A 57,289-nucleotide genomic window follows, 5' to 3' on the forward strand; every position below is an offset into this window, starting at 1 on the left:
CCAGAGGTAAAAAGTAAGATTCCACCGATAAGAAGGATGAATGCTGATTTCGGTTTTTGGGAGGTTCCTAAATAAGATGGTGCTTGCGGAGAATAGGAGGGAACCTCGCCCTCAAAGGGTCGGCCGGATCTAAGCTTTCTTGAATAATCTATATTTTGCATGGGTGTTCCGGAATCTCTATTACTCTAATTGTCGGACACGTTTTCCAAAAAATAGAATGATTTTTGATGAAATCTTACCCGATTAGAATGTGAAGAAAAGTAAGATAGTTAAGGGTAAACAATCATCGAGAAAAGAATTTGCACGAAATTCAATTATAACTAGTTTCAGTTTCTATGACCAAGATACTAAAGAATATCGCAAAATTAGCATTATTTACGACAACCTTACTGACAATAGGTTGTGCCACTATGTTCAAGCCAACCACTCACGTTCCCATAAAAGTGTATGCGGATCAATTAGAAGCCAGTATTTATCTAGATGATCAAAAGGTAAGTGAGTCGTTTCACCAAATAGAATACCCTGTGAAGTCAGATAAAACATTTAACTATCGAATTGAAAAAAATGGGTTCGAACCAAAAACAATTATTATCGAAAAGAAATTCAATACATTTGCATATTTAAATTTATTAACTTTTTTATTTTCACCCGTATTATTTTTAATCGATCATTCTAACGATGCACTTTTTGTTTATAAATCACCAAGTGAAAACATCAAACTGGAAGTGAATGTAAATTTTAAAGAAAAAACAGATACTACAACTTACAGAAAATTTGAATCAGAACGGGATAAATTAAAAAACAACAAAGGACTCATTCAATTCAATGGATATGTGACCGGAGTTCTAGTAAAAGATAGTGATGGTAAAGAATATGATCTTAAATCTGCACCATTTTTGTTTTCACCTGGCAATTTTGAGGTTCAATCGAAGTTTTATACTACTTTTAAGAAAGATGGATATCAACATACTTACACAGCAAAAACAGCTATCACAAGCAAACTAACTTTACAACCAGCATCTGCAACCGTTGTATGTACGGATTTTGATAATGCAAAAAACATAACGATACATACCCTAGTTTCTTCAGGGAAACCAAATCCTTACCTAGCATCTGAGTCGGTTTTAAAAGGTTTCGAAATTTTTAGATATTGCCCAAGATCTAACTTTATGAAATCTTTTGACATATAGTTGAAAAATCTATTTTCAATTTCCAAAAGTTGGATCATTTGTTACAAAACATGATTCCTTCAAATATCGATTGAAAAATTCCAAATTCATAGAAAATTGGAAACAGTTTTCTATGAATTGCCCACTGTGCGAATCTACTTCAAATCCCTTTCACAAAACCAAATTCCGAAATTATTTACGTTGTACAAGTTGTATGTCTATATTTATCGAAAAAAGTTTTTTGCCTACAAAAGACGAAGAAAACAAAAGGTACCTAGAACATAAAAATGATGTATATGATCTCAAATACCAAAACTTTCTAAAACCCATCGTCGAAAAAGTCCTTCAATTTCAGAAACCAGATGATGAAGGATTAGATTTTGGTGCGGGATCACATTCCGCTATTGAATATCTTTTAAAACAAAACGGTTATTCGATTTGTATATACGATCCCTTTTTCCATCCTTATAACAACAATCTATTAAAAACCTATGATTATATCACTCTGACAGAAGTGGTGGAACATTTTCATTCCCCAAAACTAGAGTTCCAAAAACTAAAGGGATTACTAAACCCGAATGGGTCGTTATATATCTTAACCCATCCTTATGATGATGAAATAGACTTTGAAAACTGGTATTATAAAAACGACAAAACACATACTTTCTTTTATACAAAAGAATCTTTTGAATGGATATTAAATCATTATGGATTTAAAAACTTAGAAATTGAGGGTCGAATCATTCAATTCCAAAAGTAGAATCTCCGCGTTTGCCAAGAAGGCCAATGGACTAAGGAAGACCCATCAAAGTGGAAATATCGCTAACATTTAGTTGGCGACCTTTAAAAAACCAAATATCATCCATCCTGCCTGTAAAATATTGATTTGCATACGCATAACCAATATTCAATGGTGTTCCGTTATACCATTGGTTAGGTGAATTACCGGTTGTACAACCAGCGAAGGAACCAAAATTTGCAGTAGTGCCGGCACTCAGACCGTTGACCCAAATTGTTCCTTGGCGAGTGGTTCCATTGTGAACATAGACAATATGAGTCCATACATTTGCAGATACAACAGAGGAAGAACTCACCGATATACCATCTGAGTTATACCCGCTAGCCACCCAATATGCACTAAATTCTGGGTTCCCTGTTGGATTCAAAACAACTGTGATTCCAGGATTGCCGCCCGGTGAACCTTGGAATCCTAAAATTCTGTTATTATAAACCACATTTGTATAGATCCATAATGCGATCGTAAAATCTTCATGGCAAAGGGGAAGAAAGTTACTGGCAAACAATTGATTGGTTCCGTTGAAAGATGCACTACCATTTGTTAGGTTAGAATGACCAATAGTATAAGAAGGTCCCAAAGTCACAGGCCATACTCCACCGGGGAAATAACCATGACGTGCGTTTCCGCTCATATCCATGAAGTTTCCATCAAGAGGATACCAAGCGTAAAGTCCCGAAACAAGTGAATCTGGAATTTGGTAGCTACGTTCCGTACTGACGTTTTTAGGAATACAATTTCCTTCCAATAAACATTGTAATATTTTAGTTTCCCGATAAGAACTGCTTTCATAGTCCCCTGTATTATTAAAAGAATTCGGCTTACAAAAGAAAGTGAAACTAAAAACAAATGCCAATACTGTGATCCGTTCTGTGATTCGGAAATGATGACTCCGCATAAAACCAAAGCATATCCGAAATTATGGATTCGTCGTCCGGAGATATATTTTTGGACATTTTTTCCACTTGCCCAATTGTTCCTTCCCTTAGAAAACTTATGGTGATGTGGTTCAAGTCTTGTTTTTTCATCTATATTAGTTTATTTATCTGCAATTGTTCTTATTTTTACGAAAACAACATCACAAACCAATTTGAATATTATGAGGACAGCACCCATAACATTGATATTTCCAATATAGATTCTGTGCCAAAGTGGAATCAAATTCAAGGAAACACGATTAACTTTCATTACACAAAAAGTGCCATATGGCTAAGAGCTCGCGCTTCTAATGAGACCTTCAAAGCAGGGAGTATACTCTCTTTTGAATGGAGAGTTCTTGATGATATTAAATTATATTTTCCAAATGCAAGAAAGTCTTATAACGAATATCGAACTGGCGACAGTTATCCAAAATCAAGTTGGGCCTTACCGGAAGCTCTGAATCCGAGTTTTCGCATTCCCAAAGAACCAACGGATAGATATTTTTACATACAACTACAATCGAGTTCTTTGATTTCGTTTCCTATTCTACTACTAAAAGAAAACGAATTCCAAAATAAAATCCTTGTCGAATCATCTGCTACTTGGTCCATTTTATGTTTCTCTTGCGTCATGTTAATCATTAGTATTTTTTATACTTTAGCATTTCGATTACGTGAATTTTTTTACTATTCTATCTATGTCATAACGAATACAATGTGGTGTAATACCCAATTCGGTAATTCCTTTCATAGTTTTTGGCCAAACGCAATCTGGTGGCAAGGTAAAGCTATTTTGTTCTTTTTGTCTGTTGGAATTGGTGCATCGTTTCAATTCACTAGGTTATTTTTAGAAACAAAAACAAAAACACCATTCACAGATAAAATATTAAAAACTTTAGCAGCCATTGGGCTTATCTCGGCCATAGGAGTTTTATTCACAGAAGAGTATTCTTTTTTCTCCAAAGTAATCAATTTAACTTATATAGTTTCGATTCCTTTGATTCTACTAACAGGAATTAAAGTTTTTTTAATGGGAGAAAAAAGGATTATTTTTTTCTTAACCAGTTGGGGATTGTACTTTTTTTTCGGATACATTACTATTTTTTATCATTTAGGAATTACGAATTACTCTTTATTAGCTGTTTATGGACCAGCATTTGCCTTCCAATTGGATCTATTTTTTTTATTATTCAATTTATTTCAAAAATACCAAGACTTAATACTAAATAGAAACAGTATTTTAGAAAGGATGTTTACCCTTGAATCAGACCAAAAAAATAAATACACAAAATCGAAGTTAGAAAAAATAGATTATAATCATTATTTACAAAAACTAGAATTGTGGATGAAGGAAGAAAAACCTTATCTAGATGAAAAATTGGATTTGGAAAAAACGTCTATCGCCATTGGCCTCAATATCCAACAAACTTCCGAATTAATTAATGCCAAACTGAAATTAAGTTTTCGCTCTTATATCAACTCCTATAGAATTTCAGAAGCAAAACAAATATTAAAAAACAATCCCAGTGTTTCTGTCCTATCGGTTGCTTATGAAACAGGTTTTGGCTCAAAATCTAGTTTCAATTCAGAATTTAAAAAATCTACTGGAATCACGCCTTTGGATTTTAGAAAAAAACAACGAGTAGATTAAAATTCTAAACTTTTTCTTTTAATTCAATTAATTTTGAATTGTTAGGTTCCAGTATTTCGATTTGTTTGAGTAAGTATACAAACCGATCTTTGTCTCCGCTCAGTCGGCAAACGTCCGCTAAGTGGATCAAATTTCCAATATTCTCTGGTTGCCTTAACCTCACCCTTTCACTCAATTCTTGCGATTCTTCTAAAAAGGATTTTGATTTGTAAATAGAATAGAGACGTTTGTATAAAACTGAGGTATGAAACATCCATCTTGTGTCCGACGGAAAATTCTCCAAGGCCAAACTTGCATACTCCATTGCCTTAAGTAATATTCCCTCTTTTTCATATAACCTAGTGATATATTTTAATTCCTTAATGGAAATTTCTAATGCAGAATTATATGATAAAAGTATATCTAAAGCTTTGCTATATTGTTTTTGTTTGATGCACTTTTTAGCTTCCTCCCAATACACTCCAGGTTTAGAGAATGATCCTAAATTATACTCCATCGAAATCAAACTTAAATCATCCGAAAACTTTCCTTTGGTTTTTAAAATGGGGATTACGTTTTTTACATCTCCCTCGGATTCTTCCAGGCAATTTAAAATTAAATTTTGATCTTCATTGATTTCACGATACCTTCCAGATTCGGAGATTACCAGATCATCCTTTCCATCCGACCCACAAATAATTTTATCTCCTTTCTGTAATTGGAAAACCGAGATAAATCGATTGGTTGGAACTTCCATCACACCTAATTTATAATAATGAATTTCATCTTCTATAAATTTTGCTTTTCCATCACGATACAAAATCACCCAAGGGTGTTCTAAATTGATAAAGTATAAAGTTCCAGTAGATTCTTCTAACAAACCTACGACGGCAGATACCAACATGGCTCCGTCAAAAGTTTCAAACACCTTTTGTAAATCTAAAAAACAATCATGTAACCAACGTTCGGGTGACCGGTTGGAAGAAGTTGGATCCATTTTCGAACGAATGATAATAGAGTTGTACACAGCTCCAAGCACAATGGCCCCACCTGCTCCTTGAATGGACTTACCCATTGCGTCTCCATTAATGAAAGCTTTGTAACGTTTCCCCTGCAAAATTAGGTTATAAACAGAAATATAATCGCCACCTAACTGGTATTCCTTATTTCTAAAATGGAATTTTTTATATTGGTTTACCACTGTGTCGATACTAACTGCGGTTCCATCTGTTTCATGACCCAGAAGTGGTTCCAGAAGGAGTGAGATTAAAAAATAATCTCCATCTTGTTGTGATTTAAAGGCCTGAATTTCATCTACAGTTTTAGTAATTTCTTCGTTCTTTTTGATGATACGTTTGTGGTTCAAAAAGGAATGAAAACGGTACCTTTCCATAATGAGTCCGCTAAAAATTCCAAGAACATAACTGATCGCCAAATTTTGCATCGAATATGCTGATGCAGCGGTAGAAAGATCTGGTTTATACACATAAACAGAAATGAAAAAAATCAGAATGGATATAGGATAATAAATGAATAAAGTTTTTCTAGGGAGTGGTAAAAAAGGAAGGATCATCACGAGCATCTGATACCCAGAAACATAGGGAGCATCATCGGCAATCCGACCCGTATAATAAGCGGCGGTAAACAAAAGATAGGCGTATGTTAGATAGGCCCAAGTAAGACCTTCCCAAGAGGAAAACTTGTTTTTATAATGATTGTAGATAATAAAAACTATATAGGAAAAACAAAGAAGGCTGTATCCAATGCGAAAATAGAATAATTCAGGAAATTCAGGGTGGAGTTTGGCATCTGTATCAAATGCAAATCCCAACATACCGAAAACACCAATGATACTACCTGGAATCTGGATGATTCGGGTATGTCTGTCTAATTCGGCAATATAATCCTGGTTATAGATTTTCCTTTCAGGAGTTAAGTCGAGGAATTTAAATAGAATCGTTTTAAAATACTGATACACGATTCTTCATTAGACGAAAAAGCCCGCGCAAGGGCGGGCTTCTTTAAAAGGGTTTTGTCTATTTTTTAAAAGAAAAACTCTATCTAGAACTCAGTTGTGGGCGCAATTCTAGAGATAATATCTCCAAAAGAAAATGCAAACAACAATGCCAAAAAGGCAAACGCAGAAAGGAAAATGACTCGGTTTAGCATATTATCATACTTTAAGTGCATGAAATAAGCTAACACGAAGAAAGCTTTACAAGTAGCAACCGCCATGGCTACAATCATGTTCCACTTTCCTAAATCGTATTGTGCTACCCAAACGGTTACAAAAGTTCCGAAGAAAAGCGCCAAAAGAACATACACATAAGTTTTGATAGAAATTACATGGTGTTCGTGGTGTTCTTCTTCCTCTTCACCATCTTCTACCCACATGGAAGCAGAAGCATGATCTTCTTTGTGATCTTCATCACCTAAAACAAATTTTAACAATTTGTTGTCTTTGTTTTCTTCTGTAAACTTCGCATAACGATTTGTTTGGAAAAACTGACCAAACCAATTGATGATGAATCCTACAATAGTAGCTTTTGCAATCCCAGGAGCAAAGATTCCAAATCCAAGAATTGGAGTGAAAACTGCAACGAGGGCGATGAAGTAAAGTCCGTAATTGATTACGTATTCCATTCGATAATACCTTTTATCCTACTAAATAAAGAAGTGGGAAGAGGTAAATCCATACCAAGTCCACAACGTGCCAGAAAAGACCCACACCTTCTACAGGAGTGTAGTATTCAGGTCCAACTTTTCTTCTTAGAGTTTTAATGAAAATCCAGAAGATAAGGAGAGCACCAGCTACCACGTGTACCCCGTGAAGACCAGTCATGACAAAGTAAAAACCGTAGAACATTTCCCATTTTGGTTGAGAAATCACTGCTTTCAAACGAGAAACTTCTTCTGCGCTCACATGGTTTTTTTCAAGTTCAGCAGGGTTTTTAAGAAGAGCAGAAATCTTAGATTCACACTCAGCTCTTTTTCCACCCGCACCACAAGAAGGATCAACTAACGAAAATTTACCGGGAACAGTTCCTACATGGAACTTGTGGCTATATTCGAAGTATTTGATCACCATGAAGGCACCAGCACAAGCAATCGTTAAAGCTAACATAATCGCTGCGATTTTGTGTAATCCACGTTGAACGTAGTTAATCGCCGCAGCCATCGTAAAGGAACTAACGAGAAGCACAACGGTGTTCACCGCTCCCATTTTCCAATCTAATGTTTCCGAACCATTTTTGAAAACGGTTGGGTAAAGAGAATGGTAAATTAGGTAACCTACGAATAGGCCACCGAACATAAGGATTTCTGTGCAAAGGAATAACCAGATTCCTTGTTTGGAAGAGGCATATTGGTGTTCTGCACTCTTAAAATGGTGTTGGTGTTGAAATTCACTTGAAGAACTAACGGAAGTCATATGGCCCTGCAGTTACTGTTGGAGTAGTTGTAAAGTTTTCGTGTGGAGGAGGAGAAGACGTTTGCCATTCGAGCGTTTTTGCACCCCAAGGGTTGTCAGTTGCCTTTTCGCCTTTAAAAATTCCATGAATGATGGTGATGAGTCCTACCAAAAATCCAAGACCAATCAGCCAAGATCCTACGGTAGAGATTTGGTTGAGGTTTGTGTATTCAGGAAGGTAATCAAAGTAACGTCTTGGCATTCCCATTGCACCGAGAACAAATTGTGGGAAGAAAGTTACGTTAAATCCAGTAAAGATAAGAACCCAAGAGATTCTTCCACCGAGGTCAGAAGTCATTCTTCCAAACATTTTTGGGAACCAGTAATAGATACCGCCCATAAGTGCCATAAGCGTTCCCCCTACCATTACGTAGTGGAAGTGAGCTACCACAAAGTAAGTGTCATGGAAGTGAACGTCCATACCAGTTGATGCAAGGAATACCCCTGTCAATCCACCGATGGTAAAGAGGAACATAAAACCAAGAGCGAAGAGCATTGGAGCTTCGAAGGTTACTGTTCCGCGATACATAGTGGAAATCCAGTTGAAGAGTTTGATTGCTGTTGGAACCCCAACAAACATAGTGATGATGGAGAAGATGATACCAGCAAGTGTAGACTGACCGGATACAAACATATGGTGTCCCCAAACAAGGAAGGATACTGCTGCAATCGCTACTGAAGAATAGGCAATCGCACGGTAACCAAAAATTGTTTTTTTGGAGAACGCAGTGATGAGTTCAGAGATCACTCCCATCGCCGGAAGGATCATGATATAAACCGCAGGGTGAGAATAGAACCAGAAGAAGTGTTGGAAAAGAACTGGGTCTCCACCTAAGTCTGGATCAAAGATTCCCACTCCCAGAGTTTTCTCTGCTCCAATGAGAAGGAGAGTGATCGCAAGGATTGGTGTTGCAAGGATCTGGATGATAGAAGTGGAATACAAAGCCCAAATCATAAGAGGGATTCTGTCCATTGTCATTCCAGGAGCTCTCAGTTTATGAGTGGTTACGATGAAGTTTAGTCCCGTAAGGATGGAAGAAAAACCCATTGTAAAGGCACCCAAAACAAGCAAAATCACCCCATTGGAAGTTTTTGCTGTAGAGTAAGGAGTATAGAATGTCCAACCTGTGTCTACTTGGTTAAAAATCATGGAAGAAGCAGCGATGGCAGCTCCTGCAATGAAGATGTAGTAAGAAGCAAGGTTTAACCTTGGGAAAGCAACGTCTTTGGCACCGAGTTGGATCGGGAGAACAAAGTTTCCAAGGAAAGCAGGAATTCCAGGAATGATTACCATAAATACCATAATGGCACCATGGAAGGTCATAAACTTGTTATAAGTGTCTGGATCCAAAAGTGGTTCTGCACCAAATTTTGCTAAGTGCAGACGAATTCCTAAAGCAAAGAAACCACCAATTAAGAAAAGGGTAGCTACTGTTGCAAAGTACATAAGACCAATGCGTTTGTGGTCCAGAGTGGTCATCCAAGACCAGATTCCAGATCCGTGGTTCAGATAATTATGGTCAGTGTGGCCATGTTCGGTTTTTGTATGTGCTGAACTCATCTCTCTTCCTTATTTAATGGATTTGATATATTCAATTAGGTTGGCAACGTCTTCGTCAGAAAGTTGTCCTTGGAATACCGGCATTGCTGGTGGGTATCCTTCCACAATCTTCGCAGAAGAAACAAGGATGGATTCACGAAGGTAGTTTTCGTCGGCTTTGGTTTGGCTACCGTCAGCAAACTTTCGGCTAGAACCAAAAAGTCCCTTCATCGTAGGTCCAACAATTCTTGCTCCATCGATCGAGTGGCAAGACGCACAAGCTTTTTGAGCAAATAATGTCTTTCCTAGATCGGCCGGAGAGTCCGCACCTTTTTTCTCTGCATGATACCAAGCCGCATATTCCTCAGAAGGAATGGCTTTGATTTTAATCATCATACCAGAGTGTTTCGTTCCGCAATATTCAGTACAGAATACGATGTATTCACCTGGTTGTTTTGGTTCGAACCAAAGTTGAGTGAGTTTTCCTGGAACCGCATCTTGTTTGGTTCGGAAAGCAGGAACATAGAAACTATGAATTACGTCTTTTGAAGTGAGGATGAGTTTTGTGGCCTTACCTGCAGGAACAATCATAGGATCGTTTGCAGAGCTATAAAATTCTTTTCCGTTCGCATAACGATAAGTCCACGCCCACTGCTCACCAGTAACATGAATTTCCGCAGCTATGTCTTCTGGAGGGGTTCTCAGTTTTTCGAAGATAACCATACCCCAGTAGAAAATCCCCATCATGATGATGAGAGGGATGAACGACCAAAGAAATTCTGCAAAATTATTGTGAGTAATGTATGCGGATTTCTGGTCTAAACTTGTACGTTTGAACTTGATGAGGAACCATGTCATTCCACCAATCAAGATGACAAACGAAACAAGGCTGGAAATGATCAGAAACGCGTAAAGAAGATCAACTTCTTTTGCAATTTCCGTCGCCTGGATAGGCATGAACGAGGTCGCTGGAATGAGACTGCTCCAAGACATCTATGTGACTCCTTGACGGTTGTTATTTGTTATTTTTCGCCAGTTTATGTATAAAAACGCACCGAGAAGGAGTAAGGTGACCGCCCCCCCGAATTGCATCATCCTGTATGCGTATATCGTATATTTATTTTTTCTTGGATCAAATTGAAAGCAAAATAAAGCAAACTTGTCTACAAAACTCCCAATCTTCCCAGAAGATGCCTCTAAGAAGGCAAATTTCAAATCCCGTGGTTCCAATTGGATTCCTTGGAAGATTCGCGAAACCTTTCCTTCGGGAGTCAAAACATAAACCCCACTCGCGTGGATATATTGTTTTGCTTCCGCGTCCCAAGCGTACCGAAAGTCCAACTGTTTGGTCAGAGCATCGATAGATTCTTGAGTTCCTGTCAGGAGATGGAGGCCAGATTCTGCCCCTTCTCTGCCATATTCTTTCAAATAAGCTCCCTTTTTGGGAAAGGCAACCGATTCGTTTTCTTTCGGGTCAATGGATACCGCAATGTATTGGTATTCTTTGCCAAGAGTCCAATCGAGAGCCTTCAATCCTTGGAAAACACCGTTTAGGTGAAAATTACAAAGAGTGGGACACTTAAAGTAAACGGGAGAAAGTAGGATTGGTTTCCCTTTTGCAAGAAAATCTGAAAACTTAATGGTTTTCCCAGATTCATCGCGAAACGGAATGTCGAGGTTCAGAGACTTCCCCGTGACATCAGAAAATCCAATATTTTCTAGTTCTTTCGGGAGTTTGTTGTCCCGAGTTAGATTGGAATGGGGATCATACGCATACAAAACACCAGTTCCGAATAACAAACAAAGGAAAAAAGAAAATCTAATGTTCACGAAGTTTTGGTGGTTACCCTATTTGGATTGAACGCTTTTGGATTCCATTCCTGGGTTTTCCGGTGTGCCCGGATGAACGAAGGAAATATAAGCGAAGAAAAGAATGTTGAGTGCAAGCGTGATGAGGAAAGTCCAGTAACCACTCTTATTGTAAAGGTCTGTGTTTTGCATAATTTTACCTGTTATAGTCTATACGAAAAACTGCTCTTTTTATCCAACAATTTTTAAAAGATGCAAGATTAATTTTATTTTCCCCAAACTCAGATCACAAAACCTGGAGGAAACAGATAGACGTATGACACTCAAACGTTTTTACACCATTCTCTCCGCATTAATTCTCATCAATCTCCTCTACGGACCACTCGTAAGAGCAACTGATTCGGGACTCGCATGTCCTGACTGGCCCTTGTGCCACGGGAAATTTGTACCAGAATTTACATTCCAAATTTTTATGGAAGTGGGTCATAGATACTATTCTGGTGTTTTGGGTATCCTTGTTGGAATTGGTTTTGTTTGGATTTTACGAAACAAAGACACTCGAAATCAATTGGGAATCCCGGCTACACTTTCACTGATTTTCCTAATTTCACAAGTGATTCTCGGTGGATTGACTGTAACCAAACTACTCCACCCAACAACCGTTAATTTACATTTACTCAATGCAGTATTACTTCTTTCTGCTTGCCTGACTGTCCGGTTGCTTTTGACAGAGAATGTTTCTTCTCAGTTCCAATGGAAAAGACCAGGAAAATATTTTTTCGTATTTGTACTCACAGTCGTATTGTACCAACTATTTCTTGGCGGAAAGGTGAGTTCTCATTACGCAGGACTTGCATGCCCCGACTTCCCTACTTGTTACGGAGAATGGTTTCCTGAAATGAAAGGCACCATTCGATTCCAGATGGAACATAGACTTTTTGGATACCTTGCCGCCTTCTCTGTATTGTCTTTATCTGCATACGGAATCCTTTACTTAAAAAACAATCACGTGAAAAAATCTTTAAAAATTGCCGCTTATTTGATTTCTTTTCAAATCTTGCTTGGGGCAATGAACGTATTGTATCAACTTCCAAAGTTAATTACCGGCTTACACACATTAAATGGTGTTCTCGTATTTATGTTTTGTTTTATTGCTGCATTTTACCATTTCCGGTCTGAGGAAAAAGAGGTTTTATAATGTTCCGTTTGTGGAACCAACTCACAAAACCTAGAGTTACTGTACTCGTCCTTGCTACCGTCCTTCCGGGTATGTATTTAGGAACTACGGGTTATCCGAGTCTACTCGAAATATCAATCACACTTTTTGGAACTTATTTGATGAGTTCTGCATCTTTTATCCTCAATCAATACATTGAAAGAGAAAGAGATGCAGTGATGTATAGAACCAAACAAAGACCCATTCCTGCGGGGGAAATTTCACCAACCTTTGCATTAGTTTTAGGTGTGGTGGTTGCGATTGTAGCTTTTGTTATTTTAACTTACTATATCAATCTCCTAACGGCCGTTTGCGCCCTATCAGCTTTACTTTTATATGTGTTTTTGTATACGATTTGGCTAAAACCAAGAACCGAACAAAACATTGTGATTGGTGGGATTTCTGGATGTATTGGTCCACTTATTGGATATGCAGCCATGGCAAATGCGCTCCCTCTCCAAGCTTGGATCATGTTTTTAATGATCTTTCTTTGGACACCGGCACATTTTTGGGCTCTTGCTATCTTTTTAAAAGATGATTATGAATTTGCAGGGATTCCGATGATGCCTGTTGTGTCCGGAATTGAAAAAACAGTGAATCAAATCTTTCTTTATGCGATTGCCTATTCCATTTCTGTACTTGGATTTTACTTCGTAGATGAAAGAATGGGATTTTTGTTTTTAGGTTCTGCAATTTTTCTTACTATTTTAATTTTGACCTTCGCTTATTTTTTAAAACGTTCGAAGGACAAAATACTTGCCAAACGGTTTTTCTTTTTTAGTATCTTTCACTTATTTTTGGTGAGTTTGGCCATCGTCATCGACTCCAAAATCTAGGTTTTTTGATTGATTTGAACTAAAAATCCTGTTTTTCTTCTGCCCATGAGTATCCTAACACGTTATTTCTCTAAGTCCGATTTGGATGAAATCAAATCAGCGGTTGGTGTTGCAGAATCAAAAACCTCCGCCGAAATTGTTCCCTTTTTTGCTGAATCTTCACACCACTATAAAGAATGGATCTGGTTCGGAGCCTTTCTGATGGGTGGTTTATTTGGAACTATTTTTTATCTGGTTCAAAGACTGTACGGAATTGTTTGGGGTGGAGAGTCCTTCTTTAGCATTTTATCCGTATGGATTGGCGCAGTCCTTGGGCTAGGTATCACTTCCTTTTTTCCTAAAATCAGAATTAACTTAGTTTCACGAAGCGCCAAACAATACTTTGTCGAACTTAGGGCTAAAGAAGCTTTTTTGGATGAAGAAGTTTTTAGAACCAAAAGTAGAACTGGAATTTTAATTTATATTTCCCTATATGAACATTTTGTCCGAGTATTACCAGACAAAGAAATTGCAAGAGTCGTTCCAAAATCAGAATGGAATGAAGCAGTTCGTCTCATCATTGAAGGGATGAAATCTGGCAAAAAGAAAGAAGGGATTGTTTCTAGTATTCTATTCTGTGGAGAATTACTGAACAAATACAATATCCAAAGAGAAAAAGACGATAAAAACGAAATCTCTAACGAAATCCGTGATGGTGGGAAATTGATGTAATGATGATCAAAACAAAACCTACCAACTCAAATTTTAAATCCATTCTCAGTCTAACGAATCGATTGTTTTTCGTTTTTCTCTTGTTACCTACTGTTACAATCATTCATTCTTTTCCTGTTCCCAAACTGGAAAGACGAGTGATGGATCATGCTGGAATTTTATCAGAAGCTACAAAAAATCAATTAGAAGCAAGCCTCAAACAATTTGAAACAGAAACTTCCAATCAAATTGCAGTGTACACAACACCAAGCCTCCATGATGAAGTGATAGAAGATGTAGCCATTCAAATTTTTGATGAATGGAAGTTAGGACAAAAATCCAAAAACAATGGAATTCTTTTACTCATTGCACCTAACGAAAGAAAGTTGCGAATTGAAGTCGGTCGTGGCCTTGAGGGAGCACTCACTGACATTCAGGCCAAACAAATCATTCGTAATGAAATAACACCCAGTTTTAAAGCAAAGGATATGGATGGAGGTGTCACTGCTGGGGTAAATGCCATTATGGCTGCGATTCGCGGAGAATATGCACCTTCGGAAGATGATGTAAATACCTCTGGAAATGATTCGGATGAAGTTTCATCAGGAATTGTTGGTGGAATCGCCACATTTTTTTCTCTGTTTGTAGCTGGCTTTGGTGGTTTAGTAGTCACTATTATTGGGATTCTCTTCCTTTATCCTCTGTTAGTTTTTATCTTTGGAGGGACTTTTGCTCTAATTATCGCAATCGCCCTTTTCTTTTTAGTAATATTTCTAAAAAGAATTTTCGGTCTCGGTCAAGGTGGTGGAGGCTCTGGAGGATACTATGATGGCGGTGGTTGGTCGAGCGGAAGTGATTCCTGGTCATCTGGTTCTAGCGATAGTTGGTCTGGTGGCGGCGGGGATTCCGGCGGCGGCGGATCTTCTGGAGATTGGTAACAATATCCAGCTCAAATACTAAAAACCAAATCAGATTTTAGAACTATCACATTACACTTGTTAAACAAATCACCTAACAAAAGATACTGTTAGGTGATTTCAATACAAATGAGAGCGGAGTCATCTTTCCAATAGGATTTATCCATTTTTTGGAACAACATAGTTTTAATAGAAGGAACCAGTTCTTCGAATGGCAAAGTGACGGTTTTCTGGATGACTTCTAATAAATCGCCCCAGGCTTTCGTTCCATCCGATTCATTTAATTCCTCAAATAACCCGTCCGTAAACAAAAAGATCCTATCTCCTGATTCTACTTTTGATTCAAAAATTCCATACCGGTAATGTTCTAAAATTCCAATGATAGGGCCTGTGTTTTCTATAATGGTGGTATTTCCAACTTTCTTCATATGGATTTGATTTTGAACACCACCTCCCGCATAACGAAGAATGCCTTGGTGGAAATCAAAATCCATCACGAGAGCTGGAAAATAAATTTGTAAGTCAGCATTTTTATCGTAAAAATGTTGGTTCATATAAAACAACAAATCATTCGGGCGCATAGCAACTGCGGATACACGTTCAAACTCAGATTGGATCATCATGGTATAAAGGGCAGCTTGTAAACCATGACCAGTGGCATCAGCCAGAAAAAAACGATAATAAAAGTCTTGAATCCGTTTTATAAAATAGATGTCACCACCAACTTCTGCAATTGGTTTGTATAAAATATCCACTTTCAAATGAGGATCTAATTCTGGAAGTTTGGTAACACTTTGGATGATAGACTTTGCGAGTTTCATATCCTTTCCAATTTGATCCAATTTACTTTGGAGTTCTATTGTTTTGTCTTTTACCCTTGTTTCCAATCTTTCATTTAAATCGGTCAGTTGATTTTGTACTTTTTGTAAGGTTTGGTTTTTATCAGAAAGTTCTATGGCCAAGTTTTCTGCATCCACGAACCCTTTCGAAAAGTTTCGGGCTATATATACAGATTGAACGAAAAACATAGTAAAAATTCCAAAGTGGATGGTGAGCGGTCCATAAATGACAAGGTTATTTACTAAAATATCATTGATAAAACTTGCGATAAAGATAGCAAAACTTATGAGAAAATATATAGACCCAGGAAAGGAATCACGGATGGCTCGGATGATGGCAAAAAAAGTGTAAACAACTCCAATCAAAGTAAAAATTTGGAACGGTATCATCAAATACGTGTAAAACGATGACCTCGTCACAAGAACGATAAAACAAAAAGCAAAACCTACATATTTAAGAAATTCATAAGCTAGTCGAGAATAATAAGGTTTAAAAAGTAGATAAACATATCTGGTAAAAATAGGAGTGATTAAAAAGAAACTGAGGTAACTGAGTTTTAAATGTATTTCCCAAGGTAAGTTTGGAAAAATTTGGATTAAATATTTATTTCCAGTAATGAATACCCGTAGTGCTACTAAAAGACAAGTCAAGGCAAACCAATAAGTAAAAGGATCTTTTTTCCGGTTCCGATACAGAAACAAATGGTAGATTCCCATAAACAAAATGCTACCAACAAGTAACATATCTCGTAAGATATCAGATTCATACTGATGGTGAATTTCAGATGTGTTTCCAATTGTAATTATCTGGGCAGGCCCACCTTTCCTGTGGTGGTAGTTTGAGATTTGCAAGATAACGGAAGTTTGGTTTTCTTTCGGGATAAAATCAATGATTCTTGGTCTGTATTCAGGTTTTCCTGTTTGGTAGGAAGTTGCCACCACACCGTTTGATGCCAACCGAACACCATCAACAAACAAGTTATAGGCGGTTTCCATTTCAGGAACTTTTAAAGAAAGTGGAACCCCTTTTTGTCCATGTTGGATTTCGAGGCTAAATGTGGCATACCCATCACCTGCAAGGAAACCGCGATGGAAAAAAGAATCCGACCAGATTCCAGGGACCTTAAAAAAATGTGGTTCCCGAATCGTTTCCACAGAGGAAAGTTCCAGTGGGGAAATCAGGAGTCCCGGGTAATACCCCCACTCACCCACAAGTTCTATGGTTTTTGTCTGATCTTTTAAGTACGACTCGGCCGATAGAACTCCCTTTTCCACTTGGGGAGGCACTTCTTTCGGATTACACGTAACAAGTGCCAAACACCAAACAATCCCGATCCAACGGAAATTCATTGAAAACGAAGGTTTAACAGTCCTACAGGCGGTTCTGAACAGGGATGTACTTTCTTTGGTTTTCGCCCACATATATCTGTTTTGGACGAACTTTTGAGAAGTCTCCCTTCATCCTTTGTTCTCTCCAGTGCGCAAGCCAACCTGGTAGTCTGCCAATCACTTGCATGACCGAAAACATATTTTTAGGGATTCCCAATGTGTGAAATACGAGTCCGGAGTAGTATTCTAAATTAGGATAGAGGAGATTTTCCATAAAATAAGAATCATTCCAAACCACTTCGTCAATTTGAAGTGCGATGTCTTCTACTGGGGATAACTTTCTACCTTTATAAAACTCGCGAATGATTTCACGTGCGACCTGGGCACGAGGGCTTACCACATCATATGCCTTTTGTCCAAACCCATTGGTTTGAATGTTTAGACCACCACGTTTGAACCTTTCGAAATAATCCTTAACAGGTGTTTTTGTTTTGATGATGTCTTCAATAAGACCAATCGCAGCAGTAGGACGTCCTCCTTCGCGAGCTCCCCACTGTGCCATGATCCCTGCAGAGATAGAAGCAAACAAATTGGCTTGAGTAGATCCAACCACTTGAACAGCGGTGTTGGATACATTTTGTTCATGATCCGCATGTAAGATCCACATTTGATTTAATATACGATCAAACTCTTCTGGAACTGTATAATTGTCCGCAGGCATCTTATGCATCATATAAAGAAAGTTAGTGCAGTAAGGATTTTTATCTAATGGATACACAAAAGGATGCCCTACTGCATGTTTGTAAGTGAATGCCGCGATTGTGCGAATTTTTGCAAGTAACCTTGCAATTAAGTCCACACCCATATCTAACTTTTCTTCGTATTCTTCTAAATAATAACTAGAAAGTGAAGTAACCATTACAGATAAAACTGCCAATGGATTGGCAACACCAGGAAAACCATCAAAAAGATTTAACATGTCTTCATGGATCATCGAGTGTTTTGAAAGTCGACCAGAGAAGTCATTTAACTCTTGTTTGGTAGGGAGATTTCCATAAATTAATAAAAACGAAGTTTCCACAAAAGTGGATTGGTAAGCTAGTTCTTTTAAGTCGTAACCACGATAAGTTAATTCCCCTTTTTCTGGGTCACGTCTGGACACTTTTGATAAACCAAGTGCTGTATTGAATAAACCTGGATCCACGGTGACGAGGCCGGTTTTTCTATAAAAATCGGTTAAGTCGATTCCTTCTTTTCCATCGGTACCAACAATGACCGGTAGTTTATATGTTTTGCCCTTGATGTGGAATTCCACTTCACTCATGAAAAGACCTCTCTCCCTCCTATCTTATGGAAGGGAAGTTAGGAATCTAGAAGAATTTAGACTTGGGTGAGTGCAGAATTGAGAGAATCGTGGATGAGGACAAAATCAGTAAGGCCAACAATATCCATGACTTTGCGAAAGTGGGTATTGAGGCCCGCGAACTCAATTTTGCCTTGGTTCTCAGAAGATTTTGTAATGAGGCTAATGAGAGTGGCAATCCCAGCAGAATTGATATAGGAAGTTTCAGAAAAGTTCAGAATGACGCGACCGCGTTTATCGCTAGGAATGGATTCGTAAGATTCAACAATCTCTTCTTCGGCTTCGGAAGTGATTTCACCAGAAATATGAATCACAGGGAGGTTTCCCCCATTTTCAAATCCCAACCGAATCTTAAACTCTTCCATCATTAGCCTCCAGGGAATTCCACTGAGAACGCGGGTCAACAAAAATTACGATTTTGATTTTCTTTCTTCCTTCGACAAACGACCAAAAGGTTGTTTGCATTTTCTACAAACATAGTACACGTCTGTAGGTGTAGCTGATATTCCGACAAGTCCCATGGCGATCATTCCCCAAGTGGAATACTTCACAACTTTACGTGCATTTTCGTCGTCACGAGTGGTCCCACAATCACAGGTGGGTCGATCAGCTTTTTTAATGATTTGGTTCATAAAGGTAAGTGTTCGGTTCCAACCTGTGGATGGAACCGAAAAAGAAGATGATTAGTTTTTAGAAAGGTGTTCCACGTACTTAGCAAGGATGCGGATGTTATCATCACCCAAATGTCCGTAAGCAACCATTGGAGATCCTTTGATTCCTTCTTTCAAAGTTTTAGTCACACCGGCAGCGGTATTTCCATTTTTCCACTCAGCAGCAGGAGCTTTGTAGTTTCTTGGTTTTGGATTTAGGGCAGCAGCAGCAGCTCCGTCACCAGCACCTTTCTCACCGTGGCAAGAAGAACAGTTTTGAAGATAGAGTTCTTCACCTTTTGCAAGTTCAGGATCCGCACTAGCGCTAGATTCCGCAGCAGCAGGAACTTCTTCTTTTGGTTTGGAATCGCCACAAGCTACCATCACAAATGCGAAGGAGAGTGCGAAGAGAGAGACTAAGACTTTTTTTGAGTTCATTTCTTACTCCAAGATAAGGTTGGCTCCAGTCTCTCACCCTTCTTGTCTTTTGAAAAGAAGAAATCAATGTTTTTCTAAAAGATTTGAGACTGCCTTTTCTAAATTTTGAAACTGAAACTCATAACCGGATTTTAGTAATCTTTCAGGAATGACATATTGTCCTTCGGTGATCACAACCGATCCTTCACCGTAAAGCGCCTGTATGGCGAAAGAAGGAACCTTAAAAAAGCTAGGTCGATGTAATGTTTTTGCTAGTACTCTTGAAAATTCTTCGTTACTGACCGGTTCTGGTGATACTAAGTTATAAGCGCCTGACTCTGATTCTAACTGCATTAAGTGTAACATTGCAGAAATAAAATCCATTATATGGATCCAACTCATGCCTTGTTTGCCGGAAGCGATGGCACCACCTACCCCGAGTAAAAAAGGAGGAACCATTTTTTCCAAAGCTCCCCCTTTGGGGGATAGAATGATTCCAGTTCTAAGTAACAAAGTCCGAATTCCCGCTTTTTTCAGTGGAAGCGTTTGGTTTTCCCAATCCACACAAAGTTTGGCAAGGAAGTCGTCCCCTGGTTCTTTGGTTTCGGAATAAGGAGGATGTACTTCTTCTGACATTCCATAATAACCGATAGCACTTGCGTTTACAAAAACTTTGGGTGGAGACTTTAGATCCATCACTCGAGCAACGAGCCCTCTCGTAAAATCAACACGCGATGTTTCGATTAGTTTTTTACGTTCCTCTGACCATCTAACGCCAGCTATTGGCTCACCAACTAAATTGACGATGGCATCAAGTCCTTCTAAATCTCCGGATTGTGGAAGGATACAAGAAACAAATTCAATTTCTGGATAAGAGGAAAGTTCGGGAGGAAGAGAACTTTTTCTTGAAAAAAACCGGAAACGATGTCCCAAACGGATCGCAGTTTCGACAAAAGCTTTGCCAATCAAGCCAGTACCACCTAAAATTCCGATTTTCATTGGACCTCCTTTCGTGTGGGATCATAAAAAAAGAAGTAGCCCATTTTTTTAGTGGGCATAAGTTTTTCTTTCATATGAGACCTGCCATTGTCCTTCCTATTACTGTTGCCATATTTTTTGTTCTCTTCGGGAATTATTATCTATTTTCCGGAACAAAAAAAAGTATAAATCAATACAAAGAAAATCCACCGTTCCGCATTGAGGACAACACAGGATCTGGAGGCATTCACCTTCTCTTAGACAAAGATACAAAAACAGTTTGGAGAAAGAAACAAAATGGAAATGGAGATTTTGATTTTTTCTTAGAAATGAAATTATCACATTTTTGGGATGGAAGTCTTTTTTCCCCCAGAGAATTCAAAAATCTGAATGTTTTTGCTTGCCCCGGTGAAAACCTACCAACCTTTGAAATACGATTTTTATTACGCGAAAGTATCAACGTAGATAAAGAACTGAGAATGCCAAAAGATGAGTTAACATTTGTTTACCGGTTCGAAGAAAAAAATAAAACTCAGGTTTCTATTCCGTTATCAAAACTTCCTAAATTCCAAAAAGAAACCAACTACCCAAAAAATATCCATATCCTAACTCCAGAATTCAAATTGTTTGCCTCTGCAGGTTGTCTTTCTGAAGTGCAACTGGAAGAAATACCATGACAAATCCTCCAGGCAAAATCTCGGAATCACCGACAATCCCTGGAAATAAAAAAGGCAGTGGTCGAAAGTTCGATATCAGTTCTTTATTAGAGGAAGGACCTCTTCCGATTGCCGGGGAAACAAATCATACTTCTAGTTTGGATGAAAAACTAAGGAAGGCTTATTTTTGGATTACCAACTTTGCCATCATCAATCCATTTTATGACATTGAATACAATGATAGTCCTCCTTTAAAGTTTACATTAGGAGATTCTAAATCCACAGTCACCCTTCCCACTGCACAAAGTTATTCAAGTTTTGTTTTACTTCCCCTGCTTACCCTTATTGTAAGAGGTAAATGTTTGTTAGTTGGTGGGCCTGGACGTGGTAAAACCGCATCCGCCATTCTTATGGGTGTGATTGCCGGTTATCCAATCAAAGAAATCAAACGAGCCATCCAACATGGACAACCTCAAATGACAATTACAGATTTACTTGGGAACCCTCTCCCGAGTGATATGATGCAGGCCAAGTCCATGGATGAAATCAAAATCGCTTGGAGGAAATGGCTTGGAATGCAAATCAAAATCATAGATGAATACAATCGAATTCCCACAAGAACACAATCAGCCCTTCTCACCATTATGGGAGATAACTATGCTGAAATTTACGATCAAATTTATGAATGCCCCGATGCTGCTTGGTATTTAACAGCCAACGATGATGCGGGAGGTGGAACCTACCAAGTCATCGAAGCCCTTCGTGACCGGATCGACATTGTGGTGAAGGCTCCTCACTTTAACACACGTTTTATTAAGGATTTAATCCAAAGAGTGGAAGAAGGATACAAACCGGAAACACTTGTTCCTAAAGAAATTGTTTTTTCTGAAGAAGAAATCAAAACTATCAATTCAGAAATCAGAAATGTGATTTTTCCACCAAAACTTCGTCGTCGGATGGAATTTTTTACCTCCCAATTTGAGTTTATGGAATATGCGGGAGAACAATTAGAATACAAAACCAAAGACACCGCCAAACTGAGTACAGTTGACTATTCTATTCTCAGTTCTGCAGAAACAGGGAAGGACAAAACAAAGGATTTAGGTTCTCAAACCAAAAATGGACTCAGTGTTCGAGCTATTTTTACTTGTATCAATTATGCAAAAGCCCTCGCTTATTTTCGTGGCCTAAACGAAGTGAGTTTGGATGATCTTAGCCATGTTTTACCCTTTGTCCTTCACGACAAATTGGTTCAAAATTCGGACTCTCCTTTTTTTGAAGATGCAGAAAACAAAGTCTACCGCAGCGACCGAGTCAGTTGGATTCGAAAACTTTTTAGTTTGTCCTTAAGTGAATATGACAGGCTTGGACTAGATAAAAATGATGTGATCAAAAATCTTTCAGAAAAGTTCGAAGAAGGTTTAGAAGGACTTTCCGCAAAAGACACCAAACAAAGATTATTAGAAATAGAAAAAGAAATAGAATCCATGGCAAAACAAAGAAAGTTGTATGGGCATATGTTTGATGATTTATTAAAATTAAAATATCTACACCAAAGGTATACCAATTACCTCAAATGGGCGGAATCAAATGTATGAACCCACCGTTTTGGAAAGAAGTACTCTTACAAAATCGGGAAGTTTGTAACCATCTTGTTCTAAAAGAAAAAAAAACAAATCCAAGTTTTTCAGATGATATCCTTTCGGAAAACCTAGTTCCTTTTTTCGAAACTATATCTCTTTCGAAGGAAAAAGAAATCACAGAGGAGACTTCCCTCTCCTTATTCCAAATTTTGGTTACACTTGTTTCCAAAAATTTTTTCAAACAAAATCCCCAAGTGACAGATCTTTTTTTGGAAACATTCACTTTATATGATTTTATAAAAAACGAAAACCTAACAGAATGTATTTCTTATTTAGCCAATGTTCTTGTCAAAGTGGAGGAATCAAAAAAAGAAATTTTTCTAAAAAGAATCCAATCCTTTTCGAAGTTCACATCTGCCGTGGAGGAATGGAAAATCCTTTTAATCATTTTTGCTTGGGCCAGTGGGAAACCAGAATACAGAGAAGAGGCCAAAACAAAATTTAAAATTTTACCTTTAACCTTAAAAGAACAAATCCAATCGATCGTGGGAATTGACGAGGAAACATTATCCTATCCTTTCCCCAAAAGAAAAAGCCCTCCGAAAGAAACCGATCCCATCCATTTTCGAGTCATCCCTGGTTACTCCTTGTTTGGTGGCCCATTCCAAGAAATCCCGGTCTTAAGTTCGGAATTAAGGACGGGATCCGATCCTTTTGTTGTAACGTCGGGACTCAATCAATTTACCCTATACTTAGATCAATTCGGAACCAATATCATTTCTAAGGAAAAAATAGCGAATCCAGAAAAAGTAAACACATCCACCATCCAATCTTCGTTTTGGAAACTCATTGTGAGTAAAAAACTAGATCTAAAACAATTAGGAACTGTGATTGAATCCGACGCATTCATTCTCTGTACATTACAAAATTCCTATAACCTCTATTTGTTTTATTTGGGAACTACCTAAATGGATTTTGTTAAAAAATGGGAGGAACGTTGGGACGAGGCACTCAAACTTTGGAGTGATTACGTCAAATTAACACCAGCTAAATTTCTATTTTCTGCATCAGAAGAAAAAGTGGAGGGCCTCACAGGATCTTTTGCCGCCATTCGTTTGTTAGACCATAGAGTCCTTCTTTCTGTAGAACAAATCCAAAAATACAAATTAGAGAATTACCCGTTAGAAATTATGGGCCATGAGATTGGTCACCATGTGTATTGCCCAGGAGATTTGGTTGACCAAGCCAAACTCATATACTTAACCGGACTTGCCCTTCCAAGACTTGGACACCTAACATCTACGATAGTAAATGTTTATGAAGACCTATACATCAATGACCATTTAAAACGTTACCAACATTTGCGAATGGAGGAAGTTTACCAAAGGATTGGAAAAAACAAAGATCGGTTTTGGAATTTTTATATGCGAACCTATGAATTGTTATGGGCACTTCCCTCTGAAACATTAACCGATGGTAAGGTAGATGATTTGATCCAATCAGACGCAAGCCTTGTTTGCCGAATGATTCGAAACTTTCCCAATGATTGGCAAAAAGGAATGTTTGATTTTGCAAGTATCTGTTTTCCCTATTTTTTTGATGAAAATGGAGTCGGTAGTTCTAACATACAAAATCTATCTACGATCTTAGATACTTTAGATGCGGGTAAAGGAATGACTCCACCTTCTGGAATTACAGACATAGAAGTAGAATCAGAAATTTTTTCATCGGAAATTGGCTCACTCACAAAAAGGGAATTAGGCCCCGCAGACTTTTCCTCCATCTGTAAAGCCATGGGGATTGAAGCAGATATTTCGGACATTGTGTACAGATTTTATAAAGACAAAGCTCTTCCACATCTAGTTCCTTTTCCTGAGTTACGAACCCCTGGAGCCAAAGAAAAAATCTTAGAAGGAAATGAACTTTGGGATCCAGGTTCTCCTATCGAACAAATCAATTGGATTGAGTCCACCATCCGAAGTCCCATCGTAGTTCCAGGTTATACCACCGTCGAAGATTTATATGGGGAAGTTGAATCCATGGAAGTGAGAACAAATCCAATCGACTTAGATCTGTTTGTGGATTGTTCTGGATCTATGCCGAATCCACAAACGAGTTTGTCTTATCTCACACTTGCCGGTGCCATCATTTCATTGTCGGCATTACGAACGGGAAGTTCGGTTCGTGTGACCTTATGGTCCGGGGAAAAAGAATATGAAACTACAAATGGATTCATTCGTAATGAAAAAGAAATTTTAAAAGTTCTCACGGGATATTTTGGCGGCGGAACTTGTTTTCCTTTAGATCTCTTAGAGGAAGGTTACAAAGAAAAACCAAAACGCAAAAGGCATATCCTCATCATTTCTGATGATGGAATTGACACAATGTTCACGCAAAAATTCCCAAGAGACCCAAGATCCATCGCAAAAAATGCCTTAGAAAAAGCAGAAGGCGGTGGTTCTATGGTTTTGCAACTCTACAATCCAAAAGGGAATTCAATCGTAAATGAAATGGGAAAATCCGGTTGGGAACTTTACCCCATATCCAATTGGGAAGATTTAATCCAGTTCAGTAAAGAATTTGTACAAAGAAATTATGTTAGAAATCAGATACTACGTTAAACAAATACTTAACTTTCCTACTTTATCTGTGGACTTACAAACTTTGTCTCTAGATGCATTGTGGTTTGATGCTTTGTTAACAAAAAGAAAAGAAAACCTCACTCCCATTTTCGAAAAACCAATCGATTCCCTCACAAACATAAACTCAAATTTAAATATAAAAGCAACTCACGCCATCCTCGCCTATGTATTGTTTGATCCAGATTCCAAAATTCCTGAAATTGATATAAAAAAATTAAGAACCTATCTTTTGGAAACAATTCCTGCACTTTGTGCGCTAGTAAATCCTTATACCGAATGGATGAAAGATGCGGAACGAGCCGAAGAACTAGTTCGAAGTTTATTTCATACTTTAGATTTATTACCTGCTAACGAAACAAAATCTTATTTTGAAGATCGATTTCGTTCCATTGATTCTAGAGAAAGGATTCGGATCTTAGAACAAACTAAGATGGCCCAAGAAAGAGCCAAAGAAATCCTTCGGCAAATGAAACAAAAAGAAGAGGAAGAAGCTGCCTCCAAATACAATCGTGAGTGATTTCAAAAAAAACCGAAACACCCCACTTATGACAGAAAGTTGGGAGAGGGAATTGAATCGATTTTTAGAATCACCTCATGCCCCACTTTGGAATGCAAACATAGGTGACCGAATCCAAAAAGATGATTTTGATTTTGTAGAGGATTTTAAAAAAGTATTTTATGATTCCAAAAAAAACCAAACCTATCTAGGACGAGAAGGTGCTATAGAGTATGTTCGAAAGAATTTATATCTATCTACTTTTTTCCAAGACCAATTGAAAGGGATAGATTTTGCAGAAAATTTTGACTCCATTCCCTTCACCACAAGAGAAGACCTACAATCCAAAATCACAGAAATCATTCCGATTGGGATGGATTTAGAACGAATGGTAATCAATCCCACATCGGGAACCACAGGAAGGCCGATCCTTGCGCCAAACCACCCAAGAGCGATTGGTTGTTATGTGCCTCTTATCGAATGGACAGTCGAAAAATATGGAGTGATTCCTATCCACAATCCAAAATCTACATTTGCCATTCAACTCTGTTACCAAGAAAATACAATTGTCTATGCAACAACTCATAGTTTGGCGGGTGGTGCCAAGTTTGCAAAAATCAATCTTCACCCCAACTCTTGGAAAAACCAAGATGAGATAGAAAAATTTATAAAAGAATCCTCTCCACAGATTCTAACGGGAGATCCATACGCTTTGGAAGCGGCAATGAAAATGGGATTGGATTACAGGCCAGAGGCCATCCATTCCACAGCTTTGGAGTTAACAACAAGTTTACGAGAAAAACTAAGGGAACACTTTCACTGCCCTGTGATCAATTCCTATTCTTTAAATGAAACTGGCCCCATTGCTTATGCCTGTAAAACAAATCCTGAATGGATGCATATCTTACCGCATGACCTTTATGTCGAAATCATTGCAGATGAATCAGGTGAAGTTTTGCCATCTGGTAATATAGGAGAAATTGTTGTGACTGGAGGAAGAAATCCTTACCTTCCCTTACTCCGCTACAAAACAGGAGACAGAGGAGAATTACATTTCGATCGTTGTAGTTGTGGTGATTTTTTCCCTCGCCTGCGATTGTTATCTGGCAGAAAACCGGTGTATTTCTTTAAAGCAAATGGGGAAACTGTAAACCCAATCGACGTGGCAAGAATCCTCCGCAGAAATCCACATATTTATCAATTCCAAATGGAACAATATACAAAAGAGAATTTTATTTGTCGAGTTTCTGCTTCGAATGAATTTTTAGATTTACTAGAGGTGAGTGAAAGTCCAAAAACAAATTCGAACCTAAAATCACCAAGTAACCCTTTACAAATCGAACTAAAAAGAGAATTGGAAAACCTTTTAGGAATTGGTTCTCATGTAAAATTTGACACCAACTTTCCGTTAGATGGCAAAAAACAAACCGCATTTATCAATTCTTATTTAGACACTCTGGAAAAAACAAAATGACCCATGGCCTAGTTCTTGGAAAATTTTATCCTCCTCACAAAGGACATATCCATCTCATTTCAGAGGCAAAAAAAAACTGCGACGAACTCACTGTCCTGATATGTTCCTTACAACGAGAACAAATTCCTGGCGAATTACGTTTCAAATGGATGTTGTCTTTATTTCCCGATCCGAAAATTCGAATTGTTTGGGTTCAGGATGAAAATCCGCAATACCCAGAAGAAGATCCCGATTTTTGGAATCTTTGGCGAAAGACGATTGAGACTCACACGAAAAAGAAAGTGGATATTCTTTTTACCTCTGAAGATTATGGTGAGCCACTTTCAAAAGTTCTTGGGTGTAAACATATACTGATTGACTTAAATCGAAACGAAGTACCCGTCTCTGCCACAAAAATCAGAGAGGCTCCTTTAACCCATTGGGACTGGATTCCAGAGCTCATTAGACCTTATTTTGTAAAACGAATCGTTCTTACTGGAAGTGAATCCGTTGGGAAAACCAGTTTGGCCGAAATTCTTGCAAAAGAATTCCAAACCAATTGGATTCCTGAATTTGCTCGAGAGTATTTGGAATCAAAAGTTGGCCCAATGGACGAATCGGATTTTTTGCCCATTGCCAAAGGACATCTTTTGTCAGAAGTAGAAGCGGCAAAAACTTCCAATGGAATTTTATTTTTAGATACAGATCTACTCACAACCAAAGTTTACTTAGAAAGATATTATGAGTCAGAAATCCCTTGGCTCACAGAACGGGCATTAGGTTTAAAATACGATGCCTCTTTTTTTCTAGACATTGATATTCCTTGGATAGAAGACAAATTACGAGATTTAGGTGAAGAACGAGAATCCATGCGAACTCGGTTTTTACAAGCAATGGAAGATGCCAATAGGAGTTTTCATTGGATACGAGGAGATTATCAGACAAGAAAACAAGAGGCAATCAAAATCGTAAACCAGTTGAAAACAGAACCTATGAACCGAGAATCATTCACTTTAGAGCAGCGACGTTTACGTAGTTTTGAATGACTTCATTTGGGAGAATCTTATCATTCACTAAATTTTTCATTTCATAAAGTGTAGTTCCCGTAGATCGGTTATCAGTATTTACGGGGCCAAAATGGTTCCGAATGGCAGATCCCAAAACAAAACGAATTTCCGTACTAAATCTAGAAAACCCTTGGTTGTTCTCTTCGGTTCCATGTAAATGATGAGAGGAAAATAAAAAGTAGTCTCCCAAATCTCCGGAAACAGAAAATTGTTTTGAATCTTTTGGCACATGGTTTGGTTTAGGAAATATTTTTTCCACCAAACGAGAATGAGTAGTGGCTTGGAACCCACCCGTTTCCAACCAATGTTTGTAATCAAACAAATGGGAATTATTGGGAATGGGATTTTGAAAGTATGACGGATACAAAGTAAACCCAGCCCCTGGTTTCACAAGTGTGATGGGAATCCAAATATTGATTTGGTTTTCGGGGTTGGCATACCAAGAATCTCTATGGATATAAAGAACAGATTCGGATCCTGGTTTATTGTGAAATCCATTCGGAATACAACGAAGACGAAATAAATCTACATAAACATCCGAAGGATCCATCCCTAAGGATTCAAAAAGTGGGAATAGAAATTTTTTTAACGAAATATTTTCATAAATCCGAGTCCGAATCTTTTCCATCCTGGCTGCCAAATCCAAATAAGGAATGGATGAACTAACAAAAACAGGATCTCCTTCGGAGAATTCTTCGTAAATGTAATCTTTGATTGTTTTTAGAAATGGAAAAGAAGGTTCTCTGAATGAACCAGAAAAAGTTTCGCCGACGAACAAACGTTCAAGTAACATTTTCCTTGGACTGTTTACTAATTTCGTTTTTAAGTTCGATGATACTCATATATAAGTTTGCAAAAGTGGTGAGTTGGTTCATTGCATCTTGCAAACCCGCTTTAAACAAAAGTCCGTTGTCCATATGTTCCCGAAAGATGGTGAGCGGATTTTCCGCCTCCATACTTTCTACGGTTTTTTGGTAAGATTCCATAAGTTCCCTTTTATCTAAAAGAGACTCTGGAATTTTCCAACCATTGGACAACCGACTCATAAAAACTATCTACCTTCGACTTCCAGAAGTTTGGTGGTTTTTACAATGAGACGTGTGACAACATAAAAAATAAATCCAAATCCAAAAAACCATGTATGGAATGGTTTCCAAATTCCAGTGATGTCTACCGCACGAAGTGCCGGTTCTTGGAAATAAACTTGGATCAAATCAAAAACTGTAAATACTACAATGATTCCAAACAAACTTGGGTATTCTCGTTTCCAAATGTTGCGGAAAGAAAAATCTAAATTTGGTTTTTTATAACCAGACAAACGAGGGATAAAAGCCGGAGTTTTGTCCGCCCATTCCAAATATCCTTTTGCAAATTTACCACGAAGGAAGTATTCTTCCGCAAAGATGATTCGTTCGTAATACAAATAAAAAAACATAATGTATACAAGTGCAAAAGCAAAATCCCGAAGGATAAACACAGGACCTAGATACATCAGAAAATTCCCTACATATAAAGGATGTCTGACTAACGAATAAATTCCGGATTGGTTCACCACATCAGCAACTTGTTGTTTTGTGTTCCTACCAGAGGTATTTTTAGGAGTGTATCCGATCGTAAAACATCTAACAAAAAGCCCTGCAAAACTGACTAAAAATGCACCAGATAACCAATACAAATTGGACTCGTACTGTCCTTGGAAATAAGGGACATACGGTAGATACAGTAAGGAAAGAAACAAAATGACTCCTGGGATGTAGGAGCGCCATCGGAAGAGAAAATTGCCTTGTTGGTTGAGTTCTTCTATAAGTGCCATGTGAATTCGTACTTGCTTCCTTTGATTAAGCTGCTAGCATTCGTCTTATGTCAATCAAATCCTTTATCCCTGCAAAGTTCAATCTTCCTGCTTTATGGTTTACGGATCTGACTCTTCCCGTTCTCAACAAAATACTCCATAACCTTGAATCCATCGAAATTTCGGAAACAGACCAAAAGACATTAAAAACCTTTCAGAAAGAACGACTTCTATATATTTCCAATCATCCTACAACCAAAGAACCTGGGATTGCCTATCATGCGGCAAACCTTATGGGTTCCAGGTTTCACTATATGGCCGCTAGAGAGGTATTTGAATGGGGATTTGGTTTTGTTGGTGACTTCATCCAATCACTAGGAGCCTATTCCGTGTTAGCTGGCGCACCAGACCGCGAATCCCTTAAAGCCTCAAGAGAAATCCTTGCATCCAAAGGCGGAAAACTTGCCCTATTCCCAGAAGGAGAGCCCACAAGTGGGATGAACGATACCCTACTTCCCTTCCAACCAGGTGTCGCCCAACTTGGATTTTGGGGACTGGAAGATGCATTAAAAAAAGATCCGGAAGCAAAGATTTGGGTTTTACCCACCTTTGTTAAGTACAGAATGACCGCTTCCATCGACTCCATGCAAAAGGACATCGATCAAACAATTTCCAAAATGGAACAGAAGTTAGGAATTTCCAAAACAGGAAAAGACATCCTACACCGATTTTTATCCGTAGGAAAACGTATGATCGAAAGAGAAGAAAAAGAATACGGAGTCCCTGTCGAAGAAAGTAGAGCCGACGATTTTGACTACCGATTGGGAAGGATGCGCCATGCCATGCTCGATAACATTGCAAGAAAGGCAAACATTCCCAAATGGGATGGTGACGCCAATGCCATCGAAAAACTAAGAAGGATTTTAAGTGTTCTAGAAATGGTTTCTGTAGGAATGCCCGATCCCAACGGAGAACTTCCAAGTTTGGAAATGGCAACTTGGGCAAAAAATGCTGCCACCAAAGCTTATGACTTTATTACCATCCAAACCGCCTACATCAAAGAATTACCAAGTGCCGAAAGACTTTATGAGTTTTTATACCGTTACGAAAACGAAATATTTGGAGAATTTAAACCTAGACCCCATAGAGCAGTAGTTAGGTTTGGAACACCATTTACGATCAATGAATATTTAAATTCTTATAAAGAAGACAAAAAGAAAACGCTAGATACCATTACAGAACGTCTAAGAAAAGAGTTAGAAACTATGCTTGTGGAAGAAAAATCAAAATCCAACCCACTCTTTCCAAGCCAATATATTTTTTGATGGAAACCCTCAGTCCAGAACAAATCAAAAACCTAGTCGAAAACGGAGCACCCATCGAATGGAATGCTTACGGCGCATCCAAGGTGTTAGATGAAAATTTGGTAAAAGTTTTGGACGCTCTCACTGAAAAATACGGAATCCCTGATTTATCTGCCATTCTGTTCACCATTGTGAAAGACTTAATTCTAAACGGGTTTAAAGCCAATTTCAAAAGACTTTTTTTCCAAGAAAATCAACTAGACATCAACTCACCCGCCGATTACGAGTTAGGTGTTAGAATGTATAAAAGCCTTATCCTTTCTGGAAGGGGAAATACATTTGAACCACTCGCACGCGAAAGAAATTTATACGTTCATCTCAAAATCGAACACAGTGATTCTCAAATCAAATTTGATGTGAGAAACAACAACACTCTAGTCAGAGGAGAGATGCAAAAAATTCGTAACTCTCTTTTACATGCACAAAACTATAACGATATTATGGAATATTATATCGAACGTGGGGATAACTCAGAAGGTGAAGGGATTGGGATTGCCCTTTGTGTCATCCTCCTCAAAGGCGAGGGCCTACCAACTGACCAATTTCGAATCTACCATGAGGACGGAGAAACCATCGCCCAACTGGGCATCCCACTAAAGAAAGGCTAGCCCAAAGAAACAGATCTCACAGTTTGGATTTATGGGTTCTGTTACTGTCCTCTCGAATGATTCCATTCCTAAAGTTCTTTCCGATATCGTTGCCAATGAAACCAACCATGCCCTTTGGCTGAACACTCTGTCTTTATTAGAACATCTTGGTTCGAGAAAAATCCTCCTCACCCAATCCAGTGAAGAGACCTCCGAAATGATTTTAAGACATGCTACCGAAGAAGCAAGGCATGCCCTCTTTTTCAAAAAAGCAGCCCGCACCATAAAACCCAGCTTCCAATCGGGGTACCAAAATTCCGCTCTGGTTCGGGGGACAGCGGCAAGAATTTATTTCGCAAAACTAGACACCTTGGTGCGCCGAAGTTTACGCAAAGTGTTTACAGATGAAAAACAATTTACCTACCTTGCCTATTTGTACACCACCACGGTCATTGAAAAACGGGCCATGGTCGTCTATGCGGCGTACGACGAGATTTTGGACAAAACGGGTTCTCCCATCCGCCTAACCAACCTGATTCTGGAAGAGGAAGGCCACCTTTCCGAAATGAGTTCCGAAATGTTCCGTCTCGATCCTAGGGCCGAGGAAAGATTGGCGAATTTAGAGGCAGAAGAAGCCAAGATTTTTAGCCGATTTTGGCACCAAATCCGTGAATTCTCAGTGAATTAAAAAAGGCTTGCGGAAAAAATCTCCGCCTGGTTTTCTTCAACCATCTTCATGCGACATAATACTATTATTGGATCTTTGAGAAAATGGGATTAGAAGTCTTTTTATTGCCTTTTTTGGCCAGTGTTGCGGTGACCATTGGGCTCCGTCGTTTGGATAAATCCAACACCAAACTCTCCCAACTCAAACGTTATGCGTCCAAATTGACCGATGAAATTGATGGTGTCGCCCTTCAAAAAATCCAATTGGTGAAAGATGCCGGCATTGACCTAGACATCCTTGTCAAACAATCCCGCAAAGTGGCCGAAGACATTCAAATTTTAAGTTCCGAGTCTCGTGACCTATTCGAAAAAATCCGCGCAAGTAAAGATTACCTCTCTTCTTTGTCAGGCGAGATGGAACAAATCCAAGACTTAAGTTCCCAAGTCCGTCGCGAAAAACAAAATATGGAAGAAGGACTCTCTCAGATCAATTCCCACAAACGAGAGTTACGCGAAGTATCAGAAGACATGGAAGCCCTTCATAACGAATCCATCTCTATGTTGGATACATTCCAAAATAAACTCAATTTCCGTAGTGATGAAATTTTACAATCTGTTGCACAAAAGATGGTGGAGTTAGAAAGCCTACTCGAAACCAAATCCGATTTTTTAGACAACTCGCTTTCAAAAATTGCAGAAACAGCACGTGAAAAACTTTTATCTCATGCCGATGTGATGGTAGGAGAAACTGCCGGACGACTTGACCATGCTCGTAAAGAAATGGATTTACTACTAGAGTCCATGAAATATGCACAAGGTGACTTAGATGTTCGTCTCACAAAATTCGAAGATACCTCTTCCCTACTCTCTGACAAAGTTGATAAGTTTGATGAAAGGTTAGAAGAAAAATACCAACGTGCTTCTGGTAAGTTGGATGAAAAAGTAAACTTACTCGAGAAAAAAATCCAAGAACGTTTTGATTCTATTTTTGACCAAGTCACTCATACAAAAGATTCTTTTATGAAGGGTCTAAGTCAAGAGACAGATGCCATCAAACGAGAAATCGAAGACTTGTCCCTCGAAACACTTTCCAAACGAGATGACATCATCAATGAAACCAGAAGGCAAGCTGATGGTATCAACCAAACCATCATTCAGTTCCAAGAAAAATATCTGGAAGCAGAAAACAAACTCCTTCGCCAAGCAGACATTCGTAAACAAGAACTCATTCGTGAAATTGAAGCCTTCTCCGAAGAATTCCACCGCATCTCGGAAGATCTAAAAGAAGAAGCAAGTTCTCTCAAAAAAAGTGCCCTCCAAGAACTCAAAGACTTTGATCGTGAATTGGATTCTGTTCGCACCAACCAAGAAACTGTTATTAAAACTTCTCTGTTTGAATTGAGAAAAGAACTCGAAGAAAGAATGAATTCTGATTTCAAACTCCAAAAGAGTGAAATGGAGTCAGATCTAGAAGTCGTACAATCACAAGTCAAAGACTTAAGTGAATCCATCTCGGCACAAACCAAAGATGTGGATGAGTATGTAGAAGAGTTAAAATCAGCTCTCCGCGAATCGGCACATGAAATTTTAGAAACAGCAGAAGAAAAAGCCAAAGAATCCGAAGAAATTGTGACTGAAAAAATCCGCATTGCCAATGCCAACTTAGAACAGTTCGTAAGTAAGTGGGAAGAGGAACTCGGTAAAATTCGGGAAGACCAAAACTTTAGCATCGAAAGACTACAAGACCGATTGAAAGAAATTCACGTAGAAGGTGCTGACCTTCTTGGTGAATTCCAAAACCAATTCCAAAAAGCAAAATCCAATTTGGAAATGGTTGCCGAATCAAAAACCAAAGAAAGTATCTCTCGTTTGGATGAAGAAGGAAAACTTGCTCGAAGCGAAGTCGAACGAATCCTCAAACATTTGGAAGAATCAGGAGAGTCCTTTTTCAATTTACAAGAAGAGAAAATGGACAGACTCAATGAAACCATTGATTCTAAAATCTCTCACCAATTGACAAAACTCCTGGATAAAGGAAATGTCCAACTCGGACAACTCGAAGATAAAATTTCGAACCACCTAAACACTGTAAAACGTAATTTAGATGAAAGTATCAAACGTTCCAAAGACGAATCTAAAAAACAAATTGAAACTTACCAAAGAGATTACGAAAAATCTTTCAAAGAAATCGCAAAAGAAAGCCAAGATTTCCTTAAAGATAGTTTGGATCGTTTCCAAGATCTAAAACACGAAATCAAAAATGGTTTGGATGATTTAAACGATACCAAAGAAGAAACTCTTTCTAGTTTCCAATCTGAAATGGAAACATTAAAAGAAGATATCTTAACTCTATCCAGTGAGTTAGAGACAGTAAAAGAACATTCTGATTTATTTGCTTCCGCCAAACAGATCGCAGAGGAATCCAATCGTGCCGTGGAAGAAATTTCGGAAGCCCTCCGTGCTTTAGAAAAAGGCCGACCAGACATTGACCTTTACCAATCGGCAATTTCCGAGTTTTCAGAACTTCGAAAAGAAATCGCAAACGAATTAGAAACCTTAAAAGAAGCTCAGTTCCAAACAGAAGACATCGACAAACAAGTGCAAATCCTTGCTTCAAACCTTGTCCATGTTTCGGAAACTATGGAAGGATTTGAACAAAGTTTGAGCGAAGTGAGTTCCATTGAAACGCGGGTAACCAAACTCACAACAGAACAATCAAAAATTGAATCCTTCCTTTCTTCCTTACAAGAATCACAAGATTCTGTTTTCCACTTAGTGGAAAACTTAGAAGGCCAAAAACACAATGCACGGGAACTCCAAGCCCGCCTCGACATCCTGGACCGAGAAATCGAAGTGGTGGAAGCACGCGAAAAGGAACTGACAGAAACCATCCGCCAGGCCGAAAACCGCACTTCTTTCCTTGTAGAAAGGGAAGCACAGATTGATTCCGTAGAACGTAAATTTGACAAAATCGAAGAGCTGCTAGGCGACCTATCTGACCGCCACCGCCAAATCCTCACCCTCCAAAAGCGATTGGAAGACCTGAAAGAATCTTCACGCGAAACCAAGGACGATTTGGAATCTCTCCTCGGGGAAGCAGACGAAACCTTCGAAAAACTCTCCGAATTCCTGGACATTGTCCAAGGTGCCATGCAAAGTCCGGTTCCGACCGGGAAATCCGACCGAAAAGTTTCGGGAAATCCCCTTGTCGAGAGAAAAAGAGCCACCATCCAGAGCCTCCACGACAATTACCAGTGGTCTTCTGAGGCAATTAGTGAAAAATTAAATATTGAAAAATCCCTCGTAGATAGCATCCTCGGAGTTAGAAAGAAATAACCGAGGTATCCATGTCCGAAGAACAAACAGAATCAACGTCGAAAGAATCCCTAATTGTCACTTCTAAAGTGAAGGCTTACATCAAAAGTAAGGGATTTATGACTTCTGGAGACGCGATTGAGGGAATCAACGAAGAAATCTACCGTCTCATCGACAAAGCTCTGGAAAGAACCTCTGCGAATAAAAGAACAACGGTTCGATCCACAGATTTCTAATCCGTGATTTACATTAAAAACAAATCTGAAATTGAAACGATGAGGAAGGCGGGAAAATTTGCCGCCGAACTCCTCGTGTATCTAGAACCCTTTGTCAAAGCAGGGGTCACTACCCTGGAACTGAACGACCTAGCCGAAGCCTATACCAAAAAAAATGGCCATAGATCGGCTCCACTCGGATACAAAGGGTTTCCTAAGTCCATCTGCTCTTCCATCAACCATGTCGTTTGCCATGGAATTCCTAAAAAAGAAGACGTCCTCGCCAACGGAGACATCGTCAATTTAGATGTATCACCGATTGTGGACGGATACATTGGAGACACCTCCAAAACCTTTATCGTAGGTGGAAAATCCACTCCCGAAGCCGAAAAACTCGTGGCCGATACGGAAAAAGCCATGTGGATCGGAATCGAACAAGTGAAACCAGGCAATCGAATTGATGATATTGGAAATGCCATCGACGACTTTCTCACCCCACTCGGGTATGGAATTGTTCGTGATTTGATGGGCCATGGTGTCGGACGTAATTTCCACGAGGAACCACAAGTCCCGCATTTCCGTTCACCACGAAAACTGGCAAAAATTGAAGCAGGGATGATTTTCACCGTCGAACCCATGGTCAATTTAGGAACTTGGGAAGTGAATTTTGATAAATCCGATAAGTGGACAGTCCGCACAAAAGACGGAAAACTTTCTGCCCAATTTGAGCATACCGTACTTGTCACAGACAAAGGGTACGAAATTCTAACAAAAGTCTGAAGAAATCCTTCTTGCTTTCACATACAATGTATCGTCTAATTTTCAAAGAGGTTCCTTATGAAAACAGCAATCACTCTATTTAGTTTATTCGTCATCACATCTGCATCGTTTGCCATTTGCCCAGGAAAGGAAAAACGTTCCTGCCCAGGACATGACAAATTGGTTGAGTGCCCTCACGACGGAAAATAGTTCTTATGAATAAGGCCATTCTCTTCGTCGACGACGAACAAATCATTCTGATGAGTCTGAAGTCTCAGCTCAAAAAACATTTTGGGAATGAATACCGTTATGAGACGGCCCAAAATACAGAAGAGGCATGGTCTATCATCGAAGAATTGGCAGAAGAAGGAATCAATATCCTCATCATCATTTCGGATTGGCTTATGCCGAACCAACGTGGTGATGAGTTCCTTCGCGATGTCCATAAAACTTATCCTGCAATTAAGAAAATAATTATTTCCGGACATATTGATGAGCTATCACTCAATCAATTGAAAGGAGAAGTAGACTTACATAGTTTTTTAAACAAACCTTGGTCTGAATCGGATTTAATCAAAAAAGTAGAAGACGCCATAACGAAGATTGCCTAGGTTTTCTTAGGAAACCTCCGCATGTCAAAATCTATCATTGAAAATACTATCGAAGACTTAGAAAATTTACGTTCTAAATCCCCTCTCGTTCACAATATCACAAACTATGTAGTCATGAATAATACTGCCAATGCACTCCTTGCCATTGGTGCCTCTCCGATTATGGCTCATGCCATTGAAGAAGTCGAAGAAATGGTTACCATCTGTTCGGCAACTGTCATCAATATTGGAACTCTATCAGAACCTTGGATCCAAAGTATGGAAAAGGCTGCTGCAAAAGCAGTATCCATTCACAAACCACTAGTTCTTGATCCAGTAGGGGCAGGAGCGAGTAACTTGCGTAATATGGCAATCCGTCGTATCCTTGGTGCAGGTAGTCCAAGCATTGTTCGTGGCAATGCTTCTGAAATTTTATCAACTCTCAACTCTTCTGGTAAAACAAAGGGTGTGGATTCCACTGATTCTTCTGATTCTGCTGTGGATTCGGGTAAATCTCTTTCCAAAGTTACAGGTGGTGTTGTGGTGATTTCTGGTGCCACTGACTATATTTTAAGTGGAACAGAAAAAGCCCAAGTGAGAAACGGTGACCCGCTTATGACAAAGGTCACAGGACTTGGTTGCACGGCTTCTGCCATCTGTGGGGCTTTTGCTGCCATCCAACCGAACCAATTCCGCGCGGCAACTTCTGCTATGGCAATTATGGGAATTGCTGGCGAAATGGCAAAAACCAAAACAAATTCTCCAGGAAGTTTCCAAGTGGCATTTTTAGATTCTCTCTATGAAATTGGAGCAGACACCATCAAACAAAAGTTAAATGGCGAATAAAAAACCAATCACTGGGGTTTATCTGGTAACGGATAGACCCTTATGCCTCCACCATAGTTTGGCAGAGGTAGTGCGACTTTCTGCTCTCGGAGGTGTTTCTTTTGTGCAACTTCGGGAAAAAGAAACGGACAGCCGCCAGTTTTTAGAACTAGCGAAACATTTAAAAAATATCCTTACACCTTTTTCCATTCCTCTTCTCATCAATGACCGTTTAGATATTTGTTTGGCGGCCGGAGCTGATGGAGTCCATCTGGGACAATCCGATTTACCTTGGCGGGAAGCACGCCGGATCTTAGGAAACGATGCCCTCATTGGTTTATCATTAGAAACAAAAGAGGATTATCACTCTCTCATTCAAACCCACCCGAATCCTGAGTTAGATTATTTGGCAGTTTCTCCTGTATTTGATACCAGCACAAAAACCAATACAAAACCTGCTTGGGGGTTAACGGGAGTTACTTGGCTAAAAACCCAAACAAACCTTCCCATCGTTGCGATTGGCGGCGTGAATGAATCCAATGCAGAAGCCATCGTCGAAGCAGGAGCCGATTCCCTGGCAGTTGTCAGTGCGATTTGTTCTGCTAAAGATCCAAAACTGGCAACTGAGAATTTAACGAAAAAATTCCAGTATTAGTTTGATTCTTTTTTTTCTCTTTGTTGTAAATTCCGATTCCAAATTTCAAATCCAATCCTTTCGATTGGGGAATCTTTAAAATATTCATTAAACTCTTCTTTAGTGAGAGATTTTTTTTCTAAAAACTCTGGATCTGTCCAGAAAGATCTGGGTAAAAATTCAGGTTCCGTGGTTTCCACTTTGTTTCGTTTGGCGACATTGGCATTCCAAGGACAAACCTCTTGGCAAAGATCGCAACCATACACCCAACCTTTGCGTTCCCATTTTAAAAAAGATTCCGTGGCTTCGGTTTCGCTCCGGTCTTCAATCGTTAAGTAAGAAATACATTTTCTAGCATCAATTTGGTATTCTTCGAGTGCACCTGTAGGACAAACATCCAAACACTTACGACAACTTCCACAGTGGTCAGTGATGATTTCTTCTGGTTCTGGGCCGCCTAAGTCTAAATCGGTGAGAATGGTCGAAAGAAAAAAGTAAGATCCAAGTTTTGGATGGATGAGATTTGTGTTTTTGCCCTGCCAAACAATCCCCGATTCTTTTGTGAGAATTTTTTCGGCTATTGGCAAACTATCTACCGATTGCCGGAATTTAAAACCTGGAAATTTTTCGCGAAGAATTTTTAAAATTCGATTCCCTTTTTCCTTTAGAATCAAGTGATAATCAGAACCTAACGCATAACGAGAAACTTTGGATTCCATCTGCGAAAGAATTGTTTCGCCTTCACTTGACCTATAAACAAACCCAAGGCAAATCACAGATCTTGGAGCAAGACCCAAATTTTGAAAATCGTTTCTGATGCCAACTGCATGGTCTTTGGCAAACCAATCCATATTCCCAAACCGTTCTTCCTGAATCCATTGGTCTAAATGTTCGCGGTCTGCATTTGGAATTTTTGCTTCCGCAAATCCCACCAAAGAAAATCCTTCTTTTTCACAAATGGTTTTAATTTGAGAACGAATCTGGTATACTGGATTTGTCATGGGTACAGAGGGGAACGAAGTTTATCTTACAGAAATCCAAGGCCAGTTGCCAAGCCATTTGTTTGTTCATGTCCCAAAACTAGTTTCGCTCTTCCCGCAAATAGAAGCACTGGTGACTCTTCCCAAGGGAATTCCAGATCTATTACGAAAGGGAATTTATTTTGCCCTACTCCAATCGGTGGTGAGACTTCTCGAAAGAAACACAGACCCACTCCTTCCCGAAATCCTTCCTGAGTATGGGGAACTCATTCGTTCGGTTTCCGAAACCTATTCGATCCTCAATCCCGATACAGAATCCAACTGGCTTACGGAATGCATTCAATATGGAGATAAGTCAGCTTACCATTGGGAATGGAAACATTTTGATTCACGTGAGTTGTTCTAAATTACAAACGTTCCTTCTCTAATGATTTTAAAAAATCAGGAGGGATTGGTTTTTTGGTTTTGGCCCTATAATCAAAATATACTTGTACTGTTTTTGCAGACACATAAAGTTCATTTGTTTTTTGATCACGAATTTCGTAAGAAAATTCCCAAGAAGTAGTCCCAATGGCAGATACCCAAGTTGCAACAAAAATGGAAGCTCCTGGTAATACAGATGCCTTTAAATCCATTTCCACTCGTGCCAGAACAAAAGGAATGTCATCCAAATCAACAACATTCAAATAACGATTACAAAAATCTAATCTTGCTAATTCTAAATACGTCGAATAACTTGAGTTATTGACTCGCTGCATAGGGTCCATGTCATTAAATCGAATTTGAATTTCAGTACGAATCATAGTCTTTTATTCAAATGAATCAATTTGAGATTATCTGTCATCCTTATGTTTCTATTTGGATTTGGATCTTTACCGAACGCAAACCCCTACGCGAAGCAGAACCATTACCGATACTTGGTTCTAAATACGTTTGATTCATTTTATCTTTAGGAATTCCTAAAGAAACCAAATACCGTTCCACCGTTCGGACTCTATCTTTTACCAAACGTCGGTTTTTTGCCAAAGGGCCTGAGGCATCTGCTGAACCAGTTAAACTGATATATCCTATTTGGGAGAGGATAGAAGGATCCAAGTTTGTTCGTAAGGTTTCTATCGAATCTTTTTCCAATTGAGAAGAATCAGCACTAAAAAAAACAGAAAATTCCCGGATATCCGATACGAATACTTTCGTATTTTTTTCCAGTGCTTGCGGTGTTTCTTTGCGTAAAGGAAGTGCATAGCTGTTAGTTTTTGGACTTTTTCTCCAAATCCAAAGAAGGAGAAAACCTATTCCGACTAACATTAGGGAAATCCAAACCATCTTACCTTAGACTTACCTCAGATTCGTGGAAATTTATTTCAAACGAGTGGACAAATTCAGGAAACTTTAGTAGAATAACTAGCTATGAAACCAATGCGAAAAATTTTAATCATCTATTCATTGTCAGTGGGGATGGCTTTCGGCTGTAAACCAGCAGAACTATCGAACACTTGTGATGCAAAAACAAAAGAATACTTCCAAGCCTCGGTCATTCGTTATCTCTCTGGTGACAGATCCCCTTCTTGCCTTCCCTCATTTGATTTTCAAGACTTATGGGGTGTTTATCAAGGTTCCGTCACAACTACTGTCAATGCCATCACAAGTTATAACGACCAAATCATCATAGGAGGAGATTTCCGATATGTTGGTCCTTCCACGGGGAATGTTGTTTATTTAGAAACAGCCAATGGAAAGTTATTACCCAATCGTTATTGCCCTTACTTAAAAGTTGTTGGGTCTACTGGTATCGCCATCTCGGATGGTAATGGTGGCTTTTATATTGGAGGTGAATTTTTTGCAGTCCAAGGCGTTGAAAAGTTTAGTATAGCCCATATCCTTCCTGGTTGCCAATTAGATCGTAACTTTACAGTTCTCAATGATAATAATAAAAGTATATATACCTTATTACTCGCAGGGGATTTCCTCTATGCAGGTGGATACTATACAGACGACAATAGTGGTTATCTAGTCCGAGTGAATCGATATACAGGTGCCTTGGACACTTCGTTCACACCAAATCCGAATACCCTAGTGTCCGATTTGGAAACCGATGGAGACTCTCTTTATGTTTGTGGTGATTTTACAAATATCGGTGGTTATGCGAAAACTGGCCTAGTTAAATTTTCTCTCTCCACTGGTCTTGTCATACCTTCTTTTACTACGACAATCAACGGAGGTAGTTGTTTAGACTTATACTACGGAACTAATGCCAATGGGAGTCCCGTTATCTATGCCGTTGGTGATTTGACAACCCCAACCTTTAGTAACGCCATATCTCTTTTTCCCGATGGAACATTAACCACATGGAATCCTAATCCCAATGCTAAGGTCAATTCCATCCAACAGTATAATAATACGATATATTTAGGTGGTGATTTTACCACCATCAACGGAGGAACGACTGCTCGTCATTTAGTCTCTGTCAATAATGGTACGGGTTCTGCCATCAGTACAAATTTTGCAATGAATACCGCTGAGCCTGTCGCAACCCTACAAATCATCGAGAATACATTATACTTAACCGGAGAATTTACATCCGTAAAATCTGTTCCGAGAAACTATGCTGCGGCACTTTCTTTGCCGGATGAATCCGTCACTGCCTTTAATCCAGCCTATGATGGTGTCCTCGCTAATCCTGGTTCGGGGATTGTATCGGCAGGAAATGGGGTCGTACTATTTACCTCCAGTCGTTCCACAATCAATGTTACCTCCCGAAATCATTTTGCCGTTTTGGATGAAGTGACAGGGACACCGATCGAAGGAACACCTAACTTTGATTTTCCGATCAAGACCCTGCATAGAGTAAACAACCGACTTTTTGTCGGCGGATCTTTTACCAGTATCGCTGGGCAATCAAGGAACCGATTTGCCATTTTGGATTTACCAAATTACCAAATAAGTCCTATTAACACTGTCCTTTCAGGCAGTCCCGATATCCGCACGATCACTAGCGATGAATCACAAATATATGTAGGAGGATTCGGTTTAGCCAATGTAAACTCTCAAGTTAGAAACGGAGTCTTTGCATTGAACTCAAATGACTTTTCCCTTAGTGGATGGAATCCTAATCTTGGGTCAGGGAGTAGTGGCGAAAGTATTTTAGTCGTAAATGATAGTGTTTTTATAGGTGGGAGTTTTTCTGAAATCAATGGAGTGGCTAACTACAATAACTTCCAAGCCGTAGATAAAATCAATGGTACAAGGAGAGATATCCCTTCACCTAATAATGACCCCGTGAGTTTAGTGTACAACCTAACTTTAGCAGGCACAAAAATTTATATGGGTGGTTTTTTTAATAGTATCAGTGGTATCGGAACTTTTAATAACACCGCTGTTTATGACTTAATTTCGCAGACTTACGTACAGCCAAACCCTGTGAGCGCAGACAATATGGTAAATCATGTTGCAGCATACCCTGATGGGAACATCCTCATTGGAGGATCCTTTACTGTTTTAAACGGTATTCCTAATAACTATTCTCTAGGAGTTTTTAATACTAACACCAATACACTTTCTCCTTGGAAAGCGTCTATCAACGATGTGGTTTATACATCCATGAATAAAAATGGAAAATACTATTTAGGTGGAGCATTTACGATTGCACACAAGAGAAGTAATGGTGGACTCGTTCGGTCTAGTCTAAACGAATGAAAGAATAATCAAACTCTCACCTAAATCCTATCTGTAGATTCGAATGTTCTAATTGGAATTTCCGATTCAAAAAATAAATCCGCGGAACTTTTGTTACTATTATATCCATTCAAAACACTAGACATTAAAATTAAAATCGAAACTCTGTTCTCATGTTTCGATCTTTTTCTCTCTCGTGCATCTACGTAGTTTCGTTTGCTACATTTACCCTCTGTAAACCAGCGGAACTTGAAAACACATGTGATGTTCGTTCTAAATCGTATCTATTAGCATCTGTCATTCGGTATGCAACAGGTGATCGCTCTCCTTCCTGTTTGCCTGCGTTTAGTTTTTTTGACGAGTGGGGAGTGTATGGCTCTACTGCTAAAATCGATTCCATTGTCAGCTATAATAACCAAATCATTGTCGGTGGAAATTTTTCCAGTATCGGGTTTCCGACTGGGAGTGCCGCTTTTGTAGATGCACAAACGGGAGCTGTGGTTCCTAATCGGTTTTGTCCCTTCTTAAAAGTAAAAGGTATTACTTATGTAGCAATTTCTGATGGGTCAGGCGGATTTTATATTGGAGGTGACTTTACTCACGTACAAGGAACTGCAAGGAGCCAAGTAGCACGAATATTACCAGGTTGCCAATTGGATTCTAACTTTATACCTGATACAAGTACATCACGGATCGTCACTGCACTCGCAATTCTCGGCGACCAATTATATGTTGGTGGGCAATTTGTTAATTGGGGAACCGGGAGTCAGGTCAATATAGTTTCTCTCAATCGTGAATCAGGCAAACTCAATACAAATTTTTATACGGGGACCATTGATGCTGATGTTTTGGACATAGTCACTGATGGATCTTCCCTGTTTATAGGAGGTAATTTCCAAAACATTGCGGCAGGGGTTCGTTATGGAGTTGCAAAAATATCACCTAACACAGGGGTTGTGGACACAAGTTTCACAGGCCAAGTCCAAGCAGGTGGTACTGTCAACGATCTACACTTAGGAACAGATACATCGGGAAATCCAGTATTGTATGCGGTTGGATTTTTTTCTGGAGCCAAACCCAATGCCAAATCCTTTTACTTAAACGGAGTCGAAACCTCCTGGGCACCTAGTACCAACTTTACAGTAAACTCTGTTTCTCAGTATGAGAATACAATTTATTTAGGAGGTGAATTTACAACTGTCAAAACGGTAACACCTGCAAATTATTTAGTAGGAGTTGATAACAATACTGGTAATGTCATCCAAAACAATTTTGGGATCAGTGGGAATGTAACTTCTGCAACTGTCATTGGAAATAAATTATACGCACTCGGAGAATTTGCAGAAGCCAAAGGCCAAACAAGAAATTTTGCTGCGGGTTACGACCTACCGAATCATAATTTAAATGATTGGAACCCTTCTTTTTTGGATAGTATTTTTACCCCGGTAGGCTCCGTTGTTGCGGCGGGTTCAACAGTGATGGTTGTGAGTAACAACCAAGCTGTCAATTTAAAACCATATAAACATTTTGTTGTCATTGACGATTCCACAGGTTCACCTATCGGTGGAACACCTAACTTTGACTTTCCGATCAAATCCTTACATATAAAAAACAACCATCTCTTTGTCGGTGGAAGTTTTGAACATGTAAACGGAATTCCAAGAATCGCACTAGCCATTTTAGATTTACCTACCTACCAATTAAATCAAGCCAACTTGAATATTCTTCCCGCTGGATCAGAAACAAGAACAATCACAAGTAACGACACCCAAATTTTTTTTGGAGGTGCAGGGATGAGCTCTGTGAATGGACAAACACGAAATGCTCTAGCATCCATCAACGCGGAAAATTTTTCGCTAACAAACTGGTTTCCTAACTTAGGAGGCAGTGCTACCTCTCTTTTGGTTTTAAATGATGCTGTCTATATCGGTGGTATTTATATCTCTTTAAATGGTGACAACAGCATTGCCAATTACCGGGCCGTTGATACAAACACAGGGCTTGTTTTACCTTTGCCTTCTACCTCCGATTACCCGAATAGCGATGTCGCCGCACAGACCTACTTTGATGGTAAAATATATTTAGGTGGAATTTTTTCAATGATCGGTGCATCAACTTTTAATAACTTCGCTATGTATGACACAAACACAAAATCGTACATTTCGCCTAATCCAATTTATGCGAATGGACATGTGTATTCGATCACTCCGTCACCTGATGGGAAAATAGTAGTTGCTGGTTCATTCACTGGACTCAATGGTTCTACAACCAATAACTACTTAAGCGCCTTTGATAGTAAAACAAATACAGTTTTGCCTTGGTTTCCAAACATGGATAACACTGGATTCAAAAGTATCTATCTAAACGGGAAATGGTACATTGGTGGAGAATTTAAAAATGCATTCAACAAACCCTATGGTGGATTTTTCACAAGTGATCTTACTGAAAAATAATCAGTAAGATCTAAAACTATTTTTGTTTTTTAGTTTTCCGTTTTAAAATTTTCTTTATTGCTTCTTCACCCTTCTTTGCGCCAAGAAGAACCGTTTTATAAAGTTTGGTTCGGATGGTTGTGGTGAGTTTCACAGGAAGAGGTCTATCGGGTGCCACAGTGATGATTTTCACACCTTTCGGTGGTTTGACGGCCAACTCGCGCGCTGCATTAAAATGAAGATGATGGAGTTTACGCATCATTCGGCGGATGGTGCGCCGTGTGGGAAAAGCAAGTAAACTGGTAAGTCTCGTGAGTGGACCTGAGATGTGACGAATCGGTGAATTCATAATCACCACAATTTCTTTGTATCCAGCTTCTATGATGTCTTGGATAGGTAATGGATTTAGAATGGCAGCATCAGAATACAGTTTACCATCTAATAGGTGTTTACCGCGAGTCGCAATGGGTAATGAAGTGGCTGCTTTTAATAAATCAAAAACATTGGATGATGTGGCTTTGATGTATTCGATGGAATGAGTATGTAAATTACTGACTGCTACTACGAAATGAGGAACATTTTTCCTGTCCAAAGTTTCTGATTCCAATCTTACTTTTTTACGAAAGATAAAATCGATCAAATACTCTTGGTTGAGTAAGGTTTTTCCTTGGAAAGGATGGAAAAATGAAATGAGTTTTCTGCCAGATAAGTCTTTGTACCAAACAGAAAGGGCCATCTCACTTTTAACAGGTTCCTTTTTGGGCATGGATACATAATAAGCCGCAGAACATGCCCCCGAAGATACACCTACCACCAAATCAAAGTAATTTGGTCTTAAGAACTTGTTCCAAGCATAAAGAACACCCCCAGAAAATGCACCTTTCATTCCCCCTCCTTCCACAAGGAGTGCCCTTTTGGAACCTTTGGCTTTAGGGAGTTTGGGATGTTTTAGAGACTCGTTCGATGGAGATGACTGCACCATAATGTCAGGGTCTTCCTACCCTATTTCGGTTGCAAAAAACTATTCGTTCGAGGATTTCCGATTTCAAGTTTTTAGGAGAATCACCAAACAATTTTTGGAAACCCAACTGAATTTCCAAAATCACCTAAAAAATCTTAGGGCCATACAATAAATTTCGCTACGTACGCAATTGAATATTAGAATGCTCGGGATCAAAACTTTGGAAATCAATGTGAATGGAATTCCAGTCAAGGGTTCCTTACAACTGAATGCCAAAGGCAGTTACCAATTAGATTTATTATCTCCTTACCCAGGTCCCATGTTTACTTTTTCTTTTCCCAAAACTTATCATTCTCTTTGGGACGGACATGTGTCGGAAATTGAAAACGATGCCACAAGTTACCTTCGCACTCTCTTTCATAAATGTGAAAGCATAAAGAGGGAAGTCCCTAAGTTTGAAAAAGAAATCAAAGATTTTTGGTTAGCGATTGATACGATTTCAGTACTTTCCCCATTCAAATGGAATGAAAAATGTATGTTTCTAAAAAAGGCCTTACAAGAAGGTTATATGGATTCTGACACATACGAAAAAACGTTAAACGATCTAACTCTTGTGATGGAAAAAAAATATTTAGAAAGAGAGAAACGTTGTGAAACATTTTTATCTCAGTACCTTCCCGAGTATTCTCACTTACAAAATCATTTTTCATGGATTCGTTTCTGTTATGAATTAACAGAAAAAAAACACCTACTCTTACTTTAATTTTTCGTTTTTCTTGCCAAAGAGACTAGTATTCACTTTACTTTCCATTGGAACGGAAATTTATTTCCGTCTCATATAATAGAACTCGGAAATTAGCTATGCGACCAATGGATCAAATCACAGGCAAAGAACAAAAACACCATGTGATATTACACTATCTTATGAATCAGGAAATGAAGGCGAACTGGAATGGACAAGTCCAATCCATGACCGTAACACAGGAATTACCCGGTGGTGAGGAGATAGTAGTTGATTGGAATGAAGTCTGGCCCCTCCAACAAGGTTCTAGTTTTATCCTTTCTAAACTTTTGGCTCGGTATTTAGAACTTCATTGCACTTTTGTAAAACAAATTGCACCTCACAAAATCCAACTCCATGTAGATAAAGTCCTCATTGCAAAAAAAGAAAGATTAAACCCACGTTTTACGATCTCTGAAGACGGTCTTGTGAATGTTACAAACATTGTTAGTTCCAAAACCATCATCGAAGCCAATATGTTCAACATTCCCACTCTCGTTCGTGTGAACTTCGAAGATTACCGCAAACGAATGATGGCCCGGTCTGGGGAAGCAGGCATTATGGATATATTCAAGTCTGGAATGGAACGAAAGTATGAAGTGGTAAAGTCCTCACAAAAAATTCTTTTTATCAAGGATGCAACAAATCCTGAAAGTTATCGTTCCGATGAAGAAGGTTTTATCAACTACGAAGATGAAATTGATGACCACGTTGAAAAACTAGCAATGGCTTCCAAAGATAAAAAGATAAAGTCGGAACTCATCCTCCCTATTCTTTATAAAAATGAACTAGAAGAAATTATCCCCATTGGTTATTACGCATTACAAACCAAAGACAATGCCATCACTGAAGATGATTTAAAATTTTACCAAACACAAATCGCAGAGATGATTGAAAGGATCAAAGACGCCAACTTAATGACGACTGTGGAAAAATTTCCTGTATTGGATTTGTCTGCCACTGGATTAAAAATTCGAATCACGAATAGCAATTTAGTCGAAACACTTCCTAAACAGAAAGGAATTTTATTAGAACTAGTTTTTAAACTCCAAACACCGTTTCGTTTTTTCGGGAAAATTGCTTGGGCTTATAAAGAAACTTCTGGGGATTTACTTGTCGGAATTGAATTTTCAGGAAAACGTACGTATGCAGAAAAAGTTAGATTTGAAGAGAACATCGAAATCATTAAAAACAATGGAAAAACCGCTGCTTAATCTCAGCGGATTTCCAATTTAATTGTTTTTGTAATTTTAGGTATCTCGTAAGCACAAATATAGTATAACATCTTTAAGTCGATATAGTCATAGGCCCGGGCCAAATCCTTTTGCCATAAACTATCAATTTTATCCCAAGGTAGATCGGGGTATTTTTGTTTTTCGGACATGGGAATTTTTAACGATTCTGCCTGGATGTAACGAAGCATTTCTTCTGCAAAAAAACTATCATGTTCCCCTTCAATGAATTCTTGGATCTGGTTTCTAAATAGGAAGGTTTCCAACTCCCGGCAGTAAAAAATAAACTCATGAAACATATGGATACCTTAAAACTGGATTCCTCCACGGACAGTTTTTTTCATTGGCAAAGGAATCCAAATCTTGGATACTTTCACTACGTATGAAGATGAATATCCGAATTGCCTCATTTTTCCTTTTTGTTTTATTAATTCCCATCCAAGCAGCAGAAAAGGATTTCCAAATCATCGATTTAGTTGTGGGAAAGGGAGAAGAAGCATTTTCCGGTTCTTACGTCACAGTTCATTACGTGGGTAAACTCACCAACGGAAACAAGTTTGATAGTTCTCGTGACCGCAACCGCCCATTCGAATTCAACTTGGGTGCCGGTGAAGTGGTCAAAGGTTGGGACAAAGGGATCAAAGGAATGCGAGTAGGTGGAAAACGCAAACTCATCATTCCTCCAGAACTAGGTTACGGTAGCAAAACTGTTGGCAGCATTCCCGCAAACTCTACTCTTATTTTTGAAGTGGAACTTCTAAAAATTTACTAAAATTTATTTCCTAGATGGTCTCTTAAAATTACGAAAAGAAAGAATCTGAAATTCCCCATTCGGGAATTTCTTGACTAAGTTCAGAATGGTTCTAAATTGTTTCGACTATGGAAAATTCAACCTTGCGTAAGTCTGTCCTCTTCCTAATCCTCGTCCTATCTTTTTCCTAATGTAAAACCAAATCAAATTCTTCCAAAAGACTGGGCACCAAGCGAACATTTGGTGGTATTTTTTCATGCCACCTGTCGCGGGATTTGTCCCTTAATCATTCGAAATTTAATCCAAATAGAACCAAGTTTTTCTGAATTTCATGGCCTCAAAATTTTTTCTATCTCTATTAATCCCAAGGAAGATACAGTTCCTGTTTTACAGAATTATCGCAAAACATATCAGATCAAAAATCCGAATTGGAGTTTGTTCATACGGAAAATATTTTTTTTATTTGATAAAGATAAGTATTTACATGGGATCTATCGTGCCAAAGGAACGGGCGATGTACAAAGGTTAATCGACGATTTAAAAAACTAAGACAAAAAATCAATTAATCTAAGGATTTTTTTTAGAATCCTTAGATGGCTTATGTGAATAGAGGAAACTTTGTTTCACCAATTGTTTAAAATTTAGTTTTTAATTTTATATCCCGTTCTAAAAATAATCCAAGTTACAGTCAAACAAACTGTCAAAAACACAAGGATCATCGAAATACTCACAGAAAGTGCCACATCAGCCCTTTCAAAAAAACTATACCGAAACCCACTCACCAAATACAGAACCGGATTAAACATACTGAGTTTTTGCCAAAACGGTGGTAACATCTGGATGGAGTAAAAACTTCCGCCAAGAAATACAAGGGGAGTGATGACGAGCATGGGAATCATTTGGAGTTTTTCAAAACTATCCGCCCAAATTCCGATTACAAACCCAAACAAACTAAAACTAACACAAGTTAGCACCAAAAAAAATACCATTAGGATGGGGTGATCAATACGAATGGGAACAAAAAAGGATGCAGTGATGAGCATTAACACACCAAGCATCAGTGATTTTGTGGCCGCAGCACCCACATACCCAATCACAACTTCCCACATGGTAACCGGTGCTGAAAGGATTTCATAAATGGTTCCATTGAACTTAGGAAAATAAATTCCAAAAGAAGCATTGGATATACTTTCTGTAAGAAGTGATAACATCACAAGGCCGGGAACAATGAAACTTCCGTAATGGATTCCATCTATCTCTTGAATACGAGATCCAATAGCCGATCCAAATACAATAAAGTATAACGAAGTCGAAAGTACAGGGGAAGCAATACTTTGTAATAGTGTTCGAAACGTTCTTGCCATTTCAAATCTGTAAATTGACTTGATTGCGTAAAAATTCATACAGCCTCCTGTAATAACTGAACAAAGATTTCTTCTAATGAACTTTGTTTTGTACTCAAATCGCTAAATTGGATTTTTAATTTTTTCAAATCATCCAGAAGTTTGGTAATGAGGCTACTATCATCAGAGCGGTCATAAGTAAACACAAGGGCAGAATTTTGATCCACAAGTTCCAATGTATATTTGGCCAGTGACTTAGGAATGAGTTTTAGACTTTTTTTCAGTTCAATCCGAAGTTGTTTTTTGCCGAGTTGTTTCATAAGGCGATCTTTGTTTTCGGTTAGAAAGATCTCACCTTTTCTAATCACAGAAATTCTATCGGCTATGGATTCTGCTTCTTCGATGTAGTGGGTCGTAAGGATGATGGTAACTCCATTTTTTCGAAGAGATTCTACAATCTTCCACATATCCTTACGTAGTTCCACGTCCACACCGGCACTTGGCTCATCTAAAAATAGGATTTTTGGTTCGTGTGACAATGCTTTGGCGATTAAAACTCGTCGTTTCATCCCACCTGACAAAGTCATAATCCTTTGGTCTTTTTTGTCCCAAAGGGAAAGTGATTTTAAAACTTCTTCAATGTATTTTGGATTGGCTGGTTTTCCATAGAGCCCCCGCGTAAAAGATACGCTTGCCCAAACCGTTTCAAATGCATGGACACTGAGTTCTTGGGGAACAAGTCCAATCAGAGATCTTGTTTTTTTAAAGTCACTGATAATATCAAAACCACTAACGTTCACCTCACCAGCGCTTGGTGAAACGATTCCACAGATTAAATTGATCAGAGTGGTTTTTCCGGCTCCATTGGGTCCAAGAAGGGCATGGATTTCGCCTTCCTTTACTTCCCAATTTACATCCTTTAATGCTTGGAATCCATTGTCATAGGACTTGGAAACTTGTTTTAGAGTGAGGATCGATTTCAAACGGTTTCATCCTTCCAGCCAATGTCTTTCAGGAAGTCGTCATAACCCCCGTCATAAACAAAAACTCGGTCATCATCGAATACAATTAGTTTTGTGGCCACAGCACGCAAGTGCATTTCATTGTGAGTGACCATGATTACGGAACCATCAAAGTTATCGATGGCTTCAATGAGTGAGTCACAAGACTGCATGTCCAAGTGGTTTGTCGGTTCATCCAAATACAATAAATGGCAAGGTGTGACTAAAATTTTCCCAAGTAACACCCGACTCTTTTCTCCCCCAGAGAGAACCTTAATCTTTTTTAAGGCCAGGTCTTCGGAAAACATAAGTCCACCGGCAATGTTCCTTGCTTTCCCTTCCGAACAATTCGAATCCGCACTCATGATCTCTTGGACTACGGTGTTACTTTCGTTCATGTTCAGTTTGTTGGTTTGGCCAAAGTATCCTTCTTTCAAAATAGGATGTTTTTTGACGGCACCTGAAACTGGGCTTAACTCACCTGCAATTAACTTAAGTAAAGTAGACTTTCCTTTCCCGTTTTTCCCTATGATACAAATTCGATCTTCTGGACCTACACTGATAGAAAAGTTTTCAAATAAGTTGGGAGTTTTTTTGTCATATGAAAATGAAACCTCTTCGACACTTAACATCTGACTTGCGGAGAACGGAGCGCTGTTAAAATAAAGTTCCATATCTTCAATGGTGTCGAGTGCTTTCATTTCCCCTTGTTTTTCTAACTTCTTAACACGGGATTGCGCGCGACTGGCAAAACTTGCTTTTGCTTTGAACTTGGCAATAAAGATCTCTTCTTGTTTGCGTTTTTTCGCTTCGTTCTGTCTTGTTTTTTCGTAAATTTCTTCTGCTTGGTTGATCTGCGTGTATAACTTTTCAGTATCACCCTGGACTTTGATGGCTTTAGTTCTGTGAATGGCTACGGTATGAGTCACAACACTATCCATAAAACTTCTATCGTGAGTGATGAGGATGATTTCTCCTTCCCATTCCCGAAGAAATTCCTCTAACCAACGTATGGTGACAATATCCAAATAGTTGTTTGGTTCATCGAGGATCAGCATATCCGGAGCCGAAACAAGAAGTTTAGCCAAGTTCATCCGAATTTGGTATCCACCGGAAAATTCATCAGGACTTCTTTCCATATCTTTTTCTGAGAACCCAAGACCAAAAAGAATTCGTTCTACTTTCCAAGTTTCGTATTCATCCCCTTCTGGAAGACCAAGGGCACATTCTTCCAACACAGTTGGTTTTGTAAAAACTAAATGTTGTTCCAAATGTCCAATGCGGTATCCTTTGGGGATCGTGATGTTTCCTGAATCCGGCTCGGATTTTCCTAAGATGATTTGGACAAGCGTTGATTTACCATGTCCATTGCGGCCCACAAGGCCCACTCGTTCGCCACGATTGACGCTGAATTGTAAGTCATCGAATAAGACGTTGCCATTAAATTGTTTGTTTAAACCAGAGATTTTAATCATATCATTTCCGAAGGTAATTCCTTCTAGTTAGAACCAGGATCGAAAAAGAACCGGAAACGACGAGTAGAATCGAAAAGAAATTGCGGCGGATCTCCTGCAGAAATGGTGATTTCAATGACATAATCACTAGAAAAACCACCTTTCAAATTATGGACTTTTTTTGGAGCTTTCAGATTCCGAAACTGTACTGTGCGAACTTTTCTTTTTTGTTTCCTAACTTGCCTCTGTCTCTGCACAGCACGGGGAAACTATGCCAACGGCAACTTACAGGTAGCCTTTGGAGCTGAAGAAAATTATCTTTTGGTTCGTTCCCTTGATTCCAGCATCATCCACTTAGGAAGCCCGGAAGAAAAACAAGAATACAGAGAAATCATCGATGAGTATTTACGATTCAAAAGCCTCCACATCCAAGGTCGGTATGGCGATGCCTATTTAGCCGTTCGCTCTACACAATCCAAACTCATCAAACTTTATGATAAAATTCTCACCAAAAATATAACACTGGTTCGTTCTGAATTGGAATCTCTTGGTAGAAAATCACGTGACAAAGAAAAAGCACAAACCCGTGCTTTTTTACGACTTGCCCTAAGGGACGTAAGCGAAGCCGAACAGAAGTTAGTGATGGCAAGGAACACACGCCCCCTACTTTATCTATTAAAACTTCGAGAAATGTTATTTTCTCTTAAAATTTTAAAACATGCAGGGAAGTTTGTGGTATTTCTCAACTTACTACATGATGGTAAGTATATGGATTCCATTGAGTCTTCTGATTTTGATTCCATTGAGTCGGAGCTCATCAGAGGATTTGGAAAAGGGACGAACCCACTACTCGCTCTCCATTATGATAATTCCTTTTTACCTTTTGGTGAAGAAAGTATCTACGATAGTATGATGACAAACTACAAAGCTCCTGAAATCAAAAAAGATTAATCCAAAGAATCAAATATCCTTCGTTATCGAATGTTATTCTGACTGATTTTTTATCTTCATCTCATCAATTATTTTAATTGGATGTAGTCCCGGGCCCGGTTTGCTTTTTCTTTGGCTTCTTCAATTGTGTTTCCAATTGCTAAACTAACACCCATTCGGCGTTTCCCGTCAATTTCCGGTTTTCCAAAAATTCGGATGTCCACTCCTTTTTGTTTTAAAGCATCTTCTAAACCAATATAAACCGGAGAAGTTGTTTTTCCTTCCAATAAGATGGCGGAACTGGCAGCGGGTGTTTGAAAAATAAGTTCAGGGATAGGGAGTCCAAGTAAGGCTCTCGCGTGGAGAGAAAATTCAGAATAGTTTTGAGAGATAAGAGTGACAAGCCCTGTGTCATGTGGTCTTGGAGATACTTCGCTAAAGTAGACTTCATCTCCTTTGACAAATAATTCGACTCCAAAAATTCCCATTCCTCCAAGTCCTGTAGTTACTGCTTCTGCAATTTTTTCTGCTGCACGTAAAGCAAGTTCAGTCATGGGTTGTGGCATCCACGATTCCACATAATCTCCGTTCACCTGTCTATGTCCAATGGGTGGTAAAAACTTGGTTCCACCTATATGGCGTATGGTGAGAAGAGTGATTTCAAAATCAAAAGGTATAAATTCTTCAATGATCATTTTACCTTTTCCTGTCCTCCCTCCCGTTTGTCCATACTCCCAAGCCTTTTGGATTTCGGATTCGTTTCGTACCAAACTTTGTCCTTTTCCAGAGGAACTCATAATGGGTTTGACCACACAAGGAAATCCAATCTCTTTTACCGCTTGGGTGAAATCTGATTCTGTATCTGCAAAAAGAAAATGGGATGTTTTGATTCCTAGTTCATTAGAAACAAAATTACGAATCCCCTCCCGGTTCATCGTAAGGTTCACTGCTTTGGCACTAGGGATGATACAAAAACCTTCGGCTTCCAATCGAACCAATGTTTCAGTATGAATGGCTTCAATTTCGGGAACAACAAAATCAGGCTTTAACTCTCGTATGGTGGCTTCCAATTCTTTTGGATCTAACATATTAATGACACGAGATTCTTGAGCGACGAGCATTGCTGGTGCATTTGGATAACGATCCACTGCAATGACATGAACACCTAGGCGGTTTGCTTCAATGGCAACTTCTTTGCCAAGTTCTCCCGATCCAAGGAGTAAAAGTTTGGTAGCTTTGGGAGTAAATGGTGTTCCGATCATATTCACAAAGATCGGGAAGTGGCCCATTCAGACAAGGAAGATTATGGCCACTAAAGAGATTGGAATTTAATTTTTAAGTTACATTAAGTAACGTTTACCAAGTTTGTCTCTTTGGTAAATATTGGCACCCATCCGAATGAGGAGATCTGAAATTTCACTGAGTCCATCAAAACTATTGGCAATATGAAGTGCCGTAACCCCACTGGGATCAGAGGCATTGGGATCAGCTGCTGAATTAAGTAATACTTCCACAGCTGCCACATTTCCTGTTTCAGTTGCTTTGTGAATCGGATACAAACCCATGTTATCTGGCATGTTCGGATCTAGCCCAAGTGCGAGTAATTTTTTTAAATAATAAATATCAGAAACTTCTGCAACTGCGATGCCTAAAAGTAACGGTGATTCGGATACCAAAACTTCTTTTAAGTCTGAATCCGATAATAACAAATCAAAAGTTTCCTTATCTTCTCTGCTAATGGAAGAACACAAGGTCCGTAACCTCAGGTTGGACTTGGTTTTTCCTACGAAATCAATTATGTTCTGAATCATGTTCCCATCCTATCAGTATAGGACGAATCATGATTGTAAAAATGGGACATTTTTTTATATTCTCCAAACCATTCGTTGGGAATACTTCCGGAAATTCGTTTGAAATCGCGATTGAAGTGAGATTGGTCCGAATATTCAAATTCCTGAGCTAAATCTGTAAAACGTAAATCTGGATTGTTTTTTCGGTAGTGTTCTGGATTTCTCACCATATCGAGTAACCTATGCACTGTTCTGTATTCAGAAGGGTTCATCCCCACAATTTCCTTAAATTTACGATCCAATTGTTTTCTAGAAATTCCGATCCTTCTACATAAATGATTTATGGGAGCCGCAGGACGTGTGAGTTCCAAAAGTGCAAACCGAACATAGGTTGGTATTTCTGAAGGTTGTCCCGGATGATCTTTCAGAAAGATAGTGAGAAAATGAGAAATTAGATCATCGGTTGGGAAATTCGAATCTGAAAATTCACCTAATCCTAGCTTGTTTTCAATTTCTGTAAACTGGTTTTGTAATTCATCCCCTCGTTTGGAAAAAAGCGAATACATTCCTCCCACAAAAAATCGCACAGCAAATAAACTTAATTCTGATTCTGATAAAATCCTCCACCTTCTAGTCTGTGGACCCACAAGATGAATTTTTGGTAACGGAAATATTTCTTTGTTTTCTGTTTCTACAAGTGGAGGTGTTCCTAAATGGAATACCATCTCACACTCGTAAGATGGCAAAATC

Annotated in this window: 60 protein-coding genes (2 of these 60 cut by a window edge); 32 read left to right on the forward strand and 28 right to left on the reverse strand. The window is 38.8% G+C overall.

All coding sequences use genetic code 11. The annotated features are described in order from the left end of the window. Positions 1–161 carry the 5' end (the start) of a hypothetical protein gene (locus EHQ24_RS16035; protein WP_135602634.1) on the reverse strand. It extends 451 nt beyond the left edge of the window, so the window shows 161 of its 612 coding nt (coding positions 1–161); the start codon lies at positions 159–161; the stop codon falls past the left edge of the window. Positions 162–335: 174 nt separating this feature from the next. Here EHQ24_RS16035 and EHQ24_RS16040 point away from each other — a divergent pair, with 174 nt between their 5' ends. Continuing rightward, the gene (locus EHQ24_RS16040) at positions 336–1,190 is read left to right on the forward strand and encodes an LEPBI_I2678 family protein (RefSeq protein ID WP_135602635.1); all 855 of its coding nucleotides are present in this window, start codon (positions 336–338) and stop codon (positions 1,188–1,190) included. Positions 1,191–1,302: 112 nt separating this feature from the next. Then, entirely contained in the window at positions 1,303–1,929 is a 627-nt protein-coding gene (locus tag EHQ24_RS16045) for a class I SAM-dependent methyltransferase (RefSeq protein ID WP_135602636.1), read from the forward strand. A gap of 31 nt (positions 1,930–1,960) precedes the next feature. On the opposite strand, the gene EHQ24_RS16050 is transcribed toward EHQ24_RS16045, so the two are convergent. Next, positions 1,961–2,863 carry a LamG domain-containing protein gene (locus EHQ24_RS16050; protein WP_135602637.1) on the reverse strand — a complete coding sequence of 301 codons (903 nt, stop codon included), beginning with the start codon at positions 2,861–2,863 and terminating at the stop codon, positions 1,961–1,963. 50 nt (positions 2,864–2,913) lie between these two features. Here EHQ24_RS16050 and EHQ24_RS16055 point away from each other — a divergent pair, with 50 nt between their 5' ends. Continuing rightward, complete coding sequence (locus EHQ24_RS16055) at positions 2,914–4,536, forward strand: 7TM-DISM domain-containing protein (protein ID WP_244310480.1); 1,623 nt, start codon at positions 2,914–2,916, stop codon at positions 4,534–4,536. A gap of 4 nt (positions 4,537–4,540) precedes the next feature. Here EHQ24_RS16055 and EHQ24_RS16060 read toward each other — a convergent pair whose 3' ends face one another. From EHQ24_RS16060 to EHQ24_RS16085, 6 genes are all read right to left on the reverse strand, one after another. Further along, positions 4,541–6,493 carry a PP2C family protein-serine/threonine phosphatase gene (locus EHQ24_RS16060; protein ID WP_135602639.1) on the reverse strand — a complete coding sequence of 651 codons (1,953 nt, stop codon included), beginning with the start codon at positions 6,491–6,493 and terminating at the stop codon, positions 4,541–4,543. A gap of 83 nt (positions 6,494–6,576) precedes the next feature. Further along, the gene (locus EHQ24_RS16065) at positions 6,577–7,158 is read right to left on the reverse strand and encodes a cytochrome C oxidase subunit IV family protein (RefSeq protein WP_135602640.1); all 582 of its coding nucleotides are present in this window, start codon (positions 7,156–7,158) and stop codon (positions 6,577–6,579) included. A gap of 13 nt (positions 7,159–7,171) precedes the next feature. Next, positions 7,172–7,945: a cytochrome c oxidase subunit 3 family protein gene (locus tag EHQ24_RS16070; protein WP_135585260.1), complete on the reverse strand. Its 774-nt coding sequence runs from the start codon at positions 7,943–7,945 to the stop codon at positions 7,172–7,174. Continuing rightward, a complete protein-coding gene (ctaD, locus tag EHQ24_RS16075; protein ID WP_135602641.1) occupies positions 7,932–9,545 on the reverse strand; it encodes a cytochrome c oxidase subunit I in 1,614 nt (537 codons plus the stop codon). Before ctaD ends, EHQ24_RS16070 begins: the two co-directional genes overlap by 14 nt. A 9-nt stretch (positions 9,546–9,554) precedes the next feature. Next, the gene (gene coxB, locus EHQ24_RS16080) at positions 9,555–10,517 is read right to left on the reverse strand and encodes a cytochrome c oxidase subunit II (protein WP_135602642.1); all 963 of its coding nucleotides are present in this window, start codon (positions 10,515–10,517) and stop codon (positions 9,555–9,557) included. Further along, entirely contained in the window at positions 10,518–11,354 is an 837-nt protein-coding gene (locus EHQ24_RS16085) for an SCO family protein (protein ID WP_135602643.1), read from the reverse strand. 295 nt (positions 11,355–11,649) lie between these two features. Between EHQ24_RS16085 and EHQ24_RS16090 the strand changes: the two genes are divergently transcribed. The 4 genes from EHQ24_RS16090 to EHQ24_RS16105 are packed head-to-tail and all read left to right on the forward strand — an operon-like array spanning position 11,650 to position 15,013. Continuing rightward, a complete protein-coding gene (locus tag EHQ24_RS16090; protein ID WP_135602644.1) occupies positions 11,650–12,531 on the forward strand; it encodes a COX15/CtaA family protein in 882 nt (293 codons plus the stop codon). After that, entirely contained in the window at positions 12,531–13,385 is an 855-nt protein-coding gene (locus EHQ24_RS16095; protein WP_135602645.1) for a heme o synthase, read from the forward strand. Before EHQ24_RS16090 ends, EHQ24_RS16095 begins: the two co-directional genes overlap by 1 nt. A gap of 45 nt (positions 13,386–13,430) precedes the next feature. Then, entirely contained in the window at positions 13,431–14,096 is a 666-nt protein-coding gene (locus EHQ24_RS16100; protein WP_135602646.1) for a TPM domain-containing protein, read from the forward strand. After that, positions 14,096–15,013 (forward strand): TPM domain-containing protein, encoded by a 918-nt coding sequence (locus tag EHQ24_RS16105; RefSeq protein ID WP_135602647.1) that lies wholly within the window; start codon positions 14,096–14,098, stop codon positions 15,011–15,013. The genes EHQ24_RS16100 and EHQ24_RS16105 overlap by 1 nt, the downstream gene beginning before the upstream one ends. 89 nt (positions 15,014–15,102) lie before the next feature. Here the strand turns inward: EHQ24_RS16105 and EHQ24_RS16110 are convergent, their stop codons facing one another. The 6 genes from EHQ24_RS16110 to EHQ24_RS16135 form a co-directional block, all read right to left on the reverse strand. Then, positions 15,103–17,181, reverse strand: a complete 2,079-nt coding sequence (locus EHQ24_RS16110; RefSeq protein WP_135602648.1) for a SpoIIE family protein phosphatase — start codon at positions 17,179–17,181, stop codon at positions 15,103–15,105. Positions 17,182–17,203: 22 nt separating this feature from the next. After that, positions 17,204–18,484, reverse strand: coding sequence for a citrate/2-methylcitrate synthase (locus tag EHQ24_RS16115; protein ID WP_135602649.1), 1,281 nt, complete (start codon positions 18,482–18,484; stop codon positions 17,204–17,206). 56 nt (positions 18,485–18,540) lie between these two features. Continuing rightward, the gene (locus EHQ24_RS16120; protein ID WP_167483093.1) at positions 18,541–18,891 is read right to left on the reverse strand and encodes an STAS domain-containing protein; all 351 of its coding nucleotides are present in this window, start codon (positions 18,889–18,891) and stop codon (positions 18,541–18,543) included. 42 nt (positions 18,892–18,933) lie between these two features. Then, on the reverse strand, positions 18,934–19,155 hold the full coding sequence (locus tag EHQ24_RS16125) for a hypothetical protein (RefSeq protein WP_135602651.1): 222 nt from the start codon (positions 19,153–19,155) through the stop codon (positions 18,934–18,936). 51 nt (positions 19,156–19,206) lie between these two features. After that, positions 19,207–19,611, reverse strand: coding sequence for a c-type cytochrome (locus tag EHQ24_RS16130; protein ID WP_135602652.1), 405 nt, complete (start codon positions 19,609–19,611; stop codon positions 19,207–19,209). A 63-nt stretch (positions 19,612–19,674) separates the two neighbouring features. After that, positions 19,675–20,589: a TIGR01777 family oxidoreductase gene (locus tag EHQ24_RS16135; RefSeq protein ID WP_135602653.1), complete on the reverse strand. Its 915-nt coding sequence runs from the start codon at positions 20,587–20,589 to the stop codon at positions 19,675–19,677. Between the two features lie 74 nt (positions 20,590–20,663). On the opposite strand from EHQ24_RS16135, the gene EHQ24_RS16140 reads away from it, so the two are divergent. From EHQ24_RS16140 to EHQ24_RS16170, 7 genes are read left to right on the forward strand one after another with little or no spacing between them, the layout of a single operon-like run. Further along, a complete protein-coding gene (locus tag EHQ24_RS16140; protein ID WP_135602775.1) occupies positions 20,664–21,245 on the forward strand; it encodes a hypothetical protein in 582 nt (193 codons plus the stop codon). After that, positions 21,242–22,822, forward strand: a complete 1,581-nt coding sequence (locus tag EHQ24_RS16145; RefSeq protein WP_135602654.1) for an AAA family ATPase — start codon at positions 21,242–21,244, stop codon at positions 22,820–22,822. The genes EHQ24_RS16140 and EHQ24_RS16145 overlap by 4 nt, the downstream gene beginning before the upstream one ends. Beyond that, positions 22,819–23,775: a hypothetical protein gene (locus EHQ24_RS16150; protein ID WP_167483094.1), complete on the forward strand. Its 957-nt coding sequence runs from the start codon at positions 22,819–22,821 to the stop codon at positions 23,773–23,775. The genes EHQ24_RS16145 and EHQ24_RS16150 overlap by 4 nt, the downstream gene beginning before the upstream one ends. Beyond that, positions 23,776–25,428 carry a vWA domain-containing protein gene (locus EHQ24_RS16155; RefSeq protein WP_135602656.1) on the forward strand — a complete coding sequence of 551 codons (1,653 nt, stop codon included), beginning with the start codon at positions 23,776–23,778 and terminating at the stop codon, positions 25,426–25,428. Continuing rightward, a complete protein-coding gene (locus tag EHQ24_RS16160; protein ID WP_135602657.1) occupies positions 25,403–25,966 on the forward strand; it encodes a hypothetical protein in 564 nt (187 codons plus the stop codon). The genes EHQ24_RS16155 and EHQ24_RS16160 overlap by 26 nt, the downstream gene beginning before the upstream one ends. 52 nt (positions 25,967–26,018) lie before the next feature. After that, positions 26,019–27,419, forward strand: a complete 1,401-nt coding sequence (locus EHQ24_RS16165; protein WP_244310481.1) for a phenylacetate--CoA ligase family protein — start codon at positions 26,019–26,021, stop codon at positions 27,417–27,419. Next, complete coding sequence (locus tag EHQ24_RS16170; protein ID WP_135602659.1) at positions 27,416–28,444, forward strand: AAA family ATPase; 1,029 nt, start codon at positions 27,416–27,418, stop codon at positions 28,442–28,444. Before EHQ24_RS16165 ends, EHQ24_RS16170 begins: the two co-directional genes overlap by 4 nt. On the opposite strand, the gene EHQ24_RS16175 is transcribed toward EHQ24_RS16170, so the two are convergent. From EHQ24_RS16175 to lmtA, 3 genes are read right to left on the reverse strand one after another with little or no spacing between them, the layout of a single operon-like run. Continuing rightward, the gene (locus EHQ24_RS16175; protein ID WP_135602660.1) at positions 28,407–29,258 is read right to left on the reverse strand and encodes a hypothetical protein; all 852 of its coding nucleotides are present in this window, start codon (positions 29,256–29,258) and stop codon (positions 28,407–28,409) included. The genes EHQ24_RS16170 and EHQ24_RS16175 overlap by 38 nt on opposite strands. Next, the gene (locus EHQ24_RS16180; protein WP_135602661.1) at positions 29,248–29,511 is read right to left on the reverse strand and encodes a hypothetical protein; all 264 of its coding nucleotides are present in this window, start codon (positions 29,509–29,511) and stop codon (positions 29,248–29,250) included. The genes EHQ24_RS16175 and EHQ24_RS16180 overlap by 11 nt, the downstream gene beginning before the upstream one ends. 5 nt (positions 29,512–29,516) lie before the next feature. Beyond that, on the reverse strand, positions 29,517–30,278 hold the full coding sequence (gene lmtA / locus EHQ24_RS16185) for a lipid A Kdo2 1-phosphate O-methyltransferase (protein ID WP_135602662.1): 762 nt from the start codon (positions 30,276–30,278) through the stop codon (positions 29,517–29,519). A gap of 47 nt (positions 30,279–30,325) precedes the next feature. Between lmtA and EHQ24_RS16190 the strand changes: the two genes are divergently transcribed. The 10 genes from EHQ24_RS16190 (at position 30,326) to thiE (ending at position 39,233) form a co-directional block, all read left to right on the forward strand. Beyond that, positions 30,326–31,582, forward strand: coding sequence for a lysophospholipid acyltransferase family protein (locus EHQ24_RS16190; RefSeq protein WP_135602663.1), 1,257 nt, complete (start codon positions 30,326–30,328; stop codon positions 31,580–31,582). Beyond that, entirely contained in the window at positions 31,582–32,229 is a 648-nt protein-coding gene (locus EHQ24_RS16195; RefSeq protein ID WP_135602664.1) for a hypothetical protein, read from the forward strand. Before EHQ24_RS16190 ends, EHQ24_RS16195 begins: the two co-directional genes overlap by 1 nt. A 31-nt stretch (positions 32,230–32,260) precedes the next feature. Continuing rightward, positions 32,261–32,896 (forward strand): rubrerythrin, encoded by a 636-nt coding sequence (locus EHQ24_RS16200; protein WP_135602665.1) that lies wholly within the window; start codon positions 32,261–32,263, stop codon positions 32,894–32,896. Positions 32,897–32,979: 83 nt separating this feature from the next. After that, positions 32,980–36,210, forward strand: a complete 3,231-nt coding sequence (locus tag EHQ24_RS16205; protein WP_135602666.1) for a SpiroCoCo family coiled-coil protein — start codon at positions 32,980–32,982, stop codon at positions 36,208–36,210. 11 nt (positions 36,211–36,221) lie between these two features. Beyond that, entirely contained in the window at positions 36,222–36,425 is a 204-nt protein-coding gene (locus EHQ24_RS16210) for a hypothetical protein (RefSeq protein WP_100744290.1), read from the forward strand. Positions 36,426–36,428: 3 nt separating this feature from the next. Beyond that, entirely contained in the window at positions 36,429–37,184 is a 756-nt protein-coding gene (gene map / locus EHQ24_RS16215) for a type I methionyl aminopeptidase (protein WP_135602667.1), read from the forward strand. A gap of 57 nt (positions 37,185–37,241) precedes the next feature. Then, on the forward strand, positions 37,242–37,373 hold the full coding sequence (locus tag EHQ24_RS19415; protein WP_269750440.1) for a hypothetical protein: 132 nt from the start codon (positions 37,242–37,244) through the stop codon (positions 37,371–37,373). Positions 37,374–37,378: 5 nt separating this feature from the next. Then, entirely contained in the window at positions 37,379–37,774 is a 396-nt protein-coding gene (locus EHQ24_RS16220) for a response regulator (RefSeq protein WP_135578776.1), read from the forward strand. Between the two features lie 21 nt (positions 37,775–37,795). Beyond that, a complete protein-coding gene (gene thiM / locus EHQ24_RS16225) occupies positions 37,796–38,599 on the forward strand; it encodes a hydroxyethylthiazole kinase (RefSeq protein WP_135602668.1) in 804 nt (267 codons plus the stop codon). Beyond that, positions 38,589–39,233: a thiamine phosphate synthase gene (gene thiE / locus EHQ24_RS16230; RefSeq protein WP_135602669.1), complete on the forward strand. Its 645-nt coding sequence runs from the start codon at positions 38,589–38,591 to the stop codon at positions 39,231–39,233. The genes thiM and thiE overlap by 11 nt, the downstream gene beginning before the upstream one ends. On the opposite strand, the gene queG is transcribed toward thiE, so the two are convergent. Then, positions 39,230–40,213 (reverse strand): tRNA epoxyqueuosine(34) reductase QueG, encoded by a 984-nt coding sequence (gene queG / locus EHQ24_RS16235; protein ID WP_135602670.1) that lies wholly within the window; start codon positions 40,211–40,213, stop codon positions 39,230–39,232. The genes thiE and queG overlap by 4 nt on opposite strands. On the opposite strand from queG, the gene EHQ24_RS16240 reads away from it, so the two are divergent. Beyond that, entirely contained in the window at positions 40,212–40,598 is a 387-nt protein-coding gene (locus tag EHQ24_RS16240) for an LIC_11502 family protein (RefSeq protein WP_135602671.1), read from the forward strand. The genes queG and EHQ24_RS16240 overlap by 2 nt on opposite strands. 1 nt (position 40,599) lies before the next feature. Here the strand turns inward: EHQ24_RS16240 and EHQ24_RS16245 are convergent, their stop codons facing one another. Next, positions 40,600–40,995, reverse strand: a complete 396-nt coding sequence (locus tag EHQ24_RS16245) for an acyl-CoA thioesterase (protein WP_135602672.1) — start codon at positions 40,993–40,995, stop codon at positions 40,600–40,602. 43 nt (positions 40,996–41,038) lie between these two features. Next, entirely contained in the window at positions 41,039–41,497 is a 459-nt protein-coding gene (locus EHQ24_RS16250) for an OmpA family protein (protein WP_135602776.1), read from the reverse strand. Positions 41,498–41,599: 102 nt separating this feature from the next. Here EHQ24_RS16250 and EHQ24_RS16255 point away from each other — a divergent pair, with 102 nt between their 5' ends. Next, positions 41,600–43,885, forward strand: a complete 2,286-nt coding sequence (locus EHQ24_RS16255; RefSeq protein ID WP_208725839.1) for a hypothetical protein — start codon at positions 41,600–41,602, stop codon at positions 43,883–43,885. Positions 43,886–44,037: 152 nt separating this feature from the next. Further along, positions 44,038–46,317 (forward strand): delta-60 repeat domain-containing protein, encoded by a 2,280-nt coding sequence (locus EHQ24_RS16260; protein WP_135602673.1) that lies wholly within the window; start codon positions 44,038–44,040, stop codon positions 46,315–46,317. Between the two features lie 16 nt (positions 46,318–46,333). Here EHQ24_RS16260 and EHQ24_RS16265 read toward each other — a convergent pair whose 3' ends face one another. Then, positions 46,334–47,278 (reverse strand): patatin-like phospholipase family protein, encoded by a 945-nt coding sequence (locus tag EHQ24_RS16265; RefSeq protein ID WP_135602674.1) that lies wholly within the window; start codon positions 47,276–47,278, stop codon positions 46,334–46,336. A 181-nt stretch (positions 47,279–47,459) separates the two neighbouring features. On the opposite strand from EHQ24_RS16265, the gene EHQ24_RS16270 reads away from it, so the two are divergent. Beyond that, positions 47,460–48,020 carry a hypothetical protein gene (locus tag EHQ24_RS16270; RefSeq protein ID WP_135602675.1) on the forward strand — a complete coding sequence of 187 codons (561 nt, stop codon included), beginning with the start codon at positions 47,460–47,462 and terminating at the stop codon, positions 48,018–48,020. Between the two features lie 98 nt (positions 48,021–48,118). Next, complete coding sequence (locus EHQ24_RS16275; RefSeq protein ID WP_135602676.1) at positions 48,119–49,252, forward strand: DUF1577 domain-containing protein; 1,134 nt, start codon at positions 48,119–48,121, stop codon at positions 49,250–49,252. A gap of 2 nt (positions 49,253–49,254) precedes the next feature. On the opposite strand, the gene EHQ24_RS16280 is transcribed toward EHQ24_RS16275, so the two are convergent. Next, positions 49,255–49,569: a ribonuclease HepT family protein gene (locus EHQ24_RS16280; RefSeq protein WP_135602677.1), complete on the reverse strand. Its 315-nt coding sequence runs from the start codon at positions 49,567–49,569 to the stop codon at positions 49,255–49,257. A gap of 83 nt (positions 49,570–49,652) precedes the next feature. On the opposite strand from EHQ24_RS16280, the gene EHQ24_RS16285 reads away from it, so the two are divergent. Then, positions 49,653–50,042 (forward strand): FKBP-type peptidyl-prolyl cis-trans isomerase, encoded by a 390-nt coding sequence (locus tag EHQ24_RS16285; RefSeq protein ID WP_135602678.1) that lies wholly within the window; start codon positions 49,653–49,655, stop codon positions 50,040–50,042. Positions 50,043–50,264: 222 nt separating this feature from the next. Further along, a complete protein-coding gene (locus EHQ24_RS16290) occupies positions 50,265–50,570 on the forward strand; it encodes an SCO family protein (RefSeq protein WP_244310491.1) in 306 nt (101 codons plus the stop codon). A gap of 92 nt (positions 50,571–50,662) precedes the next feature. Here the strand turns inward: EHQ24_RS16290 and EHQ24_RS16295 are convergent, their stop codons facing one another. Genes EHQ24_RS16295 through EHQ24_RS16305 form a run of 3 tightly spaced genes read right to left on the reverse strand, consistent with a single transcriptional unit; the run spans position 50,663 to position 53,840 of the window. Continuing rightward, positions 50,663–51,424 (reverse strand): ABC transporter permease, encoded by a 762-nt coding sequence (locus tag EHQ24_RS16295; protein ID WP_135602680.1) that lies wholly within the window; start codon positions 51,422–51,424, stop codon positions 50,663–50,665. Beyond that, the gene (locus EHQ24_RS16300) at positions 51,421–52,347 is read right to left on the reverse strand and encodes an ABC transporter ATP-binding protein (protein ID WP_135602681.1); all 927 of its coding nucleotides are present in this window, start codon (positions 52,345–52,347) and stop codon (positions 51,421–51,423) included. Before EHQ24_RS16300 ends, EHQ24_RS16295 begins: the two co-directional genes overlap by 4 nt. Beyond that, positions 52,344–53,840 carry an ABC-F family ATP-binding cassette domain-containing protein gene (locus tag EHQ24_RS16305; RefSeq protein ID WP_135602682.1) on the reverse strand — a complete coding sequence of 499 codons (1,497 nt, stop codon included), beginning with the start codon at positions 53,838–53,840 and terminating at the stop codon, positions 52,344–52,346. Before EHQ24_RS16305 ends, EHQ24_RS16300 begins: the two co-directional genes overlap by 4 nt. Positions 53,841–54,029: 189 nt before the next feature. Here EHQ24_RS16305 and EHQ24_RS16310 point away from each other — a divergent pair, with 189 nt between their 5' ends. Continuing rightward, on the forward strand, positions 54,030–54,770 hold the full coding sequence (locus tag EHQ24_RS16310; protein ID WP_135602683.1) for an adhesin OmpL37 family surface protein: 741 nt from the start codon (positions 54,030–54,032) through the stop codon (positions 54,768–54,770). A 68-nt stretch (positions 54,771–54,838) separates the two neighbouring features. On the opposite strand, the gene purT is transcribed toward EHQ24_RS16310, so the two are convergent. The 3 genes from purT to EHQ24_RS16325 form a co-directional block, all read right to left on the reverse strand. After that, a complete protein-coding gene (gene purT, locus EHQ24_RS16315; protein WP_135602684.1) occupies positions 54,839–56,011 on the reverse strand; it encodes a formate-dependent phosphoribosylglycinamide formyltransferase in 1,173 nt (390 codons plus the stop codon). A 78-nt stretch (positions 56,012–56,089) separates the two neighbouring features. Continuing rightward, complete coding sequence (locus EHQ24_RS16320) at positions 56,090–56,560, reverse strand: ankyrin repeat domain-containing protein (RefSeq protein WP_135602685.1); 471 nt, start codon at positions 56,558–56,560, stop codon at positions 56,090–56,092. After that, positions 56,557–57,289: the 3' portion of an AraC family transcriptional regulator gene (locus EHQ24_RS16325; protein WP_135602686.1), read on the reverse strand. The gene runs 95 nt beyond the window's last position; 733 of the gene's 828 nt are visible here — the last part of the coding sequence; its start codon lies off the right edge, out of view — the gene reads right to left on this strand; it ends in the stop codon at positions 56,557–56,559. The genes EHQ24_RS16320 and EHQ24_RS16325 overlap by 4 nt, the downstream gene beginning before the upstream one ends.

Origin of the sequence: Leptospira noumeaensis (assembly GCF_004770765.1) — a bacterium.
Lineage (GTDB): Bacteria > Spirochaetota > Leptospiria > Leptospirales > Leptospiraceae > Leptospira_A > Leptospira_A noumeaensis.

Excerpts from the sequence above, each read along its gene's own strand:
- EHQ24_RS16175 (WP_135602660.1), bottom strand. The coding sequence starts at position 29,258 with ATGTTACTTGAACGTTTGTTCGTCGGCGAAACTTTTTCTGGTTCATTC.
- EHQ24_RS16240 (WP_135602671.1), top strand. The coding sequence starts at position 40,212 with ATGGGTACAGAGGGGAACGAAGTTTATCTTACAGAAATCCAAGGCCAG.
- queG (WP_135602670.1), bottom strand. The coding sequence starts at position 40,213 with ATGACAAATCCAGTATACCAGATTCGTTCTCAAATTAAAACCATTTGT.
- EHQ24_RS16070 (WP_135585260.1), bottom strand. The coding sequence starts at position 7,945 with ATGACTTCCGTTAGTTCTTCAAGTGAATTTCAACACCAACACCATTTT.
- EHQ24_RS16110 (WP_135602648.1), bottom strand. The coding sequence starts at position 17,181 with ATGAATTTCCGTTGGATCGGGATTGTTTGGTGTTTGGCACTTGTTACG.
- EHQ24_RS16195 (WP_135602664.1), top strand. The coding sequence starts at position 31,582 with ATGGAAACCCTCAGTCCAGAACAAATCAAAAACCTAGTCGAAAACGGA.
- EHQ24_RS16170 (WP_135602659.1), top strand. The coding sequence starts at position 27,416 with ATGACCCATGGCCTAGTTCTTGGAAAATTTTATCCTCCTCACAAAGGA.
- purT (WP_135602684.1), bottom strand. The coding sequence starts at position 56,011 with ATGATCGGAACACCATTTACTCCCAAAGCTACCAAACTTTTACTCCTT.
- EHQ24_RS16200 (WP_135602665.1), top strand. The coding sequence starts at position 32,261 with ATGGGTTCTGTTACTGTCCTCTCGAATGATTCCATTCCTAAAGTTCTT.
- EHQ24_RS16100 (WP_135602646.1), top strand. The coding sequence starts at position 13,431 with ATGAGTATCCTAACACGTTATTTCTCTAAGTCCGATTTGGATGAAATC.
- EHQ24_RS16250 (WP_135602776.1), bottom strand. The coding sequence starts at position 41,497 with ATGTTAGTCGGAATAGGTTTTCTCCTTCTTTGGATTTGGAGAAAAAGT.
- EHQ24_RS16160 (WP_135602657.1), top strand. The coding sequence starts at position 25,403 with ATGTTAGAAATCAGATACTACGTTAAACAAATACTTAACTTTCCTACT.
- EHQ24_RS16065 (WP_135602640.1), bottom strand. The coding sequence starts at position 7,158 with ATGGAATACGTAATCAATTACGGACTTTACTTCATCGCCCTCGTTGCA.
- EHQ24_RS16320 (WP_135602685.1), bottom strand. The coding sequence starts at position 56,560 with ATGATTCAGAACATAATTGATTTCGTAGGAAAAACCAAGTCCAACCTG.
- EHQ24_RS16050 (WP_135602637.1), bottom strand. The coding sequence starts at position 2,863 with ATGCGGAGTCATCATTTCCGAATCACAGAACGGATCACAGTATTGGCA.
- EHQ24_RS16120 (WP_167483093.1), bottom strand. The coding sequence starts at position 18,891 with ATGATGGAAGAGTTTAAGATTCGGTTGGGATTTGAAAATGGGGGAAAC.
- EHQ24_RS16220 (WP_135578776.1), top strand. The coding sequence starts at position 37,379 with ATGAATAAGGCCATTCTCTTCGTCGACGACGAACAAATCATTCTGATG.
- EHQ24_RS16275 (WP_135602676.1), top strand. The coding sequence starts at position 48,119 with ATGCGACCAATGGATCAAATCACAGGCAAAGAACAAAAACACCATGTG.
- EHQ24_RS16295 (WP_135602680.1), bottom strand. The coding sequence starts at position 51,424 with ATGAATTTTTACGCAATCAAGTCAATTTACAGATTTGAAATGGCAAGA.
- EHQ24_RS19415 (WP_269750440.1), top strand. The coding sequence starts at position 37,242 with ATGAAAACAGCAATCACTCTATTTAGTTTATTCGTCATCACATCTGCA.
- EHQ24_RS16095 (WP_135602645.1), top strand. The coding sequence starts at position 12,531 with ATGTTCCGTTTGTGGAACCAACTCACAAAACCTAGAGTTACTGTACTC.
- EHQ24_RS16180 (WP_135602661.1), bottom strand. The coding sequence starts at position 29,511 with ATGAGTCGGTTGTCCAATGGTTGGAAAATTCCAGAGTCTCTTTTAGAT.
- EHQ24_RS16115 (WP_135602649.1), bottom strand. The coding sequence starts at position 18,484 with ATGAGTGAAGTGGAATTCCACATCAAGGGCAAAACATATAAACTACCG.
- EHQ24_RS16245 (WP_135602672.1), bottom strand. The coding sequence starts at position 40,995 with ATGATTCGTACTGAAATTCAAATTCGATTTAATGACATGGACCCTATG.
- EHQ24_RS16285 (WP_135602678.1), top strand. The coding sequence starts at position 49,653 with ATGAAGATGAATATCCGAATTGCCTCATTTTTCCTTTTTGTTTTATTA.
- EHQ24_RS16040 (WP_135602635.1), top strand. The coding sequence starts at position 336 with ATGACCAAGATACTAAAGAATATCGCAAAATTAGCATTATTTACGACA.
- EHQ24_RS16105 (WP_135602647.1), top strand. The coding sequence starts at position 14,096 with ATGATGATCAAAACAAAACCTACCAACTCAAATTTTAAATCCATTCTC.
- EHQ24_RS16210 (WP_100744290.1), top strand. The coding sequence starts at position 36,222 with ATGTCCGAAGAACAAACAGAATCAACGTCGAAAGAATCCCTAATTGTC.
- EHQ24_RS16145 (WP_135602654.1), top strand. The coding sequence starts at position 21,242 with ATGACAAATCCTCCAGGCAAAATCTCGGAATCACCGACAATCCCTGGA.
- EHQ24_RS16265 (WP_135602674.1), bottom strand. The coding sequence starts at position 47,278 with ATGGTGCAGTCATCTCCATCGAACGAGTCTCTAAAACATCCCAAACTC.
- EHQ24_RS16205 (WP_135602666.1), top strand. The coding sequence starts at position 32,980 with ATGGGATTAGAAGTCTTTTTATTGCCTTTTTTGGCCAGTGTTGCGGTG.
- thiE (WP_135602669.1), top strand. The coding sequence starts at position 38,589 with ATGGCGAATAAAAAACCAATCACTGGGGTTTATCTGGTAACGGATAGA.
- EHQ24_RS16255 (WP_208725839.1), top strand. The coding sequence starts at position 41,600 with ATGAAACCAATGCGAAAAATTTTAATCATCTATTCATTGTCAGTGGGG.
- EHQ24_RS16260 (WP_135602673.1), top strand. The coding sequence starts at position 44,038 with ATGTTTCGATCTTTTTCTCTCTCGTGCATCTACGTAGTTTCGTTTGCT.
- EHQ24_RS16280 (WP_135602677.1), bottom strand. The coding sequence starts at position 49,569 with ATGTTTCATGAGTTTATTTTTTACTGCCGGGAGTTGGAAACCTTCCTA.
- EHQ24_RS16155 (WP_135602656.1), top strand. The coding sequence starts at position 23,776 with ATGGATTTTGTTAAAAAATGGGAGGAACGTTGGGACGAGGCACTCAAA.
- ctaD (WP_135602641.1), bottom strand. The coding sequence starts at position 9,545 with ATGAGTTCAGCACATACAAAAACCGAACATGGCCACACTGACCATAAT.
- EHQ24_RS16270 (WP_135602675.1), top strand. The coding sequence starts at position 47,460 with ATGCTCGGGATCAAAACTTTGGAAATCAATGTGAATGGAATTCCAGTC.
- EHQ24_RS16150 (WP_167483094.1), top strand. The coding sequence starts at position 22,819 with ATGAACCCACCGTTTTGGAAAGAAGTACTCTTACAAAATCGGGAAGTT.
- EHQ24_RS16130 (WP_135602652.1), bottom strand. The coding sequence starts at position 19,611 with ATGAACTCAAAAAAAGTCTTAGTCTCTCTCTTCGCACTCTCCTTCGCA.
- EHQ24_RS16135 (WP_135602653.1), bottom strand. The coding sequence starts at position 20,589 with ATGAAAATCGGAATTTTAGGTGGTACTGGCTTGATTGGCAAAGCTTTT.
- thiM (WP_135602668.1), top strand. The coding sequence starts at position 37,796 with ATGTCAAAATCTATCATTGAAAATACTATCGAAGACTTAGAAAATTTA.
- EHQ24_RS16125 (WP_135602651.1), bottom strand. The coding sequence starts at position 19,155 with ATGAACCAAATCATTAAAAAAGCTGATCGACCCACCTGTGATTGTGGG.
- EHQ24_RS16045 (WP_135602636.1), top strand. The coding sequence starts at position 1,303 with ATGAATTGCCCACTGTGCGAATCTACTTCAAATCCCTTTCACAAAACC.
- coxB (WP_135602642.1), bottom strand. The coding sequence starts at position 10,517 with ATGTCTTGGAGCAGTCTCATTCCAGCGACCTCGTTCATGCCTATCCAG.
- EHQ24_RS16190 (WP_135602663.1), top strand. The coding sequence starts at position 30,326 with ATGTCAATCAAATCCTTTATCCCTGCAAAGTTCAATCTTCCTGCTTTA.
- EHQ24_RS16305 (WP_135602682.1), bottom strand. The coding sequence starts at position 53,840 with ATGATTAAAATCTCTGGTTTAAACAAACAATTTAATGGCAACGTCTTA.
- EHQ24_RS16090 (WP_135602644.1), top strand. The coding sequence starts at position 11,650 with ATGACACTCAAACGTTTTTACACCATTCTCTCCGCATTAATTCTCATC.
- lmtA (WP_135602662.1), bottom strand. The coding sequence starts at position 30,278 with ATGGCACTTATAGAAGAACTCAACCAACAAGGCAATTTTCTCTTCCGA.
- EHQ24_RS16140 (WP_135602775.1), top strand. The coding sequence starts at position 20,664 with ATGAGACCTGCCATTGTCCTTCCTATTACTGTTGCCATATTTTTTGTT.